The 57,191-nt window shown below is 52.5% G+C and carries 55 protein-coding genes and 3 pseudogenes; 10 read left to right on the top strand and 48 right to left on the bottom strand.

Features of this window, described 5'->3' with window-relative positions; all coding sequences use genetic code 11:
* Positions 1-83 precede the first annotated feature (83 nt).
* The 12 genes and pseudogenes from JCR24_RS11365 to JCR24_RS11420 form a co-directional block, all read right to left on the bottom strand.
* Positions 84-413: an AMP-binding protein gene (locus tag JCR24_RS11365; RefSeq protein ID WP_238980643.1), complete on the bottom strand. Its 330-nt coding sequence runs from the start codon at positions 411-413 to the stop codon at positions 84-86.
* Between the two features lie 122 nt (positions 414-535).
* Complete coding sequence (locus JCR24_RS11370) at positions 536-1,333, bottom strand: enoyl-CoA hydratase/isomerase family protein (RefSeq protein ID WP_013145073.1); 798 nt, start codon at positions 1,331-1,333, stop codon at positions 536-538.
* 143 nt (positions 1,334-1,476) lie between these two features.
* Positions 1,477-2,121, bottom strand: coding sequence for a Phenylacetic acid catabolic protein (locus JCR24_RS11375; protein ID WP_069304315.1), 645 nt, complete (start codon positions 2,119-2,121; stop codon positions 1,477-1,479).
* Between the two features lie 17 nt (positions 2,122-2,138).
* Positions 2,139-2,354, bottom strand: coding sequence for a hypothetical protein (locus tag JCR24_RS11380; protein ID WP_013145071.1), 216 nt, complete (start codon positions 2,352-2,354; stop codon positions 2,139-2,141).
* Positions 2,351-2,677, bottom strand: a complete 327-nt coding sequence (locus JCR24_RS11385) for a metal-sulfur cluster assembly factor (RefSeq protein ID WP_063192791.1) — start codon at positions 2,675-2,677, stop codon at positions 2,351-2,353. The genes JCR24_RS11380 and JCR24_RS11385 overlap by 4 nt, the downstream gene beginning before the upstream one ends.
* Positions 2,677-3,612: a Phenylacetic acid catabolic protein gene (locus JCR24_RS11390; RefSeq protein WP_238980644.1), complete on the bottom strand. Its 936-nt coding sequence runs from the start codon at positions 3,610-3,612 to the stop codon at positions 2,677-2,679. The genes JCR24_RS11385 and JCR24_RS11390 overlap by 1 nt, the downstream gene beginning before the upstream one ends.
* 283 nt (positions 3,613-3,895) lie before the next feature.
* Entirely contained in the window at positions 3,896-4,870 is a 975-nt protein-coding gene (locus tag JCR24_RS11395) for an MBL fold metallo-hydrolase (protein WP_023633574.1), read from the bottom strand.
* 97 nt (positions 4,871-4,967) lie between these two features.
* The gene (locus JCR24_RS11400) at positions 4,968-5,843 is read right to left on the bottom strand and encodes a PaaX family transcriptional regulator (protein ID WP_238980645.1); all 876 of its coding nucleotides are present in this window, start codon (positions 5,841-5,843) and stop codon (positions 4,968-4,970) included.
* Between the two features lie 128 nt (positions 5,844-5,971).
* Positions 5,972-6,258 (bottom strand): annotated as a pseudogene (locus JCR24_RS17560) (enoyl-CoA hydratase-related protein); the annotation flags it as partial.
* Positions 6,258-7,739, bottom strand: coding sequence for an aldehyde dehydrogenase family protein (locus JCR24_RS11410; RefSeq protein WP_370643334.1), 1,482 nt, complete (start codon positions 7,737-7,739; stop codon positions 6,258-6,260). The gene JCR24_RS11410 and the pseudogene JCR24_RS17560, both read right to left, overlap by 1 nt.
* A complete protein-coding gene (locus tag JCR24_RS11415; RefSeq protein WP_238980647.1) occupies positions 7,705-7,911 on the bottom strand; it encodes a PaaD-like zinc ribbon domain-containing protein in 207 nt (68 codons plus the stop codon). Before JCR24_RS11415 ends, JCR24_RS11410 begins: the two co-directional genes overlap by 35 nt.
* Positions 7,912-8,512: 601 nt before the next feature.
* The gene (locus JCR24_RS11420; RefSeq protein WP_238980648.1) at positions 8,513-8,830 is read right to left on the bottom strand and encodes a hypothetical protein; all 318 of its coding nucleotides are present in this window, start codon (positions 8,828-8,830) and stop codon (positions 8,513-8,515) included.
* Between the two features lie 199 nt (positions 8,831-9,029).
* On the opposite strand from JCR24_RS11420, the gene JCR24_RS11425 reads away from it, so the two are divergent.
* A complete protein-coding gene (locus tag JCR24_RS11425) occupies positions 9,030-10,343 on the top strand; it encodes a processed acidic surface protein (RefSeq protein WP_238980649.1) in 1,314 nt (437 codons plus the stop codon).
* Entirely contained in the window at positions 10,344-10,937 is a 594-nt protein-coding gene (locus JCR24_RS11430; RefSeq protein WP_060788994.1) for a class D sortase, read from the top strand. It abuts the gene before it with no gap.
* A gap of 45 nt (positions 10,938-10,982) precedes the next feature.
* Here JCR24_RS11430 and JCR24_RS11435 read toward each other — a convergent pair whose 3' ends face one another.
* Positions 10,983-12,146: a CapA family protein gene (locus JCR24_RS11435; protein WP_238980650.1), complete on the bottom strand. Its 1,164-nt coding sequence runs from the start codon at positions 12,144-12,146 to the stop codon at positions 10,983-10,985.
* A gap of 235 nt (positions 12,147-12,381) precedes the next feature.
* Between JCR24_RS11435 and JCR24_RS11440 the strand changes: the two genes are divergently transcribed.
* The gene (locus tag JCR24_RS11440) at positions 12,382-12,855 is read left to right on the top strand and encodes a hemolysin XhlA family protein (protein WP_238980651.1); all 474 of its coding nucleotides are present in this window, start codon (positions 12,382-12,384) and stop codon (positions 12,853-12,855) included.
* Positions 12,856-13,006: 151 nt separating this feature from the next.
* Here JCR24_RS11440 and JCR24_RS11445 read toward each other — a convergent pair.
* From JCR24_RS11445 to JCR24_RS11470, 6 genes and pseudogenes are all read right to left on the bottom strand, one after another.
* Positions 13,007-13,216, bottom strand: a pseudogene (locus tag JCR24_RS11445) (PTS transporter subunit IIC); the annotation flags it as partial.
* Positions 13,217-14,165: 949 nt separating this feature from the next.
* Positions 14,166-15,485: an ABC transporter substrate-binding protein gene (locus JCR24_RS11450; RefSeq protein ID WP_238980652.1), complete on the bottom strand. Its 1,320-nt coding sequence runs from the start codon at positions 15,483-15,485 to the stop codon at positions 14,166-14,168.
* Positions 15,486-15,502: 17 nt separating this feature from the next.
* On the bottom strand, positions 15,503-16,315 hold the full coding sequence (locus tag JCR24_RS11455) for a carbohydrate ABC transporter permease (RefSeq protein ID WP_238980653.1): 813 nt from the start codon (positions 16,313-16,315) through the stop codon (positions 15,503-15,505).
* Complete coding sequence (locus JCR24_RS11460) at positions 16,312-17,256, bottom strand: carbohydrate ABC transporter permease (protein ID WP_238980654.1); 945 nt, start codon at positions 17,254-17,256, stop codon at positions 16,312-16,314. The genes JCR24_RS11455 and JCR24_RS11460 overlap by 4 nt, the downstream gene beginning before the upstream one ends.
* The gene (locus JCR24_RS11465) at positions 17,253-18,356 is read right to left on the bottom strand and encodes an ABC transporter ATP-binding protein (protein ID WP_063211292.1); all 1,104 of its coding nucleotides are present in this window, start codon (positions 18,354-18,356) and stop codon (positions 17,253-17,255) included. Before JCR24_RS11465 ends, JCR24_RS11460 begins: the two co-directional genes overlap by 4 nt.
* Positions 18,357-18,551: 195 nt before the next feature.
* Positions 18,552-20,042: a peptide MFS transporter gene (locus JCR24_RS11470; protein WP_238980655.1), complete on the bottom strand. Its 1,491-nt coding sequence runs from the start codon at positions 20,040-20,042 to the stop codon at positions 18,552-18,554.
* 400 nt (positions 20,043-20,442) lie between these two features.
* On the opposite strand from JCR24_RS11470, the gene JCR24_RS11475 reads away from it, so the two are divergent.
* A complete protein-coding gene (locus JCR24_RS11475; protein WP_013523996.1) occupies positions 20,443-20,964 on the top strand; it encodes a gamma carbonic anhydrase family protein in 522 nt (173 codons plus the stop codon).
* Between the two features lie 53 nt (positions 20,965-21,017).
* A complete protein-coding gene (locus JCR24_RS11480; protein ID WP_131872219.1) occupies positions 21,018-21,323 on the top strand; it encodes a hypothetical protein in 306 nt (101 codons plus the stop codon).
* A 97-nt stretch (positions 21,324-21,420) separates the two neighbouring features.
* On the opposite strand, the gene JCR24_RS11485 is transcribed toward JCR24_RS11480, so the two are convergent.
* The 21 genes from JCR24_RS11485 to ilvD all read right to left on the bottom strand — a co-directional run bounded on the left by JCR24_RS11485 (position 21,421) and on the right by ilvD (position 42,071).
* A complete protein-coding gene (locus JCR24_RS11485) occupies positions 21,421-22,416 on the bottom strand; it encodes an alpha-ketoacid dehydrogenase subunit beta (RefSeq protein ID WP_020278619.1) in 996 nt (331 codons plus the stop codon).
* Positions 22,413-23,483 carry a pyruvate dehydrogenase (acetyl-transferring) E1 component subunit alpha gene (pdhA, locus tag JCR24_RS11490; protein ID WP_069304324.1) on the bottom strand — a complete coding sequence of 357 codons (1,071 nt, stop codon included), beginning with the start codon at positions 23,481-23,483 and terminating at the stop codon, positions 22,413-22,415. Before pdhA ends, JCR24_RS11485 begins: the two co-directional genes overlap by 4 nt.
* 40 nt (positions 23,484-23,523) lie before the next feature.
* Positions 23,524-24,318 (bottom strand): ABC transporter ATP-binding protein, encoded by a 795-nt coding sequence (locus JCR24_RS11495; RefSeq protein WP_069304325.1) that lies wholly within the window; start codon positions 24,316-24,318, stop codon positions 23,524-23,526.
* The gene (locus JCR24_RS11500; protein ID WP_069304614.1) at positions 24,293-25,285 is read right to left on the bottom strand and encodes an ABC transporter permease; all 993 of its coding nucleotides are present in this window, start codon (positions 25,283-25,285) and stop codon (positions 24,293-24,295) included. Before JCR24_RS11500 ends, JCR24_RS11495 begins: the two co-directional genes overlap by 26 nt.
* Positions 25,286-25,299: 14 nt before the next feature.
* Positions 25,300-26,313: an ABC transporter substrate-binding protein gene (locus JCR24_RS11505; RefSeq protein ID WP_014196076.1), complete on the bottom strand. Its 1,014-nt coding sequence runs from the start codon at positions 26,311-26,313 to the stop codon at positions 25,300-25,302.
* A gap of 118 nt (positions 26,314-26,431) precedes the next feature.
* Positions 26,432-27,574, bottom strand: coding sequence for a Leu/Phe/Val dehydrogenase (locus JCR24_RS11510; protein ID WP_014196077.1), 1,143 nt, complete (start codon positions 27,572-27,574; stop codon positions 26,432-26,434).
* Between the two features lie 186 nt (positions 27,575-27,760).
* Entirely contained in the window at positions 27,761-28,741 is a 981-nt protein-coding gene (locus JCR24_RS11515; protein ID WP_370643337.1) for an NAD(P)H-dependent flavin oxidoreductase, read from the bottom strand.
* 128 nt (positions 28,742-28,869) lie between these two features.
* Positions 28,870-29,070, bottom strand: a complete 201-nt coding sequence (locus tag JCR24_RS11520; protein WP_014196079.1) for a hypothetical protein — start codon at positions 29,068-29,070, stop codon at positions 28,870-28,872.
* Positions 29,033-29,890: a phenylacetic acid degradation operon negative regulatory protein PaaX gene (gene paaX / locus JCR24_RS11525; RefSeq protein ID WP_011231520.1), complete on the bottom strand. Its 858-nt coding sequence runs from the start codon at positions 29,888-29,890 to the stop codon at positions 29,033-29,035. The genes JCR24_RS11520 and paaX overlap by 38 nt, the downstream gene beginning before the upstream one ends.
* A gap of 263 nt (positions 29,891-30,153) precedes the next feature.
* Positions 30,154-31,365 (bottom strand): acetyl-CoA C-acyltransferase, encoded by a 1,212-nt coding sequence (locus tag JCR24_RS11530; RefSeq protein WP_011231521.1) that lies wholly within the window; start codon positions 31,363-31,365, stop codon positions 30,154-30,156.
* A 26-nt stretch (positions 31,366-31,391) separates the two neighbouring features.
* Positions 31,392-32,255 carry a 3-hydroxyacyl-CoA dehydrogenase gene (locus tag JCR24_RS11535; RefSeq protein WP_238980656.1) on the bottom strand — a complete coding sequence of 288 codons (864 nt, stop codon included), beginning with the start codon at positions 32,253-32,255 and terminating at the stop codon, positions 31,392-31,394.
* A gap of 250 nt (positions 32,256-32,505) precedes the next feature.
* Positions 32,506-34,023, bottom strand: coding sequence for an aldehyde dehydrogenase family protein (locus tag JCR24_RS11540; RefSeq protein WP_238980657.1), 1,518 nt, complete (start codon positions 34,021-34,023; stop codon positions 32,506-32,508).
* Between the two features lie 17 nt (positions 34,024-34,040).
* On the bottom strand, positions 34,041-34,814 hold the full coding sequence (locus JCR24_RS11545) for an enoyl-CoA hydratase-related protein (RefSeq protein WP_238980658.1): 774 nt from the start codon (positions 34,812-34,814) through the stop codon (positions 34,041-34,043).
* Positions 34,815-34,826: 12 nt separating this feature from the next.
* Entirely contained in the window at positions 34,827-35,603 is a 777-nt protein-coding gene (locus tag JCR24_RS11550) for an enoyl-CoA hydratase/isomerase family protein (RefSeq protein ID WP_238980659.1), read from the bottom strand.
* Positions 35,596-35,907: an EthD family reductase gene (locus JCR24_RS11555; RefSeq protein ID WP_025950499.1), complete on the bottom strand. Its 312-nt coding sequence runs from the start codon at positions 35,905-35,907 to the stop codon at positions 35,596-35,598. Before JCR24_RS11555 ends, JCR24_RS11550 begins: the two co-directional genes overlap by 8 nt.
* Positions 35,908-35,931: 24 nt before the next feature.
* Positions 35,932-36,408: a 1,2-phenylacetyl-CoA epoxidase subunit PaaD gene (paaD, locus tag JCR24_RS11560; protein WP_033025625.1), complete on the bottom strand. Its 477-nt coding sequence runs from the start codon at positions 36,406-36,408 to the stop codon at positions 35,932-35,934.
* A gap of 156 nt (positions 36,409-36,564) precedes the next feature.
* Positions 36,565-37,398, bottom strand: a complete 834-nt coding sequence (gene paaC, locus JCR24_RS11565) for a 1,2-phenylacetyl-CoA epoxidase subunit PaaC (protein WP_238980660.1) — start codon at positions 37,396-37,398, stop codon at positions 36,565-36,567.
* Positions 37,374-37,727 (bottom strand): 1,2-phenylacetyl-CoA epoxidase subunit PaaB, encoded by a 354-nt coding sequence (paaB, locus tag JCR24_RS11570; protein WP_014196085.1) that lies wholly within the window; start codon positions 37,725-37,727, stop codon positions 37,374-37,376. Before paaB ends, paaC begins: the two co-directional genes overlap by 25 nt.
* A 12-nt stretch (positions 37,728-37,739) precedes the next feature.
* On the bottom strand, positions 37,740-38,708 hold the full coding sequence (paaA, locus tag JCR24_RS11575; RefSeq protein WP_041470508.1) for a 1,2-phenylacetyl-CoA epoxidase subunit PaaA: 969 nt from the start codon (positions 38,706-38,708) through the stop codon (positions 37,740-37,742).
* Between the two features lie 95 nt (positions 38,709-38,803).
* On the bottom strand, positions 38,804-40,129 hold the full coding sequence (locus JCR24_RS11580; protein WP_033025629.1) for a phenylacetate--CoA ligase family protein: 1,326 nt from the start codon (positions 40,127-40,129) through the stop codon (positions 38,804-38,806).
* Positions 40,130-40,391: 262 nt separating this feature from the next.
* Complete coding sequence (gene ilvD / locus JCR24_RS11585) at positions 40,392-42,071, bottom strand: dihydroxy-acid dehydratase (protein WP_033025630.1); 1,680 nt, start codon at positions 42,069-42,071, stop codon at positions 40,392-40,394.
* A gap of 520 nt (positions 42,072-42,591) precedes the next feature.
* Here ilvD and proB point away from each other — a divergent pair.
* The 3 genes and pseudogenes from proB to JCR24_RS11600 form a co-directional block, all read left to right on the top strand.
* Positions 42,592-43,716: a glutamate 5-kinase gene (gene proB / locus JCR24_RS11590; RefSeq protein ID WP_238980661.1), complete on the top strand. Its 1,125-nt coding sequence runs from the start codon at positions 42,592-42,594 to the stop codon at positions 43,714-43,716.
* Positions 43,713-44,957 (top strand): glutamate-5-semialdehyde dehydrogenase, encoded by a 1,245-nt coding sequence (locus JCR24_RS11595; protein ID WP_238980662.1) that lies wholly within the window; start codon positions 43,713-43,715, stop codon positions 44,955-44,957. Before proB ends, JCR24_RS11595 begins: the two co-directional genes overlap by 4 nt.
* Positions 44,958-45,039: 82 nt before the next feature.
* A pseudogene (locus tag JCR24_RS11600) lies at positions 45,040-45,264 on the top strand (beta-eliminating lyase-related protein); the annotation flags it as partial.
* Between the two features lie 229 nt (positions 45,265-45,493).
* On the opposite strand, the gene JCR24_RS11605 reads toward JCR24_RS11600, so the two are convergent.
* From JCR24_RS11605 to JCR24_RS11615, 3 genes are all read right to left on the bottom strand, one after another.
* Positions 45,494-45,904 carry a GtrA family protein gene (locus tag JCR24_RS11605; protein WP_011231537.1) on the bottom strand — a complete coding sequence of 137 codons (411 nt, stop codon included), beginning with the start codon at positions 45,902-45,904 and terminating at the stop codon, positions 45,494-45,496.
* Positions 45,876-46,838 carry a glycosyltransferase family 2 protein gene (locus JCR24_RS11610; protein WP_020278607.1) on the bottom strand — a complete coding sequence of 321 codons (963 nt, stop codon included), beginning with the start codon at positions 46,836-46,838 and terminating at the stop codon, positions 45,876-45,878. Before JCR24_RS11610 ends, JCR24_RS11605 begins: the two co-directional genes overlap by 29 nt.
* Positions 46,839-47,012: 174 nt before the next feature.
* Positions 47,013-49,064, bottom strand: a complete 2,052-nt coding sequence (locus tag JCR24_RS11615; RefSeq protein ID WP_238980663.1) for an ArnT family glycosyltransferase — start codon at positions 49,062-49,064, stop codon at positions 47,013-47,015.
* Between the two features lie 390 nt (positions 49,065-49,454).
* Here JCR24_RS11615 and JCR24_RS11620 point away from each other — a divergent pair, with 390 nt between their 5' ends.
* Both JCR24_RS11620 and JCR24_RS11625 read left to right on the top strand, forming a co-directional pair.
* Entirely contained in the window at positions 49,455-50,717 is a 1,263-nt protein-coding gene (locus JCR24_RS11620; RefSeq protein ID WP_238980664.1) for an IS110 family RNA-guided transposase, read from the top strand.
* Positions 50,718-51,130: 413 nt separating this feature from the next.
* A complete protein-coding gene (locus tag JCR24_RS11625; RefSeq protein ID WP_020278605.1) occupies positions 51,131-51,541 on the top strand; it encodes a hypothetical protein in 411 nt (136 codons plus the stop codon).
* A gap of 644 nt (positions 51,542-52,185) precedes the next feature.
* On the opposite strand, the gene JCR24_RS11630 is transcribed toward JCR24_RS11625, so the two are convergent.
* The 5 genes from JCR24_RS11630 to JCR24_RS11650 form a co-directional block, all read right to left on the bottom strand.
* Positions 52,186-52,752: a shikimate kinase gene (locus JCR24_RS11630; RefSeq protein WP_020278602.1), complete on the bottom strand. Its 567-nt coding sequence runs from the start codon at positions 52,750-52,752 to the stop codon at positions 52,186-52,188.
* Positions 52,753-52,769: 17 nt separating this feature from the next.
* Complete coding sequence (locus JCR24_RS11635; protein ID WP_031212350.1) at positions 52,770-53,798, bottom strand: LacI family DNA-binding transcriptional regulator; 1,029 nt, start codon at positions 53,796-53,798, stop codon at positions 52,770-52,772.
* A 405-nt stretch (positions 53,799-54,203) separates the two neighbouring features.
* Complete coding sequence (locus JCR24_RS11640) at positions 54,204-55,403, bottom strand: CaiB/BaiF CoA transferase family protein (RefSeq protein ID WP_023633533.1); 1,200 nt, start codon at positions 55,401-55,403, stop codon at positions 54,204-54,206.
* Between the two features lie 25 nt (positions 55,404-55,428).
* Positions 55,429-56,202, bottom strand: coding sequence for a type I 3-dehydroquinate dehydratase (gene aroD / locus JCR24_RS11645; RefSeq protein WP_023633532.1), 774 nt, complete (start codon positions 56,200-56,202; stop codon positions 55,429-55,431).
* 13 nt (positions 56,203-56,215) lie between these two features.
* The gene (locus JCR24_RS11650; RefSeq protein WP_042380842.1) at positions 56,216-56,983 is read right to left on the bottom strand and encodes an IclR family transcriptional regulator; all 768 of its coding nucleotides are present in this window, start codon (positions 56,981-56,983) and stop codon (positions 56,216-56,218) included.
* Between the last annotated feature and the right edge of the window lie 208 nt (positions 56,984-57,191).

Genomic DNA, 57,191 nt, shown 5'->3' on the forward strand with positions numbered 1-57,191 from the left:
CCTCCTGGGTTTGTTTGTGTCGCTACTCACATTCTACAGGAAAGGTGCTCTTTTTTCTATACCCTTTGGATTTTATTGGATAATCAACACGCCTGGTTTAAAAAATATTCGTAATCTGACGGCTGCATCATCGTATTGACTGGAATCGGCACTGCTCCAATTTTGATGGCGCCAAAAAACGTATAGATAAACTCGGGAGTATCGTGGCAGATCATCACCAGCCGATCCTCTATCCGATAGCCAAGCCTCCTCAGCATATTGCCGGTTTGGTTCACCTTTTCCTGCAATTCTCGGTAAGAAATTTGCTCATCGCGATAATAAATGGCTGTCTTCTTGCCCAATCCGCCCTGAACGTTATGGTCAATAAACACCCCTGCCGCATTGTACAGCCTTCCGAACCCGCGCAATTCCATCGTTCACCATCCCATTCCTCATGAAATTGAACTGCCCGGTAAATCGGCGTGCCAAACAACTGGGCAGCGAAGCCCTCGAAAGGATGAACCTGCCCCTTCATAAGGGCTCCGCTAACCACACATTAAATGCCTTTCCAATTCGGTTGGCGTTTTTCCAAAAAGGCGCTCAGCCCTTCTTTCGCGTCTTCGGAGCGGAACAGCAAGTTTTGCAGCTCCCCTTCATAGCGGATCGCCACATTGAGCGGCATTTCTTTCCCATTCATGATCGCCAGCTTGATGTTCGAGACCGCGTACGTCGCGCTATTCGCGAGCTTGCGTGCATACTCCCGCGTCCGCTCTCTCGTTTCCGCCTGCGGGAACACCCGGTTGACCAGCCCAATCTCCAATGCCTCCTGCGGCGTGATCGTTTCGCCCGTAATGTTCATATCGAGCGCCCGCGAATAACCGATGAGCCGTGCCAGCCGCTGCGTCCCGCCCGTTCCGGCCAATACGCCAAGCGATACTTCCGGCAGCCCGATTTTTCCGGCTTCATCACCCATAAACCGCAAGTCGCACGCCAACGCCATCTCCAACCCGCCGCCAACCGTATGCCCTTCTAAGCAGGCGATGTACACTTGCGGCGAACGCGCGATTTTGTCGAGCGTCTCATTGCAGAACAGGCAAAATTGCGTTTTAAAGCGCGGGTCAGCCGACCGCAAAAAGTTGATATCCGCTCCGGCCGAGAAAAACTTCGGCACATCACTCATGACGATGACGACTTTGATGTCTGGGTCAAAGCGGATGTCATCGATCGCTGCGTTGAATTCTTTGTAAAATTCGAGATCATACGAGTTCGATTTGTTAATGTGCAGATGAATCTCGGCAATTCCATCTTGCTTAAAAACGGTTAAATATTGTTTTTTCGTTTCTACAGCTGTCATTGTTCATTCCCCTTCCTTCAAAAATGATTTGATTGTTTCACGCAGACAACGACGGATAGACATTGCTTTGAAAAGTTCATTTCCCTTGCGCTTCAAGAGAGAGAAAGAATACCGTCTGTTCCTCACCTCCTTGTGTGCCGTTGTTATTTCAACTGAACGAAAGGTTCAGCCGCAACCGTTTTCAATTCCTGCTGCAACCGTTCAACGAGCTTGACTCCGTTCGGCAAGTACCCTTCCTGTTGCAGCTCTTCCTTGCTTTCAACCTTTTTTAACCAAGCCGCCGTCTCGTTCGCTGCAGCGTTCAACGCTTCGCGGAAACGATGCGGAACAGCGCCGCGGTCATGAACGAGCTGTTGAGCCCAATGTTTGGCGTATACAAGATGATCTTGTTGTTCTCGGATCAACTTCTGGATTCGCGATACAATGGCAGGATGGTTGGCATCAAGTGCGGATTGCAAAACAGCGTCAATGGCGGTGTTTGTTGCGTATAGTGCAGCGATGAGCGTGATCCAGTTATGCACGTTGACGGCGCTGGCCAGCGCTTTTCCGGTTTGTCTGTATATTTCCGGCTTTCTTCCTTTCAAACCGCGCAAATCAAAACACCAGTTGTATAACAAACGCGCATGTCCCAGCTCTCCTTGCGCCATCGCGATCGATGCCAGCGTGGCTTCCAAATTCGGACCGCTGACCCCGACCTCAACGAGGCGGTCGCCAAGAACGTATTTATTGTCAGCGATCGTTTCGAGCAACTCAATCAGCGAATGCACAGCAGACTGCCTTTGTTCCATTGCGCCTCCTCCCCCTTTTAGGCAAATAGCCACTTCGGTTTTCTCACCCAAATGAGCTCGCTGCGGTCGACAACGACCATTTCCGCCCAATCTTCCTCATCGTACGTGTAAGAAGCATACACTTTCGCCAACTCCTCGTTTTCCGCCTCCACCGTGCCGATGTGGGACAGTTGGTCGCCCCGTTTCACCCGTGCGAAAATGTCAAACGTTTTTCGTTGTTGGACCGCTGTCATGTAGAGCTCACCCCCCAATATTTCAATTTCTCGCGCCCTTCCGGACTGATCCTGTCGACCGTCCACGGTGGATCCCAAACGACGTGAATATGCACGTCGCGAATCTCTTCTTCCTTGAGCAGTCGATCGCGGATGTCTTGCTCGATCCACTCCATGCAAGCGCATGATACCGCTGTATACGTCATGGTCACATGGAGCTCGTCATCCATTTTTTCAATGCGGTAAATGAGCCCCATATCGACGACGCTGATCGGAAATTCCGGATCCATCACTTCTTTCAGCGCTTGCCAATACTTTTCCGTTTCGGTGTTCCGTTTGTCCATCACACCGCTTCCTTTCGCAGTTGTTCGAGTTCCTTCGCCCCGCGTTGAATCCGTTCCACGAACTCTTTATTTTTCGGGCCCCGATGTTTAAATCGCTTGATGACGTTGTCCCATGTATCCGGCTGGTCAAACAGCCATTTTTTGTTCACCGGGTCAAACTTGCACGGGAACGGCACATCGAGCACGTATTTTTGTTGCTCCTCATCGTAATGGGCTGGGACTTTTACGCCGATCGATTCGCAGAACGGAACGGCCGTTGACAGCCATTTTTGCCGCAGTTCGTCATTCGTCCGCCCTTTTAAGCGGTACTCCAGCTGCGCTGAGCGGCTTTTCAACCGATCCTCGACCCCGAAAAACTCGAGCGCCATTAAAAACATCCAGTCAACCGCTTTTTGCACTTCTTCGCGCAAATTCGGATCCTGCATCGCTGTTCTCATAATGATCTCGCCGTTGCGAAGATGAAACAGCTCCTCTTTGTCCACTTTGACGAGCGCCCGCTTCCATGGTCCGTACGATGTATGCTCGAACGCATCGCCAAGAAGGGTGTAGCCCGCGCGATCGAAAAAGGCGTTAAAGACGCCAAGTTCAATCCAGTTTGAGAGTTCGAAGTCGAAAGCATACGGATTTTTCCAGCAGTGCGGCTCTCGTTCATAGAGCAATTGATCGATGTCTTCGCCCAAATCTTTCAACAGCCGATAGGCGATGTGGGCATGGCCGATTTCATCCTGCATAATGGCCAGCGCTGTGATTTTGCTGTTTAACGTCGGCGCTTGATCGTACACCGTAAGCAGCGGCGGGACGCTCAGCAACTCGGTGTCGCCGACGATCGTCAGCGTCTGTTTCAACGCGTTTAAATACTCTTCGTTCATATCGTCAATGCCTTCGACGATAAATCCATTTTGGACTTTCTCCTTTAGCAGCGTCGCTTGGTCCATATTCCCACCTTCCTTATTACGTTTTTTAAACTATCGTATTCTATACATAATGTTAATACAACGTAAAGATTATTGTCAACATAAAAATAAGAAAAATCCGAAAATTATTTTCAGTCGGAAGCCCCTTTTATTTTCGTTGATCGCCTGTCCGTTCTGTTGGTTTGTTCCAGTCGATCATTTTTCATAGTATGAAACATTTGTTTTCCGTCCGTGCATTTTTCATAGAATCACCAATCGCACAACAAGGCACAAAAAAGCCAGCTGTCTAACAGCTGGACATCGGTCATTGTCGATAAATGATTGCATGTCGATGCTCCTCTTTTTGCAATTCGCCGACAGACACCAAATATTCCAAATGCGCCAGCGTCTCGGCCACCGCAAACCGCCATTGGTGCGCCGTCAATGGCTTATGGCCGAACACACAATGGGCGACTTCATAGGCGGTGCGCCCCGTTCCTGCTAGCGCTTTCATTTTTTGCAACCGTTGTTCGTGGTGGCGGAAAAGATCACCGATCCGCTCGCGAAATTGGCGAATAACCGCGCCATGGGCAGGCAGAGCCACATCCACCTCCAGTTCCTCCACTTTGCGAAGCGAGGCAAAATATTGCTCGAGCGGGTTCGGATGGGCGCCCGGCCATACACTAATGTTCGGAGTGATGCGGTCAAGCACATGGTCCGATGCAAGCAACTGGCGCGATTCCGGCTGATAAAAGCTGATCAATCCATCGCTGTGCCCCGGGACCGGGATGACCGCCCATCGCCGCTGCCCCAGCACAATTTCCGAACGATCCAAAACGGTTAGCACCGGAAACGGGCTGACGCGCAACGACAGCTTCCACATGCTCTCCTCAATGTCCGTTACCAACTCATCCGGCACGCCATGACGGCGAAACATGGCACCCACTTCGCACGCCTGGACGCTCTCTTCCCCCCACACTCGTTCCGCCATCGCATAATCCGGCTCGCTGATCCAGACAGGCGCCTCCGTCTGCTGCTGCATCCACCCGGCCAAGCCAAAATGGTCCGGATGAAAGTGAGTGATGTAAATGGCGCGAACGTGCCGCGGTTTGATTCCAAGTTGCCGAAACACTGCTTCCCAGGCGCGAATCGCCTCAGGATAGCGAAAGCCGACGTCGACGATGCTCCATCCATCCGTTTCCCGACCTACGTAACAATAGACATACTTCATCGGAAACGGAACCGGGATCGGAACACGGTAAATTCCATCTCCCACCATTTCTATTTCAATCTGCGCCATCCTTTTCCCCTCCCCCTGATCTTTTTCTTCCCCGTTCACGCGCTCCCTTAAGTGGACATGCTAAGCGCCGACATCCGAAAACCTATTTTTTGGACGCCTAAATCATTTCCATAAATGGATTAATCGCCTTATCGCGGTTAAATGTCACCTCACGATCCGGTGCGGCCTCAAACAATGTTTCAAAATAACGGATGGCCGGAATGGCGAGCAACTGGTGGACATTGAAAAACAGCTCCCGCGCTCTCGTTCCGCTCCAATCATCAGGCAACAAGTCGTTCGGGAATCCTGGATCGATAAAGAAAAAGCTCCGATACTCATGCACGAGCTTCGTCCGTTCAATGAAGCATTCGCGGTCGGTCAGTTCATTGTTCCAAGCCCGATGTTGGAACTCTTCGTACTTTCGTTCGTACGTTTCAATAAACCGGTCATACTCCTTGGCGATGTACGGGAAATCCCAGCCGCGCTCGATGATTTGCTCATTGCTGTGCGACACGATGGAGCTCGCCGTAAACAAAATGACGTACGGCTCCAAATGATAGTCTTTAACCCATTCCATCACTTGCGGCTCGATCGGATTCGGGCTCGCCCACGTCCCGTGGGAAATGAGACCAAACCCCATCAAGCTCAATTCTTTGCGAATTTGGTTGCGCAGCTCCCGTTTTTGCTCGGGAACGGAGTACGTCAACACGCGCCATTGACCGTCCCATTTGTAGTTCCGTTGCGAATAGACGCGGTTGAACCCGTCCATCATCGTCCGTTTCCCTTTCGGCGTCAACGAATAATAGCTGTTGTTGCCGATTTTCCGCACTTCAAAAAATCCCTGTTGCACCATCCTTAGCGCCGCTCCGCGGATGGACGACTCGGAAATGCCGAAGTGGGACATCATTTGGATCAAGCTTCCGATCCATACTTCGTTCCCATAATGTTGAATATATTCCCCAAATAACGTAAACATGAGCGCTCTCGGCTTCACTGCTGTTCACACCTTGTCTTTTTTTGAATTTTTCTTTTATTATGGTACGAAATCACCTTCCCTTTCAAGCGCTAAATTTATGTTTTCATAAAAACATATCGGCCGAAACGGCCGATATGCACTCTGAATCATTGAACTCCTTTCCAATTCGGTTGGCGTTTTTCCAAAAAGGCGCTCATCCCTTCTTTCGCGTCTTCGGAGCGGAACAGCAAGTTTCGCGCCTCCTGTTCGTAGCGAATCGCCACATTCAGCGGCATTTCTTTCCTGTTCATGATCGCCAGGTTGATGTTTGGAGACCGCATACGTCGTGCTTACTCGCGAGCTTGCGTGCATACTCCCGCGTCCGCTCTCTCGTTCCCGCCTGCAGAAACAACCGGTTCACCAGCCCAATGTCCAACGCCTCTGGCGGCGTGATCAAATGCCAAATAGGTTCAACGGTTTAGTGCCGATATAAGAGACGACGCTTTTTGTCTCAGTGTATAAGTTCAACGTCTCAAGCGCCAGCTCGCGGCCAAACCCCGACTGCTTGTACCCCCCAAACGGCGTGCCTGGAAATGCGGAAATCGGGGAGTTGACCATGACAATCCCAGCGCGGATGCGCGCGGCGACGCGATGGGCTCTTCCGTGTTCTTTCGTCCAAACGGCTGATCCTAACCCGAAAATCGTATCGTTCGCCAGCTTAATGGCCTCTTCCTCGTCACGGAACTTCATGACAACGACGACTGGACCGAAAATTTCTTCCTGCGCCACCCGCATGTCGTTTCTTACATTGCCGATAATTGTCGGCATGTACCAATAGCCTTTTGCAAACTCCTCACCTTCCGGGATTTTCCCGCCGTATAAAATTTCGCCGCCTTCCTCAACCGCCAGCTTCACATAGCTGTCGATCACTTGCTGATGGCTTCGCGAAATGACCGCGCCCATATGCACCCCTCTTTCAAACGGGTTGCCGACGCGGATGCGGGACGCTTTTTCAATCAATTTCTCCATAAACTCATCGTAAATGGTTTCATGCACAAACAGCCGCGAACGCGCTTCGCACGACTGCCCCGTGTTGTAAAAAATGCCGTAAAGCGAGCCGTTGACCGCCGCTTCGATATCGCAATCATCAAACACGATGTTCGGTGATTTCCCGCCAAGCTCCAGCGTCACCCGCTTCAACGTCTCCGAAGCGCGCCGCATAATATCCTTGCCCGTTTCCGTCTCCCCGGTGAAGGCGACTTTGTCAATTCCAGGATGTTCGGTCATATACGGGCCGATTTCGGAACCGCTTCCAGCAATGACATTGACGACGCCGTCCGGAACCCCGGCCTCTTGGCAAATTTCCGCCAACATATAAGCGGTGATCGGCGTATAGCTTGCCGGCTTTAACACGACCGTGCATCCGGCCGCCAATGCTGGGGCGAGCTTCCAAGCCGCCATCATCAACGGATAGTTCCACGGGATGATTTGACCGCATACACCGACTGGCTCTTTGACCGTGTAGTTGAAAAAGCCATTTGGCACTTGGTTGACATCGCCTTGTAACGTAATTGCCGCGGCCGCATAAAATTCAAAATCCTCAATCGCTTGCATAATTTGTCCTTTGGCCGCATCAACCGTTTTACCGCTGTTTAGCACTTCCGCATACACCAAGTCATCGAATCGCTCTCTCATCAAGTTGGCAATTTGATTCAACAGGCGCGCCCGCTTCGCCCCCGTCATTTTGGGCCATTTCCCCGATTCAAACGCCGTGCGCGCCGCCTCGACGGCATGGTCTACATCTTCTTTCGTCGCTTTGGCGACGGTCGCAATCACTTCTTCTGTCGCCGGATTGACCGTTTCAAACACTTCTCCGTTGCTGCTCTCGACATACTGGCCGTTAATAAACAGTGGATAATGTTGCTTGATCCTCATCAGTGGCTTCCCCTTCCTCCTTGGCATCGTCTCTCCATCTCACCCGCTCAAACACGCTTTTGCATTGATGGCAATAGTATTGCGAAACGAGCTGAGCGGTCCCAAATATCGATAGCGGCGCTACGTTCGTTGAGCCGCAAAACGCGCAGCGCACCTCCCCGCGTACCGGCATCGGCTAGACACCTCTTATTATTATGTTTTATTTAATATCGTCAGTTTAACATAATAATACGGAAATTCAAACGTGTTGTCAATCATTAGACTGAAAAAAATGAAAATTTATAATCTTTATTGTACCCTTTCATTCGACCCGAGGTGGCTCATGGCTTTTGAATTATATGGAACAGAAACGGTCGTCTTGATCAAGAAAAAACGACGGGACGCGTTACATCCCATCGGGTTTCCTCAAAAGCCTTGAAACAGTAGAGCAACGTTGCTCCACTGTCTGACTCGTTTCCCCACATTTGTTTTTGCCGTACACTCCCTTACGCCAACTCGCCACGTTTCATTCCGTCGTTTCCACTTTCAAGAAGTGATAACACCCATTCTTTTATATTGATCTCCGAAGCAGGATACATCAATGAATCGGTTCACCAACATCACAACCCGTTTCTTTCCGTCATCTGCTGGCACTATTGAATCCCCTTTTCACCATGATTTTGTCCATTCACTGCAGCGTTCGTGTCGCCCATATGCACGAACCATCAAACCAGGCGACATAGAAAAAGCCGGCGAGCGCAATACCGCCGGCTTGTGGGACACGCAAAAAACCGTTATTTGTCCTGCTGATTGCCCGGACGCTCTGGAGTCATTTCTTCGGCAAACTCCGCCGCAGCAGGCTGCATCGTTCCCATCCGCCGGCTCATCCAGCGGTTGAGGCCGCGAATCACGTTTCGCATCGGTCCTTGCGTCATCGGCGCCATGCGTCTCCCTTGTCTCGCCCCCAACATCGCGGCTGCCACCGCTCCTAAGCTTACGCTGACGAGCGTCCAAATGGCGTTATGGTTTCTTCGCCGTCTAACAACCCCCAACCATGGATTCCAGAACCCGCGGCCGCGCTGAACGCGGAACAGACGGAATAAGCGATCCATTGTACCTCCACCTCCTTTTGCTCGACAGCTCCCGTTCAACGGTTAGCATACGTTTCCTCTGAAAAAGTCATACATGGAAAACATTCGATGCCAACGGGAAGTTCTTTCTATATAAAAAATTCCATATATTTCACTATTTTCAACCTTTTCATGTCCCTATATACTGAATTCGTATATACAAACAAACGGAGGTCACGACATGAAAAACATCGTTCCTTTTGCTTTGGCCGCATCCATCACCACTATATGGCCAGCTTCAGCGTTCGCCATTGAACGCAACGATCCAGCTTTAGAGCAGTATTTAAATGAAGCAGGGATCACAGTCGAAGAGCTGGAAAATTATTTGGACTATGAAGGCTATTCGCTCGATGAGTTTGACAGCGTGGACGAAATGCGCCGTGAGTTCGGCGAGCCGCTCACGGAAGAAAATTTAGCTCAGTTGCTCGCCAAACACGGATTGACCGAACAACAGCTTCGACAAATGCTCATCGACAATGGAGAAATGGAAGAGTCACAGGCCATTACTGATGTGTTTTTATTTTACAATGATCTGGAAGAATATATCGAACTGTTTAAAGATTACTCCGTTCCAATCACGGATGAAACGCTGGCCGCCTTTCTAAACGAACGCGGAATGACAAAGGAAGAGCTCATCGCCCTTCTTGATCGGCACGGCGAATCGTTGGCCGATTACCACTCGATCGGCGAGCTGAAAGATATCGTCGATTATTATCGAAATTTGACGCCGTTGACCGAAGAAACATTAAACAAATTTTTACAAGAAATTGGCATGACGAAAACGCAATTGGAAAAACTGCTGTCTAAAAACGGCGATTCGCTTGACAATTATGCGACGGTCGAGGAACTGTCGGAGGCCGTCATCGACTACTTGCTTCCGGATTTAGACGAGCTTGGTTTGACGGACGCAGAGTTGGAAAAGCTCTATAACCATTTTGAATCGCTTAATATGGAAGATCCGCAATTCGCCGAGAAAATGGAAGAAATCGGCCAACGGCTTGAGGCGATCGGTGCGTACGATTTTACAAGCGTTACGGAGCTATCGCCAACGCAAATCGCTGAGATCGCCAATGTATGGACCGACCTGCTTTCCACATTTCAGCTGGAAGCGAAGTTTTATTTGACAAAAGGTGGCGAGAAAAAGCCGCTCAGCCTGTCGACGCTGCTGACAATGGAATCAGCGAACGGCTACGATTTGCTTGTTGAAATTTACAGCACCGAAGGCGAGCTGCTGGCTGATTTTGTCGTGACCGAAGAGATGTTTGCCTCCGACATATTCGATGAAATCGGCGAAGACTTGCAACAGAGCGGCCAGGCAGCGAAAATCGAAAAAGTGGTGAAACCGGCGCCGCCGAAACCGCTGAAGCGGACCGAAGCCGGAGCGAAACTGCCGAAGACGGCATCCCCGTATGCCGCTTATATGCTTTTTGGTTTGACCTTAATCGGTGCCGGCGCATTCCTTGTCCGCTTCCGCCAAGGAGTTGAGACGAAATAAATGAACCGGAAACGGCTCGTGCGCTTTTTTGGAGCAAGCTTGATCGCAGCTGGAATCGCCGTAGCCGCCGTTAGCGGCTTGAAGTGGAAAAACGGCCTCGAGGCGGTCAAACCGCTGTCTGTTGAAATAGAGAGACAAACAGGCGATGCGCCGATGCAAATCCAAAGTTCACTCTACCCAAAACAGCCCAAAATCGGCGAACAAATCGGCGAACTCATCATCCCGAAGCTCAACATGAGCCTAGCGATTTACCACGGTACAGATGAAGACGAGTTGGAAAAAGGGGTCGGCCATTACGCCGGCAGTGTCCTGCCAGGAGAGGCGGACAACTGCGTGCTTTCTGGCCATCGCGACACGGTCTTCCGCCGTCTTGGCGAAGTCGGCCAAGGCGATCTCTTGATCGTCCGTACGTCCGCCGGCACATTCACCTATAAAGTGCGCAAAGTGCGCATCGTCGACGCCGACGACCGGACGGTCATCGTTCCAAAGCCGAAAGCGACACTCACCGTTTCCACGTGCTATCCGTTCCGCTACGTCGGCCCTGCTCCGCAGCGGTACGTGCTCGTCGCCAACTTAATCAATGATCGCTCTTAACCTTGCAAAAAGCGAAAGGATGGCCGAAACAAGGGCCATCCTTTTTTACTTCACTTCGTACGCGGTCCAAGTCGGCTTTTTGATTTTCGCCGACAGCGAGACAATTTTCCGTTTCACTCGGGCTGCTTCCCCTCCCGCTAACGGCATCGGCTGATAATTGTTTCTTGTCGTCACCGATGAAATGCGAAATGGGATGACGCGGATTTCTTTTTTGGCCGTCCGCTTCCCGTTTTGAAAAGAGAACACTTGCTGGAAGACAAACGTATCTTTGTCGCTCGGATTTTTGTTTCCGCCGAACATAAAATTGCCGAGGCTGTAGACGATGAACTTTCCTTTATACTCCTCAATCCCTTGAATGACATGCGGATGATGGCCGACGACCAAATCGGCGCCGCTGTCAATCGCAAAGCGCCCGAGCGCCTTTTGCGTGCTGTTTGGCACATAGCTTCGTTCCACTCCCCAATGGAAATGGACTAGAATGATGTCGGCTCCTTGTTTCCGAAGCGTGCGAATATCGTTGGCGATTTGCTTGCGCAACGTGCTGGTGTTGCTCCAGCCTTCGTAGCCAAGCGCTCCAACTTGAATGCCTTTGACCGTTTTCAACAGCCGGAGCGTGCGGCCGAAATAACCGATGTTTTCCTTTTTTAAACTGGCAATCGTGTCATTGTATCCTCGTTGCAAGTAATCGTATGTATGATTATTGGCCAGATTCACAGCATCAATGCCGCCATAAGTTAAGATTTTCGCATAACTCGGGTGGCCGCGAAAACGAAATTTCTTGCTTGCCTTCCGCGTCGAGGTCGTCAGCGTCGTTTCCAAATTGACGGTCGTAAAATCGTCCTTTTTGAAGATCGGCTCAATGTATTTCGTAAAATAGCGCAAGCCGTGCTTCTTCGCTTCTTCATCAAACGAATACGCATAGCCATAATTTTCATCGCGCCCGAGCGTCACATCGCCCGCCGCGCTGATGGTGATGCGCACTTCGTTCGGGTTCGGCGCCGCTTGTTTGGCAGAGGCTGACGCTATCACCATCTTATCGATCGGACTCGGCAGCGGTGGATGCTCGATTGTTTGCCCCGCCAGTTCGTTTGGCGCCGCCAGCACTTCCTCGACGCCGCGATCAGCCGCATTGCTGCAGGAAAATAAAAAGATGGACGCCATACACATACACATAAGCGCCGCATTTCTCCCCTTGATCCATGCGTTCATGTTCCCTCTCCTATCAATCTATTTTCTTCAAACTACCACAACTTCTGCTAATGACGTATTCAACACACCCCCTATTTATCCCTTTTCTTTCCCTCAATTTAGGAGTGATGGCCTAGCCAAGCCATGATATAATGAGCTTGCAGGCGTTTCCTCTCCTATTTCCACATCCTGGACTCCTCACGTTTCATGGTTGAAACGCCCCGAGTGAATCCCATCTCGATAAGGAGGTTTCTTCATGGAAGAGCTGTTGCGGCAGTTAACCACACTTGTTCAAGGACTTGTCGATGACATGTCCGTCCTGAAGCAAGACATGCAAACGGTGAAGCAAAAATTGGGTCAACTTGAACAACGGATGGACAAGCTAGAACAGCGGATGGACAAGCTAGAGCAGCGGATGGACAAGCAGGAAGAAGAGCTGCGCTGGCTGAAAGAGCAGATGAAAGAAAACACGGACATGATCAAAGCGATCCGCGACAATCAACTCGAGCAGCGCAGCATCCAAGACGGCATGCGCCATGAAATCGCCAGCCTCCGCGGAGAAATGGCCGGCATTCGCGAGCAGATGGCCACAAAAGACGATCTTTCCCGCCTTCGCGAGCAAATGGCGACAAAAGAAGACATCTCCCTCATTCATCAGCGGCTTGATTATCAACTTAGCCGCATCGCGAAAGTGGAGGAGGAGATGTATTTGCTGAAGAAAGCGGATTGACACTCCACACGCTTAAAGGCGTGGGATTCTTGGGTCGCTCACGTCCTCATCCATTTCTGGTTCGGACAACGCCCAAGTTCAGGGGTGTGTCATCACCCCGTCCCATCGGGTTACGATGTACCCCAATGGGCGGCGCACCTGTGACCAGTGCGCCTGCTAGTACGACATAGACTCCTGCAGCAAACGTGATTCCTTGCATAAGAGAGAAGACAAGAAAATTGACACCGCCGCTTAACTCCTTCTCGATAAACGATTTTCCGGCAAACGGAGCAACGACAAAAAATAACAGCACCATTGTCAACGACATAGCCACCGGTGTATCACGAAGAAAACTCTATGATTTTGGCGCTTTAATATCTTCAATATCTTCCCTAAATCCGTGACAAAACATCTTTACAATAGTCGCAAACTGTTGATACGATAAAAGAAGACGACGTTAACGACTTTTCATCAAGGAAACATTTCTAGAGGGAGGATTTCATTGTTTAGGGATATAAAGATAAAATTGATATCAGGGATACTATATAAGTTGAAACTTTGTTTTACATCCAGTAGAGCGCCCGCTGCATTCTATCAAAATGACTTGTTATGAAGGAAAACAGAATCGAACAATCGGAAAATCTTTATTGCAACTTATATAACTTCAATTAATTCAGGTTTTTTATATTATCTAATTGAATCCAAAGGTGTCACTGTATCAAAGGAATTAAATATTTTAGAGGGACTATTAGAAGTTCTTGTCAAGTCCTTACTCTACTCTATAATATGTGTACTTCCGCTAGTTATTTTGTTCGGTATACCAATCTCCTTATTGATAGACTACGTATTACAAAGAATAAATCAAATGAATCCTCCTATATCATTTCTCCTGCATGCTATAGCCTATTTTATTATCGTAATAATATATTGGGTGATCAATTTTGGAGTAGATAAAATAATTATATAGGGGAGCCTGAAATAGCCTATAATGTATTTTTATTTGTGTATACCCCTTGTGTTTTTTGGATTATAACATACTCAATAAAAAAGCAATATTTAAGAAAATAAAATCGATACAACTTACATTTCGCACCCTACAGTTTGGAAAAATTATTTATTTGATTTTTTAGAATAACTTTCCGATCAACACGATTAGCGATGGCAATCTTTTTTGCCATCGCTAATCGTTCCGTATGACATTACACGTAAATGCCCTTGTCCATGCCTGGTCCTTGCAGAACCCTTCACTGATTAAGGAGATCGGTTTCCCGAACGATCATTGGATTTGCCCATCCGGCAACTCCACTTGGACGCTTGTCCGGTTGGTCGGGTCAGTTTCCGGCCTCCTGCAACACCCGATTTGTCTCTTCCGCCGCCTGATCGAGCGCGTCTTGCGGGTCGATTCCTTCGTACAACCGTTCCATCGCTTTCACGACATGTTGCCGAGATTCAGGGAAGACGGTGATGAGCGCCCCTTGAGTGGCAGGGGTTGATTTTGTTTCATGCAGCTGGTCCACTGTCACTTTTAATTGCGGGTATTTCGCCCACTCCTCTTTGACGAGCGGCTCATCGTACGCAGCTGGGTTGATGGCGAAATAGCCTGTGCGCACATGCCACTTGGCTTGGACGGGAGCAGTTGTCAAGTATTTCATGAACTCCCACGCCGCTTTTTGTTCCTCTTCGCTGCTTCCTTTCATCATCCAAAGCGAAGCCCCACCGATCACGACGCCTTGACGTTCCACGCCATCCGGAACAGGCAAATACGAAACGCCGACCTCAAATGGCGAGTTATCGATCAACGTTTTTACGCCAGCGGATGAATCCAAATACATGGCGATTTTTCCCGCTTGGAAGGCAGCGCGCATATCGTCCCAATTTTGACCGACGTTGTAAAACGTGCCGTCTCGGTACATGTCGCGGATCAGCTCAAATACACGTTTCCCCTCATCTCCATTGAATACCGCTTTTGTCGCATCACTGCTCCGTCCATTGTTGTTGTTCACATACAGTCCGCCTTGTACGGCCACCATTTCTTCAAAAAACCAGCCGTAGTTCAAAATCGAGAATCCGTACCGTTCGGTTTCCTTTCCTTTTTTCTTTGTCAGCTTTTTCGCCGCTTCCTTCAACTCGCTATAGGTGAGAGGCGGTTTTTCCGGATCAAGCCCGGCTTCGCGAAATGCATCTTTGTTATAAATGAGCACAGGGGTGGATGAGTTGAACGGCATTGAGTAAATTCGCCCGTTGACTGTATAATAATTGACAATATTTTTCTCCCATTGTGAAACATCATACTTGTCTTTATCAATCCATGTCTGCACTGGTACAACCTTTCCACTGTCGATCATATGCTTTGTTCCGACTTCAAACGTCTGCATGATCGTCGGTGCATCTTTTGTCCCGGCTACTGCATTCCATTTCGTCAACGCCTCTTCATAGGTGCCTTGAAACACTGGCTTCACCTCAATCTCTGGGTGGGTTTGATTAAAATCAGCGACAATGTCATTTAGGACCGGCTCTAAATCCCCGCTCATCGAATGCCAAAACACCACTTCTGTTTTGCCTTCCGCCGCTTCGCCCGCATCTTCACTCGAGCATCCCGTGGCAAATCCAATAAACATTAAGGCTAAGAAACTGGCCAAAACCTTTCTCATTTTGTTTCTCCTCCCCACTATTGAATCGCTCCTTGCATAAGCCCTTTGCGCAATTGCTTCTGTCCGGCAAACAACAGCAACAAAGTCGGAATCATCGCGATAACCGCCGCTGCCATAACGACGCCCCAGCTGCTGGCGATCTCTTGCGTCTGCAGCTGCTTGAGCCCGATCTGCACGGTGCGGACGCGATCGTCGTTTGTAACGAGCAGCGGCCATAAATACATATTCCAAGCATCCAAAAAGCTGTAAACAGCCAGCGTTACCAAACTTGTTTTTGAAAGCGGCAGTACGACGCGGTAAAAAAAGCGGAAGTTCCCGATGCCGGACAACTGCGACGCCTCATACAGCTCGTGCGGAATTTGCTTAAACTGCTGCCGCAATAAAAAGATGCCAAATGCCATCGCCCAAAACGGCACGATGAGTCCTGCGTAATGGTTTGTCCAGCCAAGCGCTTGGATGGTCAAAAAATTTGGGATCACAGTCGCTTCCCACGGAACGAGCATCGTGGCAATGCACACGTAAAACCACCGATCCCGACCCGGAAAGCGGAGAAACACAAAAGCGAAAGCGGCGAGACTTGACACGATGAGGCGCCCCACTGTAATCATGAAAGCCACAAAAAAGCTGTTCCATAAATATCTCCCAAGCGGAGCCTGTTGAAACGCGGCCTCATAATTGACCAATGTCCCCTTCTCAGGCCATAGGCGTCCTGACAAAATAGCGGCTCCATCCATCAAACTCATCAAAAGAGCATAAGCCACTGGAAACAAGATGACAACCGAGCATAGGCATAACAACACATAGTGAGCCGTTGCCCGCGCCGTTCTCATTGGTAATGCACCTTCCTCTCGGCAAACCGAAACTGCAAAAACGTGACGAGGGCGATGATGAGAAAAAGGATAATGGCTTGCGCGCTCGCGGAACCAAACTGATAGTTGACGAACGCTTCCCGGTAAATCGCGTAAACGAACACATTCGTAGCCTCCACTGGCCCGCCTTTCGTTAAAAAGTCAATTTGTCCAAACGTTTGCAGCGCTTGAATAAGCGAGACCGTCGTGACAAAAAATAACGTCGGCGACAACAATGGCACAGTCACTGTCCACAGCTGGCGCCAATAGCTCATTCCAGCGATGCGGGCGCTTTCGTACAAGGATGGATCGATGTTTTGCAGACCGGCCAGCAACAATAAAAAGGTCAGTCCGATATTCATCCAGATCGTCGCCGCCGCCACCGCATACAATGCCGTGTCCTGGTCAAGAAGCCATGAAACAGGAGTCCCGCCGATCGCGGACACCAAACGATTGATGATCCCGATCGCCGGATTGTACATAAACATCCAAATCACCGAAGCGACTCCCACGCTCATCCCCATCGTAGAGGCAAAAATCGTCCGAAAGATCCCGATTCCTTTCCGTGTTTCATGAGCGAGCAACGCTAAACCGAACGAAACGGCGACCGTCGTCGGGACAGTGAGCGCCGCAAATAGAACCGTCGCCTTCAAACTATGCCAAAACGATGCATCTTGAAGAAGAGCAACAAAATGCGCCAAACCGACAAATTCCGTCGGGTGCCCTTGATAATCGGTGTGAAACACGCTTAAATACATCGTTCTCCCCAACGGGTAAAAGAGAAACACGCCAAACAGTAGGAGCGAAGGACAAAGATACACCATCCCTTCCAACCACGATTTTATTGCGGCCTGCCGCGCCTCCCGCTTCGTCCGGACCGACCATGGCGCTGGGGAGGGAACCGTTGAAACACGCTCATTCATTGGTGAACCCACACCTCCTCCCGCTTGATGGACGGGGCTCCAATTCGCTTTCCAGACGCATCGAAAAACAGGAAATCCTGCTCATCAAACGTCAATGGCACCACTTCTCCCAAACGGATGCGCCATTGTCCATTCCATCGTGCTGTCCAATAAAGATTTTTTGCCAACTCAAACGTCACTAACGTTTCATTGCCGAGCCACTCGACATGGCTGACTTTGACGGCCATAGATTCTTCTCCTGATTCCGCCGGCTCAATATGTTCCGGCCGCAGTCCGACGATCACCCGTTCAGCCTTCGGCAAAGAACGACGCAGAAGACGGATGGGCCGCTCGTTTTGCAATAAGAGGGAATGGTCCAACACATGCGCTTCCGCCAAATTCATCGGCGGTGTTCCGATAAATGAAGCGACAAACGTGTTATCTGGGCTATTGTATACATCAAGCGGACTGCCGATTTGTTGCGGACGGCCGTCATGCAAAATCATCATCCGGTCAGCCATGGTCATCGCTTCCGTCTGATCGTGCGTGACATAAATCACAGTCATGCCGAGCTGACGTTGCAAACGTCGAAGCTCGCTCCTCATTTTCGCACGCAGCTTGGCATCTAAATTGGAGAGCGGTTCATCCATCAAACAAAGCGGAGTCTGCGCGACAATCGCTCGCCCTAAGGCAACGCGTTGACGCTGCCCCCCTGACAATTCCCGCGGCTTCCTATGCAGCACATCGGTCAATCCAAGCAATTCCGCCGCTTCCATGCAACGTTTCACTTGTTCTTCTTTCGGCACCTTTTGCGCCTGCAAGACAATCCGCATATTTTGCTCCACCGTCAAATGGGGATATAGCGCATAATTTTGAAAGACCATCGATAACCGGCGGGCGTGAGGGGGCCAATCATTCGCCACTTGTCCATCGATCAATACATATCCTGATGTCAGCGGCTCAAGGCCAGCGATCAGCCGCAAAATCGTGCTTTTGCCGCATCCCGATGGGCCGACAAGAACAAAAAACTCCCCTGATTCAATCGCGACATTCACATTCTCGACCGCGCTCTTTTTGCCTCCATACGATTTCGTCACCTCAACCAGCTCAAGAAACGCCATCCGCTTTTCTCCCCTTTCCTCTTTTTCTATTCCATCGTAATCCATTTTTGTAAACACCATCTGAACTTATTTTTTGATTTATGTAAATATTTTTTGAATAAAAAAAGAAGCTCTGCCAACGCAGAGCATCCTGTCACAGATTTGTAATCTTTTGGATCATCTGTTTTCCCTGTTGATACAAACATCAGCGTGATATTAACGAACGCCCTTCATGAGCCGCTGAATGCTCGGGGCGAGCAAAAACAAGATGACGCTTAACACAACCGCCGCACCGCCGATCGTGCCGAAATAGGCCGTTTCGTTTTCCGGCGTATAGAAGCGGACGAGCTGGGCGTTGATCGCTTGCGCGGCGGCGTTCGATAAAAACCAAAGGCTCATCGTTTGCGCTGAGAAGGCCGCAGGCGCAAGTTTCGTCGTCGCCGACAGGCCGACCGGCGACAGGCAAAGTTCACCAAGCACGACGATGAAATAGCTTAACACAAGCCAGATCGGATGGACGAGCCCTCCGCCGCTTAAATGGCCCGGCACGAGAATGACGATGAACGACAGGCCGGCAAACAACAAGCCGAGCGCGAATTTTTGCGGGATCGTCGGCTGCCGTTTACCGAGCTTCACCCACATCCATGCGAACACCGGAGCCAAAATGATAATAAATAACGGGTTCAGCGACTGGAACCATGCAGGCGACAAGTGGATGCCTGCTACATCCAACTGCGTCCGCTTGTCCGCATAGTTCGCCAAAATTGTCGATCCTTGTTCTTGAATCGCCCAAAACATCGCTGAAGCGACGAACAACGGAATGTAAGCGATCACGCGCGACCGCTCCTCCGCCGTCGTTTTCGGGCTGCGGTACATGACGACAAAATAGATGATCGGGATGATGATTCCTAAGATGCCGACAAGGGAAATAAACGTTTCCACAGTGAACCAACCGTTCGGAATCAAGATGGCTAGCAGCACGGCAATCACGACCGCCCCTACGGCCATGATGGAAGCCGCTTTTTTCTTTTCCGCTGGCGTCAATGGATTCGGCACATACGTCCCGGCCAACCCGAGGTTTTTCTTTCTTGTCGCGATGAAGACAATCAATCCGAGAAACATCCCGACGGCCGCAAGTCCGAAGCCAAGGTGGAAGTTGTACTTCATCCCGGCAGTTCCAACAACAAGCGGAGCCAAAAAGGCGCCAAGGTTAATCCCCATGTAAAAAATGCTAAATCCGGCGTCGCGGCGGTCATCGCCAGGCTTGTACATATCGCCGACAATGCTCGAAACGTTCGGTTTCAACAACCCGGTTCCCAAGACGATGAGCGCCATCGACACAAACAGCGCCGTCACCCCGCCCGGAATCGCCAGGGCGATATGACCAGCCATAATGAGAAGGCCGCCGTAAAAGACCGCGCGCGACGTGCCAAACACCCGGTCAGCAAGCCAGCCGCCAATGATTCCGGACATGTACACAAGCGCCCCATAAATCGACATAATCGCAAGCGCCAGATGCTCATCAAGCCCGAGCCCGCCTTTCGATACTTCGTAATACATGTAGTACACTAAAATGGCGCGCATGCCGTAGTACGAAAAACGCTCCCAAAACTCGGTGAAAAAGAGCGTAAACAGCCCTTTCGGATGGCCGAAAAAGCCGCGCTGGGGAACGCTGGCAGCGATTTGTTGCTTGTCAATGGGTGACATAACCACTACCTACCTCCTTTAAATTCTTTTAATATAATAATTCATTATGTTTATATTGTCAAAAAAATTTTGTATGATTTATAGTAAGGTAAATAAAACAATAATATTAAGAAAAATAATATTATTTAAATAAAAATTCCAAAAAATATTTCTCCCTTTCCGTTTTCTTCGTTATCGGAAAAAACCTTTTTCCGCTTTTCGTTGACATGTATAATCAATGGCAGGGAATCGTCGTTTCCCCAACAGCACCATTTCCTCTTTTCCATCTCATCTGCATCTTTGTGTTCACCGCAATTGGTACATGAATCGACGCTTCTTTTAAGGAAAAAGATATCGTGCCCGTCCCCGTGCAAAATGTGTTATACTGATCATGACACATAAAATGAAGGGGGATGTGGGGATGCTATACCCGTATAACGGAAAACGTCCGAATGTTCATGAAACCGCATTCATTGCCCCGGGAGCCTATTTGATCGGAGACGTCACCGTCGGTCCGGAATCGACCATTTGGTTCAATGCCGTGCTGCGCGGCGATGAAGGACCGATTACGATCGGCGCTCGAACGAGCATTCAAGACAATACGACCTGCCATTTGTACGAAGGGTCGCCGCTCATTGTTGAAGATGAAGTGACGGTCGGGCATAATGTGATCCTTCACGGCTGCACGATCCGCCGGCGCTCGATCATCGGCATGGGGTCGACGATTTTGGATGGGGCCGAAATCGGTGAAGAATGCATCATCGGCGCCAACACGTTGATTCCGTCCGGCAAAAAGATTCCGCCCCGCTCACTCGTCATTGGCTCGCCTGGAAAAGTGGTGCGTGAACTGACGGACAAAGACCTTGAGCTCATCCAGCTGTCGATTGATACATACGTGCAAAAAGGAAAAGAGTATCGCGAACAGCTGGCCAATCATCGGTAATAACGCCTTGAACGCTCTCCCACCTACGCTAAACGCTTAAAGGTGGGAGATTCTTGAGAACACCCGCCTCACAGCAAGCTGTTAACCAAGCCATCCCCGCCCACTTCAAGTGGGGGGGCTTCTCGGCGCGAGATGATCAAAACAAAATCATCAGAGAACAGATGGTTGCACGAAAAAACGATATTCGCGGCCATCTGTTCGTACAGCTTTTAAAAGAAAAAGAGCCAGCCAGAGGGCATGGCTCTTCGTTTATGATTCATCCGTGTTTTGCACAATCATCTTCCACACTCGAAAAACCGTTTCAATGCGGCGAGGCGGTGTTTTCCGAACTTGCTTTCTGTTTCATTGGCAAAAGATGAATGATTCCTGATCTCAATGCTTCTACCGCTTCTAACAAACATTCGTTGCTGCTTGGGTGCGGACAAAAAGGGAATTTCATGTCTTCCTCTCGCGCCGCTAGAAATTCATCACTTTTTCGATGGCATGCAAAACGCGCGCTGGCGTTGGCAAATAATCGTCTTCATAAGCGAAAAACGGCACAGGAACGTCAAATCCCGTCACCCGTTCGACCGGCGCTTTTTGATAGAAAAACGAAGTATCGTTGATGACAGCGAGAATATCATTGGCCAATCCACCCGTCGCATGCGCTTCCTGAACGATCACGGTTCTCCCTGTCTTTTGCACCGACTCGGCGATGATGTCCTTGTCAAGCGGGTAAAGCGTACGCAAGTCGATGACATCGGCATCAATCCCTTTTTTCTTCGCTTCTTCCGCCGCCTTTATGGCGACCGGCACCATGGCTCCCCATGCAATGACGGTCACGTCGTCCCCTTCACGTAGTTTTTTCCCTTTGCCAATTTCAATCGTATATTTTCCTTCCGGAACGTCTTCGCGAAACGCACGATAACTGCGCATCGGTTCTAAGAAGAGAACAGGGTCCGGGTCTTCAATCGCGGCGATGAGCAACCCTTTGGCGTCATACGGCGACGCGGGACAGACGACTTTGATGCCTGGCATATGGGTAAACAGCGCTTCCGTGCTGTCCGAATGAATTTCCGGGGCCCGCACGCCCGCGCCGTACGGGGCGCGAATGACCAAGGGCACGGTAAAATGCCCTCTCGTCCGCGCACGCATGCGTGCCGCATGGGTCATGATTTGTTCATAGGCTGGATAGATAAAACCTAAAAACTGAATTTCTACGACAGGACGAAATCCACCAAGCGCCATTCCAATCGCTGCACCAGTAAATCCTGCCTCGCTTAACGGCGTGTCCATCACCCTCTCCTCGCCAAATTCCTCCAGCAATCCTTCGGTGGCGCGAAACACACCGCCATTTTTTCCAATATCTTCCCCGAGCAGGATGACATCTTCACGCTCTTTTAGCATGGTACGAAGCGCATCATTGACCGCTTGCACGATGGTGAGCGATTTGACGCCTACTTTGGTGATCATCTTTCCATCCCCCGCTTCCACTGAAGATACGCTTCTTTCTGCTCCGCAATCGTCCATGTCGGTTGGGCGAACACAAAGTCAAACATGTCAGATACATTCGCTTTTGGATAGCTCTCCATTTCCACAACCGCCTGCTCGATTTCGGCGTTCACTTCCTCTTGCACTTGATTCGCCCACTTTTCATCCCACCAGCCTTCCCGCTGCATCAACCGCTCGACCCGCTTAATCGGATCGGTTGTTTCGCGCCGTTTTTGGCTTTCCTCCTGGTCGCGGTATCTGGACGGGTCATCGGACGTCGTATGGGCGCCATAACGCCATGTCACCGCTTCGATTAACGTCGGCCCCCCTCCGTTTCTCGCCCGCTCGAGCGCTTCAGTTGTTTTGAAATACACGGCAAACACGTCATTTCCATCGATGCGAAGGCCGGGAATATCGTACGCCAACGCTTTTTGCGCGATCGTTTTTGTCTTCATCTGACGGGTGATCGGAACGGAAATTGCATATTGGTTGTTTTGGTTGAAAAAGACGACAGGCGCGTTGAAAACGCTCGCGAAATTCAATCCCTCATGGAAATCTCCTTCTGATGTCGCCCCATCACCGAAGTACACAATCACCGCATTTTTCGTCCCCTTCCATTTTTCGGCGCACGCCGCCCCCGCTGCATGAGGGAGTTGCGTGGCAATCGGAACGCTCGGCGGAACGATTTTTTTCCCTTCAGGTGGAACACACCCTTCCGTCCGCCCTTTCCAGTATAAAAGCGTTTGCGTTAAGGAACGGCCGAACGTCATCATCGCCCCATGATCGCGGTAGGTCGGAAACATCCAATCACCGTCGTTGAGTGCAAGCGCGCTTCCGACTTGACACGCCTCTTGCCCTTCGTACGGCACATACGTCCCGATGCGCCCTTGCCGCTGCAGGCTGACACATTTTCGGTCAACCATTCTCGTGCGAATCAGATGGCGGTACATCGTCATCGTCAATTCTTTCGTGATTTGTTCACGATATTCAGGCTGCACGATCGCTCCTTCTTCATTCAATACTTGCACCATCGGAAAATCGAGTTCCATATCATATTCCTCCTCTCCATGGTGTCGAATGGCCGATCCATCAGCCTAGTACCGCACGATCGCTTGCGAGCTGTTCCCCGCGAATGCGTTGGAATTCTGCGAGCAACTTTTCTACCGTTAAGCGTTTCTTTTCATTCTCATCCACTTCGAAAATGATCTGCCCTTTATCCATCATGATGAGGCGGTTTCCTAAATCGATGGCCTGCTGCATATGATGGGTGACCATCAAGGTCGTCAATCGATATCGCTCCACAATCTCTTTTGTTAAGTTGGTGATCAACTCCGCTCTGGCTGGATCGAGAGCCGCTGTATGTTCATCGAGCAGCAAAATGGCAGGTTCGGTGAACGTCGCCATAAGCAAAGACAACGCCTGCCGCTCTCCGCCCGAGAGCAAGCCGACTTTCGCCTGAAGACGGTTTTCTAAACCGAGATGAAGGGTGGAGAGCAACTCGCGAAACTCATCGCGCCGTTTTTTCGTCACTCCGCGGCGGAGCGTGCGCTTTTGATTGCGTGTATACGCCATCGCCAAATTCTCCTCAATCGTCATGTTTGGCGCCGTTCCGGCCATCGGATCTTGAAACACCCTTCCGATATAGCGGGAGCGGACGTATTCCGGCATCATGGTGACATCTTGACCGTCAATCCAAATCGTTCCTTCATCAGGAAACAATACTCCTGAAATTATATTCATCAAGGTCGATTTGCCTGCTCCGTTGCTGCCGATCACAGTGACAAAATCGCCTTTTCGAAGCGTTAAATGAATGTTTTGGAGCGCGATCTTTTCGTCAGGCGTTCCCTCGTGAAACACTTTATAAATCCCTTTTAACTGCAACATCCGCCTCACCCTTTCCCGTTGCGGCAACGGCCATCACCTGCGCTCGATTCCGTCTTTTTTCTTCTTTGCGTTTTTTCTCTTTTTGTTGACGAACCATTTGCGGAACAACGAGCGCCAAAATGACAATGCATGCCGTAATGAGCTTCACATCCCCTGTTTCGAGAAATTGGACGCGCAAAGCGAGACTCACAACAATGCGGTAAATGATCGCACCGCCGATCACGGCAAGTGTGGCTCGCGCGATCGTTTTCGTTCCAAATACCGCTTCGCCGATAATCACAGAAGCCAGACCGATAATGATCATGCCAATTCCCATCCCGACATCGGCAAACGCGCCGTACTGGGCAACAAGCGCCCCCGAGAACGCGACCATGGCATTGGAAAGGCCCAACCCGAAGACAATGAGCAAATTGGTGTTCGCCGACAGGCTGCGAATCATGCGCGGATTATCGCCCGTCGCCCGAATCGCAAGCCCCATTTCCGTCTGTAAAAACCAGTCTGTGAACCATTTAAACAAAAGAGCAAGCAACGTCATCGACAGGAGAATTCCCCATGTTTTCGCCGCGGCCGAGTCAAGTCCGATTTTCGTCCCCCATTCTTGAATGGTTGTAAAGACGGTCTTTTGATTTAAAAGAGGTACATTCGAACGCCCCATGATGCGAAGATTGATCGAATAAAGCGCAATCATCATTAAAATGCCCGACAAAAGCGGATTGACCTTCCCTGCTGTATGAAGAAGCCCGGTCATACACCCGGCAGCGAATCCAACGAAAAGCGCTAGACACGTCGCCATAAACGGATTGATCCCGTTGACAATCAACGTCGCCGCCACAGCAGCTCCTGTCACAAAGCTGCCGTCCACGGTTAAATCAGGGAAATCCAACACACGAAACGACAAATACACTCCCAGCGCCATAATGGCGTAAATCAGTCCCGATTCCACTGCTCCCGTGATGGACGCCAGCAACAGCACTCATCCTTTCATTCGATGTATTCCGCCATTTGATCCCATTCAGGCTTCAGTTTGATTCCTTGTTTTTCCGCTGCTTGTTTATTGATCACCAATTTTAATTTTTTCGGATATTCTGGTTTGATCTCTGATGGTTTGGCTTCTCCTTTTAAAATGGCGACTGCCATTTGCCCCGCTTGATAGCCGATATCGTAGTAATCAAACCCATACGCCGCAAAACAGCCTCGTTTTAATGAATCGAGCTCTCCCGTAAAAACAGGGATTTTTTTCTCGTTGGCAACGCTGACAACCGATTCAATGGCAGATACAACGGTGTTGTCCGTCACGATGTAAAACACATCTGCCTTGCCAACTAACGACTCTGCCGCCTGTTTCACCTCGGCTGTGGTCGAAACGGAGGCTTCCACCAACTTCAAATCCGTATGTTTCGCCGCTTCCTTCACTTTTTCAATTTGCGCCAACGAGTTTTGTTCGCCCGCGTTATAAATAAGCCCAACGGTTTTGGCATCCGTTTGCTCATCGATGAATTGAATCGTTTTGCGAATCGCATCGGGATGGCTGTCCGTTGTTCCCGTGATGTTTTCCCCTGCCTTGTCCATCGATGGAACTAAACCGGCGCCGACCGGATCCGTCACGGATGTAAACACAATGGGAATGTCTTTCGTCGCATTGAGCGCACTTTGCGCGCTCGGAGTCGAGTTGGCAAAAATAAGGTCAACCCCATCCGATACAAAGTTATTGGCGATCGTTTGGCTGTTATTCATGTCGCCTTGGGCATTTTGGATATTGTACCGAACATTTTTCCCCTCTTTAAATCCCCCGTCTTCGAGCGCCTTTTTAAATCCATTGAAGGCAGCATCTAACGATGGATGTTGAATGATTTGGGTGACGCCAATCGTAAACGTTTTCTGCTTTCCATCTTCTTTCGCACCGTTCGTCGCGGCCTTCTCTTCTCCCCCACAGCCTGAGAGCGCCAAAACTCCGAAAACGACCGGTATCGCGAATCGTTTGATCGCTTGTTTCATGAATGATTCCTCCTCGCCTCTTTGATCGCTGCTTTCCAAAAGGATTTTTCTCTGAATTAAAAAATAAGGTATTATATTACGTATTTTCAGACATTTTTTCATATGGATAGACTCGGCATTAACGTCGAATATCCCACTTCGGCCGCTTTTGGTGCGTGAAAAAATGATTGCGGCGTTTGCGTTTCTCGAGCCGCTCTTCGCAAAATTGATCGGCTGCCTCGATCGTCGTTATTCCTTCCGATTCAGCCCGCGCATAAATGGCGAGCAGCGTATCATAAATCGCTTTCGTTTTCGCCAACACCCGCTCTTTGTTCGCTCCGTACAGTTCATCGGCCACTTGAATGAGGCCGCCGGCGTTGACGATATAATCGGGGGCATACATGATGCCCTTTTCTTTCAACATACGGGCGTGGCGTTTGTCAGCCAGCTGATTGTTCGCCGAACCGACGACCGCTTTCACTCGCAGCTCGGCGATCGTTTCATCGTTGATGACGCCGCCAAATGCGCACGGGACGAACACATCGGCTTCGACGCGATAAATATCCGTTCCGTTCACCGGCTTGACGGACGCCCCGATTTGCTTGCCGTACGCCACGACCTCTTTGACTGCCGCTTCGTTCAAATCGCACACATACAGATCCGCCCCTTCTTCAAGCAAACGAAGCGCCACTTTTTTTCCGACTTTTCCGAGCCCTTGCACCGCATACGTTTTGCCATGCAAATGCTTGCTGCCAAACACAACATCGTTCGTCGCCTGAATGCCGTAAACAACGCCCTCGGCGGTCGGCACGGATGAGTCGCCGCTTCCGCCATACGCTTCCGGAACGCCGACGATGCAATTCGTCTCTTTCAGCGCGTGCACAAAATCGTCCGGCGTCGTCCCCATATCCGTGCCCGTGTAAAACCGGCCGCCTAATGACTCCACGAACTGGCCGAAAGCGCGAAACAATTCCGGCGATTTGTCTTTGCGCGGATCGCCGATGATCACCGCCTTGCCGCCGCCAAAATCGACATCGGCAGCCAAGCATTTATACGTCATCCCTTTCGACAGCCGAAGCGCATCGGCGAGCGCCTCTTCCGTCGTGGCATACGGATGCATCCGACAGCCGCCGAGCGCCGGCCCAAGAGCCGTGCTATGAATGGCGATGATCGCCCTTAGGCCGGTCGCTTCATCGAGACAAAACACCACCTGTTCATGTTCACGCATTTGGAAAAACAAATCCAATCTTTGTGACATGTTTGGCGATAGCATGACATTCATCGCTTCCCCTCTCCTTTGCTTTACTGCTTGAAAGCGTTTTCAAGTTAATATAACAAAAAATATTATTACGTTATAATAACGTTATACTATTTTTATAGTAACGATGTTGGTTACCCGTGTCAACCCTCTGCCACCCCATTTTTCATCGCCAAAAAAAGACGCCGTTTGACAGGCGTCTTTCGTACATCAGCGAAACAGTTCGGATAATGATTGCCACTGCGTTTTCGCTTCCGTCATCATTTGTTCAAACAGCTCGGCCACCGTTGGCACGTCGTCGATCAAACCGGCGATTTGCCCCGCGTTGATAAATCCTTCATGGAAATCGCCGAGGAGGGCGCCGCGGCGATGACGATCCTCCGATGTATATTCTTGAAACTGCTCGAGCGGCATGCCTTGCTGTTCATACTCAAGCAGCTTCTCGGCATACGGCGTGCGCATGACGCGGCGGATGCGCCCGACCGAACGGCCGACAATGACCGTTTCATTTTCCTTTGCCTCGACAAGCCGTCGTTTATACGCTTCATGAAACGGAGCTTCCTTCGTTGCCACAAGCCTTGTGCCGAGCTGCACCCCTTGGGCGCCGAGAGCCAACGCGGCAAGCAGCCCGCGCCCATCGCCGATGCCGCCGGCAGCGATGACAGGAATGCGGACGGCGCTGACGACTTGCGGGATGAGCGTCATCGTCGTCAGCTCGAGCGGCGAGTTGATTCCCGCCGCCTCATACCCCTCAGCGACGACGAGATCCGCTCCAGCCGCTTCCGCTTTTTTCGCTTGGCTGACCGAAGCGACGACGACGATCACCTTGATGCCATGTTCCGCAAAACGTGGAATCCACGGCGCCGGATTACCGGCGGAAAGCGAAACGACCGGTACTTGATGTTTGATGACAAGCTCGGCGATCTCCGCGGCGTGCGGCGTCACCTGCAACGGGATGTTCACAGCAAACGGACGGTTGGTGCGCCGCTTCGTTTCAATAATCAGCGCCTCCACCTCATCGGGCGTCATCGTTCCGGCTCCGATCGTTCCAAGCCCCCCCGCTTCCGATACGGCGCTCGCCAGCTCGGCGTTGCTGATGTTGCCCATCCCCCCTTGAATGATCGGATAACGAAGATTGAGCAAACGGCAAATATCATTCATTATATTCACACCCCGTGAAAAATACGTTATATATAAACGATACCATATTTTTTAGAAGATGCGAATGGTTGATTTATATAACGAAGAAAAAACGAACACCAATTAAACCGTATGAATTTCCTTTGAAGCCTATTTTCACCAGTGAAGACTGCCGTAAGTCAACACCGCGCCCCACAGCGATGAAAAATCGACAACGATTGGTGGGCGTCCACACCAATGATGATCGTTTGGACGACAACATGCTTCTTCCACGTTGCCGTACCGAACGTTCCATGAACGTCAAACAGGATGCACAGCTGTTGTTGCGCCGTGCATCCCGGTTCATTCCACCGATATCTCTTCCTCTTCTTTTTTGTCAAGCTCTGCCCCTTCTTGAAACACCGCTTCAAAGAAACGGCTGGCCGGTGCCGCGAGTTGTTGATAATAGTCGTTGAACAAGGCGGCCGCATGGCTTCCCATCCACTCATTCGGCAACAGCTCTTCCGGCAAGCCGGGGTCGATGAACAAAAATTTTCGGTATTCATGGACGAGCTTCGTCCGCTCGACAAAACATTCCGCGTCCGACATTTCGCCGCGCTCGATTTTATGTTTGTCAATGACATATTTTTGGCTGTAGACGGCAATAAACTGCTCGTATTTTTGGTTGATCTCTTCTAAGTTCCAGCACTTTTCCACAAGCTGCTTATTCGTATGCGGTCCATCGTATTCGGCAAGAAAGAAGTCGACATACGGGCGGATGTCATACTTGTCGATCAAGTCGTACACTTGTTGCTCCAAATTATTCGGTGAAATCCAGCAGCTGTTGGAAATCGTGCCGAACCCGCTCCAAACAAGCTCCTTTCGCAGTTCATCGCGCAAATGCCGCTTATCCTCAGGAATCGTATAGATGAGAATGCGCCATTTCCCGTCCCAATGCTCGGGGCGCGTTTTGTAAATGCGCCGCGCCGCTTCTTCCATCCGCTTGACGCCGCGTTCCGTGAGCGAATAGTAGCTTTTATTGCCGCGTTTTTCCGCGCGAATCCAGCCTTGTTTGCTCATGCGCGACACCGCCGCCCGCACCGCCTGGTCGTTATGGCCGAACTCGCGGAGGAGGCGGATTAGGCTCCCGATCCAAATTTCACCGCCGTAATGGCGGATGTAGTCGCCGTAAATCGTAAAGATCATTGAGCGTGTGTTCATTGTGAATGGACTCCCTGTATCTTGTTTTCGAAATATAATCGTAACAAACTTTTATCACGCTGGCAAGACGGACGAAAAAACAAAAGGAATAAAAAAGAGCCGCACCGCTAAAAAAGCAGGCGGCTCTCAACGGCATGCAAACATGCGGCCGCAGCTTCGGCAGCTTCATCAACTTAGGCAGACGTCATTCAACCAGACCGGCTGTATGACGGGCCGTCGTCTGAACATAACCATCCTTTCCGCCGAACGAAGACAAGGCGCTCTCACCGTTCGTCCGCGTTTTTCACAATCGTCGCGATTCCTTGGCCGACGCCGATGCACATCGTTGCCAAGCCATAGGTGACGCCGCGTTTTCGCATTTCGTAAATCAATGTCGTCAAAATGCGGGCGCCGCTCGCGCCAAGCGGATGGCCAAGGGCAATCGCTCCCCCGTTGACGTTCACTTTCGCCCGATCGAGCTCAAGCTGCCGGATGCATTCCAGCGCTTGCGAGGCAAACGCCTCGTTCAGCTCGACAAGTCCGATGTCGTCAAGCGACAACCCTGCGCGGCGCAACGCTTTGCGTGTCGCAAAAATCGGGCCTATCCCCATCACCGCCGGTTCGACGCCGGCGACAGCCGAAGTGACATAAACCGCCAGCGGCTTGAGGCCGAGTTCCTTCGCCTTCTCTGCGCTCATGACTAGCAGCGCCGCCGCCCCGTCGTTGACGCCGGAAGAGTTGCCGGCCGTCACCGTGCCGTTTTCAAACAATGGGGGCAGCTTCGCCAGTTTCTCAAGCGTCGTATCCGGACGCGGATGCTCGTCTTTATCGACGACAACGCGGTTGCCTTTTCGATCGTGATAAACGACCGGCACGAGTTCATCCGCAAACCGATTCGTTTCGATCGCTTGTTTCGCTTTCATTTGGCTTTCGTAAGCAAACTCATCTTGCGCCTCGCGCGTAATGCCGAATCGCTTCGCCACATTTTCCGCCGTTTGCGGCATGCTGTCGGTGCCATACATTTCGTGCATTTTCGGATTGATAAAGCGCCAACCGATCGTTGTGTCATACATCTCGATGTTGCCGCGCGGAAAATCGCTTGACGGTTTGGCCATGACAAACGGGGCGCGCGTCATGCTTTCCACGCCGCCGGCGATCATGATATCGGCCTCATTGGCCAAAATCGCCCGCGCCGCATAATTGACCGCATCAAGCCCTGAACCGCACAGCCGATTGACCGTCACCCCTGCGACCTCAATCGGCAGCCCGGCCAACAGCGCCGCCATGCGGGCGACGTTTCGGTTGTCCTCGCCGGCTTGGTTGGCGTTTCCAAAGACAACGTCATCAATTTGCTCGACCGGCACATTCGGATTTCGCTCGATGAGCGCTCGAATGACAACAGCCGCCAAATCATCCGGCCTGACTTCTTTTAGCGCGCCCTTGTAGCGGCCAATCGGTGTGCGCACCGCATCCACAATCACGACTTCTCTGCCCATGTTCTCTCCCTTCCTTTTCTAGCGAATCAGCTGTTTTCCCGATTCGTATAGTCATAGACGCCGCGGCCGGTTTTGCGGCCAAGCCGCCCCGCTTTGACGTATTGCTCCAAAAGCGGCGCCGGGCGGTATTTTTCTCCGAGTTTTTCGTGCAAATATTTTAAGTTGTTCAATCTCGTATCAAGCCCAACTAAATCCGCAAGCTCAAACGGCCCCATCGGGAAATTGAGGCCGAGCTTGATCGCCTTGTCGATCTCTTCGGGCGTCCCGACCCCTTCTTGCAGCATGTAAAACGCTTCATTGCCGACAAGGGCGCTGATCCGGCTCGTGACAAATCCAGGAAATTCATTGACAACCACTGTCTCTTTTCCCATTCGCTCGGCCGCTTCTTTCGCCACTTGCGCCGTTTCGTCGCTCGTCTCAAGGCCACGGATGATTTCCACAAGCTTCATTTTATGAACCGGATTGAAAAAATGCATGGCGATCACCCGCTCCGGCCGCTTCGTGAACGAACCGATTTCGGTCGGACTCATGGTGGATGTATTCGTCGCAAAATAGCACGACGCCGGCGCATGGGCGTCAATCGTCTCGAACACTTGCTTTTTCCATTCAAGCTTTTCCGGCACCGCCTCGATCACCAAATCGGCATCGCGCACAGCGGCCGCCAAATCAAGTGAATACGACAGGCGCGCCTCGGCTTCTTGCCGCTCGCTGTCGGTCAATTTCCCTCGAGCGACCGCCTGTTCAAAAATCGAAGCAATCTCCTTCTGGGCGCTCTCCAATTGTTCTTGCTTAATGTCCACTAAGGTCGTCTGGAACCCGCCGACAGCGCCGACATACGCAATGCCTCTCCCCATCACGCCGCTGCCGACGACAACAAGGCGTTCGATCATCGTCTTCCCCCTCTCCTGCTTTCGCATATGACGGCTGATGCATCAAGCCGGCGTTCCTTTCGCCAAGCAGCGGACGCCGTCAAATGAATGGGCACCCCATCACGAGCGACGGGGTGCTCGGCAAACGAGCGGGCGTGTCTCTCCACGCTTGCCCGAATTCGCTCTTGCCTTCAAGGGCGGCAAACTGAACGTTGCTTCCAAGGACGCGACCCGCTCTCGTATGTTGGCAAACGCCAAACGGCAAAAGCCCTTAGACGCCAAACGGATTAAGCGGACGCGGACCGTAATACGACAGCACGCTTTTCGTTTCTGTGTACAAATCAAGCGCCTCGACAGACAGCTCACGCCCAAATCCGGACTGTTTGTAGCCGCCAAACGGCGTGCCTGGGAAAGCGGAGAATGGGCTGTTGACCATGACAATGCCGGAACGCAGCTGCTTCGCTACACGAACGGCGCGGCCATGATCTTTCGTCCAAATCGCGGCGGCCAGTCCATAGTCGCTGTCGTTCGCCAATTCAATGGCTTCGGCTTCATCGCGGAATTTCATCACGACGACAACCGGTCCGAAAATTTCTTCACGAACCGCTTTCATTTGATGGTTCACGTTCGTCAAAATCGTCGGCTCATACCAGTAACCGTTTTCAAACCCAGCGACAACCGCCTCTTTTCCCCCGGCGGCGACCGTCGCTCCGTCGGCGACAGCCGATTGCACGTATTCGTCAATCACTTCCAGCTGCCCGCGGCTGATGATCGCCCCAACATGCGTGCCGGCATCAAACGGGTCGCCGAGTTTCAGCTGCTTCGTTTTGGCCACGAACGCTTCCATAAACGCGTCATAGATGCTTTCATGCACATACAAGCGGGAACGCGCCTCGCACGATTGGCCGCTGTTGTAGAAAATGCCGAACAATGAGCCGGCGACAGCGGCTTCTAAATCAGCGTCCGCAAACACAAGGCTTGGCGATTTGCCCCCCAGCTCGAGCGTCACCCGTTTTAATGTTTTCGACGCCTTCTCCATAATTTCCTTCCCCACCGGCGTCGATCCGGTAAACGCCACTTTGTCGACGAGCGGATGTTCGACCAAATAGTCCCCAACTTCCGCTCCGGCGCCCGTCACCACATTGACGACCCCTTCCGGCACGCCGGCCTCATGGCAAATTTCCGCCAGCACAAGGCAGGTGAGCGGCGTCAGCGACGCCGGTTTAACGACGACCGAGCATCCAGCGGCAATGGCAGGCGCGATTTTCCAAGCCGCCATCATGAGCGGATAGTTCCAAGGAATGATTTGGGCGCACACACCGACAGGCTCTTTTTCCGTATAGTTGTGAAACGCGCCCGGCATCGGGTTGACCGCCCCGCGGTGCCCAATGATCGCCCCGGCGAAAAATTCAAAGTCTTCAATCGCCTGCATCACTTGTCCTTGGGCAGCTGACAGCGCTTTGCCGGTATTCAAAATTTCCAATTCCACCAATTCATTGAAACGTTCGCGCATGATGGATGCAATTTGATACAAGATGCGCGCCCGCTTTTGCACCGGAAAATGACGCCATTTCCCACGGTCAAACGCTTGCCTTGCCGCCTGCACCGCCCGTTCGGCGTCCTCGCGCGTCCCTTTGGCGACGCGGGCGACCGGTTCGCCAGTGGCCGGATTGATCACTTCAAACGTCTCTCCCGAAGCGCTTTCCACCCGCTCCCCGTTCACAATCAAATGATAGAAATCGCGTTTGGTCGGCATCGGTTCCATTTTCTTTTGTTTCACAGTCGCCATCGTTTCATCCCCCTTGCTTAGTTTCCTCGGAATAATGGTTTTCGTTTTTCAAAGAACGCCTTGACGCCTTCGCGGTGGTCGGATGTCAATCCCGCAATGCGCTGGCATTCCGCTTCCCGTTCCAAGTAGCGGTCAAACGTTGTTTCCTCGCCTTCGCGAAGCAGCCGTTTGATGAGTCCAATCGCCTTCGTCGGCATGGCAGCGAGCCGCTCGACAAACTGCTTTACTTCCTCCTCCCAATCAGAGAGAGGAATCACCTTTGTCGCCAGCCCGAGCGCAGCTGCTTCCTCGGCGGTCACTTTTTCCCCGAGCACCGCAAGCTCAAGCGCCTTCGCCCTCCCGACAAGACGCGGCAAATAGTAGAGATGGCCCGCGTCCGGCACAAGACCGACGTGAATAAACGCGGGAGCGAAACTCGCCTTTTCCGAGAGAAGCCGGAAATCACACGCCAGCGCCAAGCTCATGCCCGCGCCGGCCGCCGCCCCGTTCACCGCCGCGACAACCGGTTTTTCAAGATGATGAAGCGTTTTCATCATCGGCGCGTATCGGGAGCGCAGCACGTCGCCATGGTCCATTTCTTCCGTCACGCCGCTCAAATCTTCCCCCGCACAAAACGCCCGGCCGGCGCCTGTGATCACCACGCAGCGGACGTTTGGATCCGCCCCTGCTTGTTTGAGCGCTTTCGTCACTTCCGCATTCATCTGCTCCGTAAACGCATTGAGCTGATCCGGACGGTTGAGCGTCAGCCAGGCCACTTGCCCCTTTACTTCATACCGGATCGTTTCGTACATAAAGCGCCCCCCTTATTTTCCTTGGAAGCGCGGCTTTCGTTTTTCGAGGAAGGCCGCCATCCCTTCTTTTTGGTCTTCCGAGGCGAACAATAGGTAAAAGTTTTTTCGCTCAAATTGCATGCCTTCATAGAGCGGATAGTCGACCGCTTTTTGCACCGCCTCTTTGATCAGCCGAAGAGCCAACGGCGGCTGTTGGGCGAGCCGCCCGGCCAACCGCATCGTTTCTTCCATTAAAAGCTCCGGGCTGACGACGCGGTTGACAATCCCCAGCTGCTCGGCTTCTTTTGCCGACATACGCGCCCCAGTCCAAAGCCACTCGAGCGCCCGCTTCGGACCGATGAGCTTTGTCAGCCGCTGCGTGCCTCCCGCACCTGGCATGACGCCAAGGTTCACTTCTGGAAAGCCAAATTCGGCCGCCGACGACGCGACAATCAAGTCGCACGAAAGCGCCAGCTCAAAACCTCCCCCTAGCGCCAACCCGTTCACAGCGGCGATCATCGGCGTTTTCACGATGGACAGGCGATCCCAATCGGCAAACTGGTTCAGCCACTCAAGACGAATGGGGTCATCTTTTGCCATCTCTTGAATATCCGCCCCAGCCGCAAACGCCCGTCCACGCCCGGTCAACACAATGACACGCACCTTCTCATTCCGATCAAACGCTTCCACTGCCGCAACGATTTCCGCCACCATTTGACGGCTCAGCGCATTCAATACATCAGGACGGGCGAGCTCGATGATGCCGACCGCTCCCTCTTGACGCGCCGCAATGGAAACAAACTCACTCATGTTCCACTTCCTCACCGACCATAAAGGTGACGAGGTCGCCGGCAAATGACATGACATCTTTTGCCGATGCCTTCGCTTCTTTCGTTTTCATCGCCTCTTGAAACGCCTCTTGACTATCGTAATACATTTCACACAACAAATAATACTCGCTTTCCGTCCCCATCGGCGTGCCGGTAATTTTCGTCACTGTGATTTTGCGCAGGCCCGGAATTTTTTCCGTCAGCGGCACATGCGTTCCGTAATAATGAGCGTCGAATTGCTCTTTATCTTTCGGCTGTTTGTACAAAGCGATCATTTTAAACATGGCGAACATCTCCTCTCCCTTTTCTTATCGTGAAACCAATACAGGCTTCATCGCTTCAAACGGATTTTTGCATTGTTTGCAATAGAAAATGCTGCGGCAGGCGGTCGGGCCAAACAAATTTTCCATGACAGTCCGCTCCGCCCCGCAATATGGACACGCCACTTGCCATGCCCCTGACGGCATTTGCCGCGGCGGAGGAGCGATGCCAAACTGCTTCAGCCGCTCACGTCCGGCTTCGCTGATCCGGTCGGACGTCCACGGCGGATGGCGGAGAAACTCAACCGTCACCGCCGAGGCCCCTGCTTGCTTCACCGCTTCCTCAACCCGCGTGCGGATGATATCAAGCGCCGGACACCCGAGAAACGTCGGCAGCAGACAGACCGAGACCGCTCCATCCCGAACGTCAACCTGTTCCACCATCCCAAGATCGACAATGCTAATCGAATGAATTTCTGGGTCTTTCACCGTTTCTAACGCTTTCCAAACCTCTTCATTTGTCATGGTTCTCCCTCACATTTTCCAACCCGCTGCCGTTTTTCCCGCTTTGGCTGCCTGGCGCCGCCAATGTTGCATCGTTTTGCTTCTTCAACAAACACTTCGCCGTCACAAAGAGGCGTCATGCCCAACGCCGCACGTTGGCCAACAGCGGCGCCGGCATCACCAGACCGCATGCGGGACGGCGCGGTATACTTCTGACAACGTCGCCAGCGCTTCGTCCAAATCCGGCGTATGTTCGCCGTTGCGGCCGTTGCCATGTTTCATGCCAAACGGCATCGGCCAATCAAGCCCCACTTCGGCAAACGCCGGCGCCAGCGCGGCAATCGTGTTTTCCGTCAGCACCTTTTCCTCATCAATCAGCCCCCACCGCACCATTTCCGTTCCTTTCGCCCCGAGCGTCAATACGCCGGCAAAATCCACCGCCACGTCTTGGATGGCTTTCGTCATTCGCGTCCGCGCTTCACCCGGGGCATTCGTCAGCTGGACAAACCACGTATGCCAATGAAGCAAATGGTAGTGCAGCTCCACTTGAATTTTCGCCGCCACCTCGGCCAACGGCGTATACACACTTTTTGTCAATGATTCAAGACGGATGCGCTTCGCCTGTGTATAAAAGTACTGGCGAACAACGGTGAATGCCCAGTCATAGCGAGGCTCGCGCAAATAATGCCCCGGGCCGTTTACCCGTTCGAGCAGCACCGCGTTGCGCCGGGCCGCAGCCGGGCGGGCGTGCGCCAGTTCGTCGGCTGATCCACAGCCAAGATCTTCAAGCAGCTGATAATACATGGCCGCATGCCCCATCGTGTCCTGGCTGATAGAAGAAAACGCGATGTCCTCCTCGATATGCGGCGCCAACCCAAGCCATTCCGAGCCGCGGTAGGCCAGCAAAAAATCATCATCGGCAAGCTGAAACAACAGCTCGACAAGCGCTTCCTGACCATCGGGATGAAAATGGACTTGTGTTTTGCTCATCGCTGAATCTCGCCTTTCCATGACAAAATTTCCTTCTCATCAAATGCCTCTTGTTCATATTTGCGCCATCGTTTCTTCACATCCCCATATCCCCGCGTCAGACGATAATCTTTGTTGTCAAGCCGTTTGAGCGCCGCTTTTTCCTCTTCGTTGATCCGCCGGATATAATCCCGCCTCACAACCCAAAGGTCGGAAACCGGCTCGCGGCGCATAAAGTTCTCCTGCGCCATCACGAGCGCGATCTCCTCATTAGGGGCAAGCAAACTGAATTGATGCTGCATCGGTGCATCCGGCGCTTTGCGGCTGAACACTTCAAACACTTGATAAAATCCTTGTTCTTTTCCCGCCATGGCCATCCCTCCTCATCCAGCCGTCCGGACCGCGCCAAGCGCCTCACGCACCCACGCATTTTGCTTGTACGCCGTCCGCCGAAGCTCAAGCCGCTCCTGCGACTTCGGTCCGTTGTTGCGGATGATTTCTTTAAACCGCTCCCAATCCGGCTGCCGGTAAATCCATTGGCCCTTCTCTTTGTCAAAATGCATGGTCTCATCAGGAATCTTCAGTCCGAGCGCCCAAATGCGCGGCACGTATTTCGTGAAAAAGTCTTGACGCAGCTGCTCGTTCGTTTTCGTGCGGATGCGGTATTTGATCGTGATGTCTTGCTTCGAGGTTCCTGTCGTATCGGCCGTCGGCGGACCGAAAAACATAAGCAGCGCCTCCCACCAACGGTTGAGCGCCTCTTGGAGCATCTCTTTTTGCTCCTTCGTCCCTTCGGCGAGCGCCAAAATAATCGACTCGCCGTGCTGGGCGTGAAACACCTCCTCGGCGCAAATGCGCTTCAGCGCCCGCGCATACGGTCCGTACGAGGCATCGAGCATGTTCGTCTGCGTCATAATCGCTGCTCCGTCGACGAGCCAGCCGATCAACCCGGCATCCGCCCATGTCGGCGCCGCCATATGAAAGACATTGTGAAACTTCAACCGTTCGTTCAATAAATCTTCGAGAATATCTTCCCGCGTTTTGCCGAGAGGGGCCATCAAATCTTCCGCCACCCGCAGCAGCAACTGGCCGTGCCCCATTTCATCCTGCACTTTCGCCATAATGCCGAGCTTGCGGCGCAGCGACGGCGCTTTCGGCACCCATTCTTTTTCCGGAAGCGCTCCCATAATTTCGCTCACCGCATGCATGGCAATGAGCTTGATGAGCGCCGTCCGATATTCGTCAGGCATCCAGTCATCGGCTTCGATCTTCTCTCCCGCCTCGATGCGCTGCATAAACCGTTCATGCTTTTCTTGTTCCGACAGGCGGGTGAACATCATCATCGCTGCCATCCTCCATCCCCTCTATTAAAAATTTATTATATAACGTTTATTTAACGTTATTATATTTAAACGTTATAAAAATAGCAACTATTTTTCTCGCTTTTTTACACGGGATTCTCTTGTTTGCGGCGGTCAATAACGCGCACTGCTTTCCCTTCTGAGCGCGGGAGCGTTTTGGGAGGATGAAGACGAACGCCAATGGAAATCAAGCAATGCGTTTTTAACAACGACTGGATGCGCCGAACAAGCTCAATCGCTGCCCCGCTTTGCAAATCACCGCCAACCTGATTGTAAAAATATTCCGTCACCTCGGCATGCAATTCAAGCGCTTCGAGACGCCCGTGAAGAAACCGATGCAGCTGATAGTGCGGAGCCAGTTCCGAGACGCGAAGCAGATGGTGCTCAATTTCCGATGGAAACACATTGACGCCGCGGATGATGATCATGTCGTCAACCCGCCCTTTGACCCGCGACATGCGCGCCGTCGTCCGCCCGCAAGCACAACGCTCTCTCGTCACGGAAGCGATATCGCCTGTCCGGTAGCGGATGACCGGGAACGCCTCTTTCGTCAAGCTCGTAAAAACAAGCTCTCCTTCTTCCCCTTCCGCCACCGGCTCGAGCGTTTTCGGGTCGATCACTTCGACAAGGAAATGGTCCTCGGCGATATGGAGGCCGTTTTGCGCTTCATGGCACTCCATCGCCACCCCCGGGCCGATCACTTCACTCAGTCCGTAAATATCACATGCCTTCATATCAAACGTCTCTTCAAGCGTGCGCCGCATTTCCTCGGACCACGGTTCCGCACCGAAGATGCCGTATTTCAGCGATGTTTGCCGCGGATCTTTGCCCAGTTCTTTCATCCGCTCGGCAATGTTCAATACATAGGACGGCGTGGCGCAAATGACGGTCGGCTGAAAGTCTTCAATGATCATCACTTGCCGGTCGGTGTTGCCTCCGGATACCGGCACCGTCACCGCCCCAAGCCGCTCGCTGCCATAATGCAGCCCGAGCCCGCCGGTAAACAGCCCGTATCCATAAGCGTTGTGAATCACATCTCCCGGTTTCCCGCCGGCGATGACAATCGCCCGCGCCACAATGTCGGCCCAGCGCTCAATGTCCTGCTTCGTGTAAGCGACCACCGTCGGTTTGCCGCTTGTGCCGCTTGATGCGTGTACACGGACGCATTGGGAAAGATCCACCGCAAGCAAGCCAAACGGATAATGATCCCGCAAATCCCGCTTTGTCGTAAACGGGAGCTTGCGTACATCCTCAAGCGTGCGAATATCGTCCGGCTTCACTCCCTTTTCATCAAACCGTTGCCGGTAAAACGGCACCCGCTCATACACACGCTCCGCCGTCGCCCGCAGCCGCTCAAGCTGGAGAGCCTCAAGCTCGCTGCGTGCAGCCGTCTCAATGTCATGCAACATCATCGTTTCCGCCCCCTCTATTAAAGCGCTTTCAAATAATGATAAACATATAACGTTATATAAACGTTATATGTGTAAACTATTATATTTAATTTTAAAATAGGTTAAATATTTTAAAATGTCAATACTCTTTTTTGAGGGCCAAGAAGAGGACGGATGGCAGTTTGGGCTTTTAGATTGTTTCTGCTGATAGGAAAGTTTGGAAATGAAAAAAGAAGGCAGCGCTCATGCTGATGGAGCGCCACCTTCCTTGATCCTATTTCGCCTAAATTTTCATAATCCCCCCCGTGCTCGCCGATGTGACGTGTTTCGAGTAGCGGGCGAGATACCCGGTTTTCACTTTTGGTTCAAAGCCTTTCCAGTTCGCTTTCCGGCGTTCGAGCTCTTCATCGGACAGCTTGACGTTGATCGTTCGTTTCACCGTATCGATCTCGATGATATCGCCGTCTTGGATGAAAGCGATCGGTCCGCCTTCCGCCGCTTCCGGTGAAACGTGGCCGACGGACAAGCCGCGCGAGGCGCCGGAGAAGCGGCCGTCGGTGACAAGCGCTACCTTCGTACCGAGCCCCATGCCGACGATTTGCGACGTTGGCGCAAGCATTTCCGGCATCCCTGGGCCGCCTTTTGGTCCTTCGTAGCGGATGACGACGACATGACCCGGCTTGATTTTGCCGCTGGCGATGCCTTCAAGCGCCTCTTCCTGCGAATCAAACACGATCGCCGGACCTTCATGGCGCGTGATGCCGCCTTGGACCGCGCCGGTTTTGATGACGGCGCCGTCCGGCGCTAAGTTGCCGAACAAAATGGCGAGCCCGCCCGTTTCCGAATACGGGTTGTCAATCGGGCGGATGACATCGTAGTTTTTCACTTCGCAGCCGGCGATGTTTTCACCGAGTGTTTTGCCGGTGACGGTCAGCGTATCTAAATGAAGCGTGCCTTCTTTTTTCGCCAGCTCGTTCAACACCGCCGAGACGCCGCCGGCTTCGTGCAAATCCTCGATGTAATGGACATCCGACGCCGGCGCGAGTTTGGCCAAATGCGGCACCCGCGCGGCGATTTCGTTGATGCGCTCAAGCGAGTAGTCGATGCCGGCTTCGTTGGCGATCGCGAGCGTATGCAGCACCGTATTCGTCGAGCCGCCGAGCGCCATATCGAGCGCGAACGCGTTGTCGATCGCTTTTTCCGTTACGATGTCGCGCGGTTTGATGTCATGTTCGATCAAATACATCAGCTGCTTTGCCGATTGGCGGACAAGCTCTTTGCGCGCTGGGTCAACCGCCAAAATGGTGCCGTTGCCTGGCAAAGCGAGCCCGAGCGCTTCAGCGAGACAGTTCATGGAGTTGGCCGTAAACATGCCCGAACACGATCCGCACGTCGGACAGCCGTAGCGTTCGAGTTCTTCGAGCCCTTTCTCATCGAGCGTTCCGCCTAAATACGCCCCGACCCCTTCAAACACGGACGAGAGCGAAATTTTCCGCCCATCCTTCGTTACGCCGGCTTTCATCGGTCCGCCGCTGACGAAAATCGTCGGGATGTTGAGCCGCATCGCCGCCATCATCATCCCTGGCGTAATTTTGTCGCAGTTCGGAATGCATACCATGCCGTCAAACCAGTGCGCCGAGATGACCGTTTCGATCGAATCAGCGATGATTTCCCGGCTCGGAAGCGAATAGCGCATCCCGATATGCCCCATGGCGATGCCGTCATCAACGCCGATCGTGTTCATTTCAAACGGCACGCCGCCTGCTTCGCGAATCGCTTCTTTCACGATTCTCCCAAACTCTTGCAAGTGAACGTGCCCCGGAATAATGTCGATGTACGAATTGACAACCGCGATGAACGGTTTGTCAAAATCCTCATCTTTCACCCCGGCCGCCCGCAGCAAACTCCGGTGCGGGGCGCGGTCAAATCCTTTTTTGATCATGTCGCTGCGCCGCTTTTTCATATTCTGGTCCCTCCATCGTGCAGATTGCTAGGTTGCTAGTATTGTACCACTTTTTCTAATAAAAAGACAATTATCTTTATTCTGAATGCGTTTTCATGATCTACTCTGCGAAAATGAGTCAGAAAAATCAGCCGCTCCTCTTGACAACCGGAGCATTTGGCGTCATAATTTCTTACAAATTATAAATCGCAAGTCTATCCTTGACAATGAAACAACGAGAACGGCACGGGATTAGTAAACCGAGGGAACGCGCCAGAGAGTGGAACCCACAGGCTGGAAGGTTCCTCGCGGGAAGCCGGTTGAACCTGCCCTAGACGGCCGCTTATGCAAACATAAGCCGCACGCCTGCGTTACAGGCCAGAGGTGGGCGCTTTGTGCGCCAAAAAAGGTGGTACCGCGGAACGCTTTTCCGTCCTTTTGCAAAAAAGGAGGAAAAGCGTTTTTTATTGGCCGGCCGCTTCGCAGAGCGGCTAGGCGATCCAACTCATGCCATTCAACACGCAAAGGAGGGAGGAACGCGATGAAACGGCAGCGCGTGGTGGTCAAAATCGGCAGCAGCTCGCTCACCGATCCGAAAGGCGGCCTTTGCCATGACAAACTGTTCGATCACGTTGAGGCGATCGCTTATCTCAAACAGCTCGGCCATGACGTCATTCTCATCACGTCCGGCGCTGTCGCCGCCGGGTTCGGGCCGCTCGGCTACCCGGCGCGGCCGACGACGATCGCCGGCAAACAGGCCGCGGCTGCCGTCGGGCAAAGTTTGCTCATGCAGGCGTACAGCTCGGCGTTCGCCCAATTCGGCTTTACGGCCGCTCAGCTGTTGTTGACGCGCAGCGACTTTTACAGCCGCGAGCGGTTCCGCAACTTGTTTGCCACAATCACCACACTGCTTGAGAACGGCGCCGTGCCGATCATTAATGAAAACGACTCCGTTTCCATCGAAGAATTGACATTTGGCGACAATGACATGCTTTCGGCGCTTGTCGCCGGCTTTTTGCACGCTGATGCGCTCATTTTGCTTACGGACATTAACGGGTTGTATGACGCCAATCCGAAAACGAATCCGCAGGCGAAAAAATACGCCTTTTTGCCGGAAATCACCGATGAGATGATCGAAGCCGCCGGCGGCAGCGGCTCGGCGGTCGGCACCGGCGGCATGCGCTCGAAGCTTCTCGCGGCTCGAAAAGCACTTTCGTTTGGCGTCAGCGTGTTCATCGGCACGGGAAGCGGCCGAGAAAAACTGGCTGATATTTTAGCTGGAAAAGGAGACGGCACGTACATCGGCGTTCCGTTTCCGAAACAAATGCAAATGCGCAAACAATGGATTGCCTATCATGCTCCTGTCGCCGGCATGATCACGGTCGACAGCGGGGCTGAAGAAGCGTTGCTTATGCGTGGGAAAAGTTTGCTCCCTGCTGGCGTCACAGCGGTTTCCGGCGATTTTCACGCCATGGATGTCGTTGATGTCGTCAATGAAAAAGGAATCACGATCGGACGCGGCCAAGTGTATTACGCCGCCGCCGATTTGAAAAAAGTGAAAGGGCGGCCGAGCGAAGAGGCCCGGCAATACTCTTACCTTCACCGCCCAGAAGTCATCCACCGCGACAATTGGGTCACGTTGCGAAAGGAGAGTGTATCGAAATGAGCGAACTGCTCGAAAAAGCCGAACGGTTGAAAACGGCGTCACAAACGTTAGCCATGCTGTCTACGAAAGAAAAAAACGCAGCATTGGAACAGATCGCCAAAGCCATCGACCGCGAACGCGCCTTCATTTTGCAAGAAAACGAGAAAGATATGGCCCAAGGCCGCGAACAAGGGCTGTCGCCGGCTTTGCTTGACCGGCTCCAACTCACCAATGAACGCCTGGACCAAATCATCGACGGCGTCCGCCAAGTCGCCTCGCTGCCTGACCCGGTCGGAGAAATCATCGCAGAGTGGACGCGGCCGAACGGGCTCCGCATCCAAACGGTGCGCGTGCCGCTTGGGGTCATTGGCATGGTGTACGAAGCGCGCCCGAACGTGACGGTCGATGCGGCGAGCCTTTGCTTGAAAACGGGCAACGCGGTTTTGCTTCGCGGCAGCACATCAGCGCTTCATTCGAACAAAGCGCTCGTTCGCGTCATGAAAGAAGCGCTCCGCACGACGACCGTTCCGGAAACGGCGATTGAACTGCTCGAAGACACGAGCCGGGAAACGGCGCAGCGTATGTTCCGTCTCAACAACTACTTGGATGTGCTCATCCCGCGCGGCGGAGCCGGGCTCATCCGCTCGGTCGTCGAAAACGCCACCGTGCCGGTGCTTGAGACCGGCGTCGGCAACTGTCATATTTTCGTCGATGAATCAGCCGAGCGGCAAATGGCCATCGAGATCGTCCTAAACGCCAAACTGCAGCGCCCATCGGTCTGCAATGCCGTCGAAACGGTGCTCATCCATGAGCGTTGGCCATATGCCGCCGACTTGCTTGAGACGCTTCACGCCCGCGGCGTCGAATTGCGCGGCGACCAACGTCTTGCCTCCGCCTATCCGTTTATCAGCGAGGCAACAGAAGATGACTGGTATACGGAATATTTGGCGCCGATTTTAGCGGTCAAACTGGTCGCCGATGTCGACGAGGCGATTGGCCATATCCGCCGCTACGGGACGAAGCACTCGGAAGCGATCATCACGGAAAACGAGGTGAACGTCCGCCGCTTTTTCCAGGCGGTCGACGCGGCGGTCTTGTACCATAACGCCTCAACCCGCTTCACGGACGGCGAACAGTTCGGCTACGGGGCGGAAATCGGCATCAGCACGCAAAAGCTGCACGCCCGCGGGCCGATGGGGCTTGTCGCCATCACGACGACAAAATCGCTCGTGTACGGGACGGGGCAAATTCGAACCGTGTAACCAAGGGCGGGAAGCGGGACCCCCGCCCCTGCGCTCCCGTCCTTTTGACGCATACAACGATTAGGAAAGAAGGGGGGCCACGATGCCGTTCATTGATTTTCGCAGCGATACCGTGACCAAACTGACGCCAGAGATGCGCCGGGCGATGTCGGAAGCCGAAGTCGGCGACGACGTATACGGCGAAGATCCGACCCTCAATCGTTTAGAAGCGTTGGCGGCCAAAATGCTTGGAAAAGAAGACGCCTTGTTCGTCACGAGCGGCACGCAAGGAAATCAAGTCGCCATCTTGACGCATTGCCGCCCGGGGTTTCTGTGAAAATGTCGCACCGACGAGCCATGATTTTCACCCTGAGTGGAGAGCGGACCGCGGCTCATGGACCTTTCCGTGAAAATCCCATGCGGGAAGCGATGATGTTCGTCTCCGGGTGGAGGGCAAACCGTTGCTCGTGAGCCCTTTCTGTGAAAATCCCTGGCCGGCAATCCATGGTTTTCATCCCCAGGTAGAGGGCAAGACGTCGCCTATAGATTTGTTTCTGTCAACGTTCGCTTCGCGGTGCCGCAAACACCCAACAGCGGCTGCCGATGAAATTCACCGCCATGCCCATGATCGTGGCCGCACCTTTCGCGAGCCAAAGCGGTCCAAGCCGTTCGGCCGCCAACAAGACAACAAGCGACACCCCAAGCGACAGCCCGTTGACCGCAAGAAACCGAAGCAATTCCCCAATATTCGCCCTTTGCTTCATTTGAAACGTCCAGCGCCGATTCCAAACGTAGCTGTTCGCCACCCCGGCGCCATAAGACACGACCTGAGCGATGGCCGTGGGAACGCCCGCGGCGGTGAGCAGAAAAAAGACAGCGAAGTCGACCATCGTATTGCCCACCCCGACGACGGCAAACCGCCATATGGCTTGTTTTTCTTTACGGAAGGTAGGAAGGCTTTCGTTCATGTCTCATTCCGACTCCCCATGTTTCATTGATAATATATAGAGGCCGCTCTTTCACTTCATCGTAAATGCGGCCGATGTATTCACCGGTAATTCCAAGCATCGTCATCGTCGCTCCGTTGCAAAACAGCATGACTATCAAAAGCGATGCCCATCCGGCCACGGTCGAATGGGTGAACCATTTCAAGTACAATACCGCCATCATGCCGACCACACTTGCCGCCGACAAAGCAAACCCAAGCCAGCTCGCCAATTTGAGCGGCTTATGCGAAAAAGACGTAATGCCGTCTACCGAAAAACGAATCATCTTCTTAAGTGGATACTTTGTCTCCCCAGCCAGCCGCGGCTCTCGCTCGTATTCCACCGCTATGTGCCGAAAACCGACCCAGCTGACAAGCCCCCGGACAAAACGATTTCGCTCTCGCATATAGCGTAACTGATTACACACTTTACGGTCAATGAGACGAAAATCGCCGGCATCAGCGGGAATGTCGATCTCGGTCGCCGCCCGCAGCAAGCGATAGAACACATACGCTGTCCATCGCTTGAACAACGTCTCCCCCTTCCGCTTGACGCGCCGAGCATAGACAACATCATACCCTTCTTTCCAACGCGCAATCATGTCCAAAATCAGTTCAGGAGGATCTTGCAAGTCGGCGTCAATGATGATGACAGCCTGGCCAGAGGCGTAATCCATTCCTGCTGTAATCGCGATTTGATGGCCGAAATTGCGGGAGAAGTCAATGTACTTCACCGTTTCATCTTTCACGGCCAGTTCCCTCAAGATATCGAGCGTCCCATCGGTGCTGCCGTCATTAACAAACAACAATTCATACGGCTCACCCGTTTGCTCCAGCACCGTTTTCAGCCGTCGGTACGTCTCACGGATCACGAGCGCTTCATTATAGACAGGAATAATGACAGAATAGGTCGCCATCGATTTCCCTCCTTGCTTCTATGGATTTCTTCGGCTACGAAGCTGATCAACCGCCAATGATCAGCTCGAATCAGCTTCATTTATTTTAATGGAGAATCCCATAAAAAACGCTTTTCTACGAATATCCTAGTTTTGAAAAACAGCGATGGATGTCGTCCGTTTTTCTCGCACCTTCTATCCGTTGTATACGTAGAGCGTCATTTCTCTGCGCTCCGCTCCACCGTCGAGGGCCTTTTGTCCGCCATTCCATTCTGAAAATGGAACTTCTTTGCAATGTGTTTGAATCCATTGAACAAGCTCATGATTTCCTCGCCCTTCACCGGAAAGGAGAAAATACTTCACCTCACCGTTGCGAGCCATTTCCTCTAGCTTCTTCGGCGTCAGTACGGGATCCGTTCCGCCGAATCCGCCCATCGCCATCACCGCTCGATCGGTGTGAAGCATCAACTCCGCCGCTTCGGTCGCACGGATGGTGGCTGCTAAATATTTGGCTTCACCCACATGCTGCTCCAAATAGGACACTAACGATGTCAACAAGTGAGAAGTTTGCCACCGCCTTGCCCCATCGCCGGGTTGTCCCGTCTCTCCTCTCAGCAAACGCTCCTCTTGTCCATCCGGCATCCCGGCTGTCGGCATGGGCGCGCCTCTGTCTCGTTGTAAATCTGGTCCAGCGTATGGAATGGTGCTGTTTGTCCCATATAGCACTGGCGTCAGCGACCAATAGGCCGGCAATGCCAGCACGCCAATCAGCGCAGCTCGATAGACGATCCGCCTCCCATGCTCGCGGCCTTCCATCGCGAACCAAAGGCAAACCATTCCAAGGCCGTAAAATCCGACAGCAAGCGGCCATACCGGGGAGAACGAAGCACGGTATTGCCAGGCTGTCCATACTTCAAACGCATACGTCGCCACCAAGGCAGCCGGGAACAACCACATCGTCCGCCGTCCGCTGCACGCCAACAAGGCCAACATCGCGCCGCCCGCTCCCACTAATACCGCTATAGCCGGCGCCAGCATACTTAAATAATAGCGGTGATAAAATCCGGCAATGCTAAAAAATACGAGCATCGGACCAAGCCAGGCGAACCAAAAAAGCAAAAATTGATGAAACGCGGTCATCTGCCGGCGTCGCCATACGTCCATTCCCAAGCCGATCGCTACGACGGCTGCAAACGGCAACAGCCAGCTCGCCTGCCCGGCAAGCGGCAGTTGAAACAAACGAAGGACGCCCGGGTCACCAATCTCGCCCCGCCCAATGCCATCCATCCCACCGCCAGGCACAGATGGCGGACTTTGTGGTTGGCTGCCTACCGTTGGCGGCGCCTCTTCTGACCAATCCGGAAACACCGTTCCCGCTTTGCCGTTGAACGGTGGCTTGTCATCAACAGGTGGCTGCGCGTTGCCGTTAACATTCGCCCTCCCCTTTCCACCACCCGGTCCAGCTTCCCCGGTCAACCGCTCAATTCCGTTATATCCGAGCGCCAACTCCAATACGGAATTCGTCTGACTGCCCCCGATATACGGACGCTTGTCAGCAGGAATCAGCGCCACCACAGCCGCATACGAAAGCGAAACCGAAAGCAGCACGATCGTCGCCGCCAGCAAATATCCCACCCGTTTTTTCCACGGCATCCTCCCAGCCAGCCAGTAAAATAAGTAAAACGCCGGGAGCACCATGTACGCTTGCAACATTTTCATATTGAATCCGATGCCGACGACCGCAAAACTGCCAACCAGCCACGTCCATCGTTGCGTCATCACCGCCTTCATCAGCATCCAAGTCGCCAGGAGCAATGTCAACACCAATACGGCATCAATATTGTTCGTCCGCGCCACAGCGACGAACACCGGGGTGCAAGAAAAGACGAAACTTGCCCACCGCGCCGCTGTCTGTCCGGCCCACGGCTGGACGATGACATAAATCATCCATGTGGACGCAATCCCCGCCGCCGCTTCCGGAAGCAAAACACTCCAATCACTAACGCCAAACAGCTTCACGCTGAGCGCCTGCAACCAAAGAGCGACTGGGGGCTTATCAACGGTAATAAATCCCTCTGGATCGAGGGCGGCAAAGAAAAACGCCTTCCAGCTTGCCGCCATGCTTTTCGCCGCTGCTGTGTAATAGACATTGGAACCGCTGTTTCCTATTTGATAGAGATGCAAAAAAGCCGACCAGACCATGATCGCGATGATCCATCCATCCGATGTCCATTGTTTTTTCTTCATGGACTCTCCCTTTCCCTCGTTTTCTTTGTTTCCTACTAAGGGGAAAGCAGTAATGCCCCTTAACTGACGAGATGACATGAAACGAGAAGTCGATACCACACAAGTTTTTTTCAATTTGAAAAACAAGGTGGTGATACAACATGCTTCTTATCATCACCCATCTTCTATGGTTACGTTACATAGTGTTGGTGAAAGTTTGGTGAAAAAATGAAACGAGCGGACTAGATTTTCATTTTCCCGATGCCGGCCATGTGCTATGATCAGAGTAAAGGAGCATTCCCGTTAGGAGCTTTTCCGGGGACTTGATCAAAAAAAGCCCTCTTGGTATGATGCAGGGGTGTCGATGTCAACCAAAAGTCGACCCTACCACCATACCAAGGAGGACTTCAGATGAATTGTACACAAAATCATAAACTCGATCAAGTCACCGAACAAACGCTTGTCGTGGGAATCGATATCGCGAAACGAACCCACTACGCCTGCTTCGTGGATGACCGGGGGCGTGTGCTTCGCAAATCGTTCCCGATCTTCCAGTCGAAAGAAGGGTTTCGGCAGCTGCATAAAGCGATTCAGGAGGCGATGCAAACGTTCGGGAAGCTGAAGGTGATCGTCGGGGTGGAACCGACCGGGCACTACTGGTTGAACCTGGCCTACTTCCTCGAGGAGCACGGGATCCCGTTGGTGATGGTCAACCCGGCGCATGTGTGCCGGTCGAAAGAACTCGATGACAACCTGCCGACGAAACATGACGCCAAAGACGCCCTGGTCATCGCCAGACTGGTGAAAGACGGACGATTCCTCGTCCCCCGGCTGCTGCACGAGATCGAAGCCGATTTGCGCGTTGGGAGCACGCTCAAAGAGAAGCTCCGCAAGGAACAGACGGCGGTGAAAAACGCGATCGTCCGCTGGACTGATCGGTATTTTCCGGAGTTTGGGACGGTGTTTCGCGACTTGGGCAAAACGGCGCTTGCGGTGCTGGAGTGGACGCCGTTTCCGGCCGATATGGCGGGTCGGACCGCCGAGGAGCTCATCGAGGTGCACCGGCAAAGCGAAGGGTTGAAATGCCCGCAGAAGGCCAAAATTCAGGCGTTGATCGACGCCGCGAAGGACTCGATTGGGGTGACGGAGGGGGCGACGATGGCCCGATTTGAGATCGCCGCGCTCGTCCGCCGATACCGCCAATTGGAGGCTGACATCGCAGCGTTGGACGCCGAGTTGAAGGCATTGGTTCAAACGACGATGGAATATCAATGGCTGAAAACGGTCGACGGGTTGGGAGACGCCACGATCATCGATCTGCTGGCGGAGATTGGCAGCTTCGCCCATTATCGGGACCCGCGTCAATTGGTGAAGTTGGCGGGCCTGACGCTCAAGGAGAATTCCTCCGGCCAGCGCAAAGGGCAAAAGCAGATCTCCAAACGAGGACGGAAACGGCTGCGATCGGTGCTGTTTCGGGCGATGATTCCGCTGATCCGGCACAACGAGGCGTTTCGCGAGCTGCATGAGTATTACACGACCCGCCCCGTCAATCCGCTGACCGGAAAGCAGTCCATCGTCGCAGTATGCCGGAAGCTGTTGAATGTGCTGTTTGCGATTTGTACGAAGAAACAAGCCTTTGACGCCGAGCGAATGAAGCAGGACGTCTTGTCCTAGGTGCACCGGGCGGCCTAAGGCCTCCCCCTGCAAACGGAAGAATCGTTGGACAACAGGATGACACCGGAGAAGCTGGCGTGATCGGATCCATTCGACCTTGAGTCCCCAAAGGAGCTTGGCCGGCCTCCGCCTGATGACGAGACCGAACGAGGGAATGTTGGCGCCAAGACGCCCGGAGACATGGGAGGGTTCGTCCTCATCAGCGACGCGGAGATCCAAGGGTGCATCGAATACGCTTCCTCCCACGGAAGGAAAATATCCCCAGCCGTGGCCGCGGAGCGCACCCTAGGTCTGTAAGATATCCACAAAACTGAAAAAGGATGTAAGGGATTTTGTCGAAAAATATTTTTTGGACACCCCTGAGGGGCCGAAAAGCCTTGATAGATCAACATTTCTAGAGGGAGGTGAAACTCATGGAAGGAGAAACGATCGTGCAGCAAATTCTAAAGGCGCTTGACCTGCATTCCGGTCAACTCCGTCAACAAATGAAGGAAATGGAAGATCGATTGCGCGTCGAAATCCAAGATACAGAAAACCGATTGCGTGCCGAAATCCAAGATACAGAAAATCGATTGCGCGCCGAGATTCAGGATACAGAAAATCGGCTGTATGCCAAAATCCGCGAGACGGAAGACCGGTTGCACCAAAAGCTTTTAGATCTGGAAAAACGCACGGATGCTCGATTTGAGCGCTTGGAAACGAAAATGAACTATTGGCGCCTTGAATGGTCGGAAACGCAGGAAACGGTTGACTTCCTCGCCCGCAAAACCCTCCAACATGAACGAAAACTCCGTTCCCGGGCTGGACAAAACGAAATCTCCTAAAAACGAAAAAGAAACAAGCCAACCGGCCGCCAGCATGTTTTTGCTTGAGGGCCGGTTGAACTTTTGTCTCCTGTTTGCCGAATTCTTTTTTGGACAGACGACCGCCTTGAAGGATCATCGTTATGGCTTCAGCCACCAAAGCCAATACGGCGCCGACAGAAGCAGCACCGCCAAGACAATATATACATAAAACCAGCGGAACGCCCTTTCCTCCATCTTCCCACTCTCCCTCACACCCGGTATCTTCCTTATAACAAAAGGAGCGCTTGTCCGGCAAGAACAAACAGGCATTTCTGCCCAAAAAAGAAAAGAAACGCAGGGTCGTTCGTCTTCCCTCCGCTCCCTGAACGCGACCCAACGTCCGATCCCCGGACACGAAACAGGCCTCTCTGATGGCTTCCGAAAACGAGTCCGCCCATCACTCACATCCACACCCTTGCCGATCAAGAACGCGAGACTGAACGCAAGGCGAGGACAAGCGGATCCGGCTCCCCCGAACCGCTTTGGCCGCGTCCGCAAAACCTGCTATGGGAAAAACCGCGATAACGGCGCTGCATTCCTCGTTCCATCACCAGCTTTCGATGCGGCCATCAAACACGAAAAGGCAAGCTCCCAACAAGAGCCTGCCTTTTCGCCATGACCATCTATCGATTTGGTTCATATACATCCCACGTCCATTTGATCGACTCGACGATTTGCTCGGCCGCCTGTTCGGCTTCAAGCTCATTCAACACCACGCGGGAATGATGGAGGGCGTAAGCCGACTGCCGCTGGAAAAACAGCTGCTCCACCTCTTCCAACGTTTTGTTTTTCAGCACCGGGCGGCTGTCGACAATGAGCGGCAGCCGTTCCTCTTTCCAATAATCCCATGACAAGTCAAGGAAAAAGACGATGCCATGAGCGAGGCATGCGCGCCGCACCTCCTCCTGCAAATACGCGCCGCCGCCAAGCGAAAGGATTTTCAACCTTGTATTTGTGCATAAATCGACGATGAGTTCCCGTTCCACCTTTCGAAAATACGCTTCTCCTTTTTGCGCGAAAAGCTCCGGAATCGACATCCCTTGCCGCCGCTCGATTTCCGCGTCGACATCGATAAAATCGCGGTACAGCTTTTTCGCCACCAGCTGCCCGATCGTTGTTTTCCCCGCTCCCATAAAGCCGATTAAAATGATGTTCCGCTCGCGGAGCGGGATGGTGGTTTGCCTCTCCACGTTCCCTCACTCCCTTTTCAATCGCTCTTTCTAGATGACTGCCGGATGACGAGCTCTGGATGCAAAATCGTCCGTTTCGGCTCGCTGTCATCCCCTTTCATGCGTTCATGCAACCGCCGCGCCGCGCACGCACCGATCTTTTCTGGGAACGCGGCCACCGTCGTTAACGGTGGTTGAAACAACGCTGACTCTTGAATGTTGTCAAATCCCACGACCGCGATATCGCGTCCCGGAACGATTCCTTCCTCTTTTAAGCCGAGCATCGCCCCGAAGGCGACAACATCGTTATAACAAAAGAGCGCTGTCGGCGGGTTCGGTTGTTGCAAAACTCGTTTCGCCGCCATCCGCCCGCCCTGCCTTGTTGTCGCCGACGGCACAAGCAGCGCGTCATCCACCTCGATGCCTGCGGCACGCAACGCCTCGCCGTATCCCCTTTGGCGCGCCTTCCATACGGACGACTGCGGAGAACCGCCAATAAAGGCAATGCGGCGATGACCCTGATCGAGCAAATGCTCAGTCGCCATCCGCCCGCCGGCCACATTATCGATTCCGATATAATCAAACTGTCCAGCCGGAAGTTCATCACGAGCAAACAACACGACTGGAATATCCCATTGCCGCAGCCGCTCAACCATCTCGGTCGAACACCCCGGAACCGGGCTCATGATGACGCCGCCAACCCGATGCTCAAGCATCGTCGATAGTAATGCATCTTGTTTTTCCGGCCGGTCAAACGTCGTGCCTAAAATGACGGTATATCCTTCCTGATCAAGCGCCTCGTGGACGCCGACAAGCAGTTCGGAAAAAAACGGGTTGTCAAGTTCCGTAATAATCAACCCGACGGTGGAAGAGCGCTGCGAGCGCAAATTGGCGGCTACACGGTCATACACGTAGCCTAATTCTTTCATCGATCGAAGCACTTTTTCCCGTGTTTCTTTCGAAATATTCGAACTCCCACGAACAACAAGCGAGGCTGTCGCCCGCGACACGCCGGCATGCTTGGCCACTTGTTCGAGCGTCACACGGGAGCGCTTTTTATCCGACACGGTTCGAATCACCTGCTTTACCGTTGCTTTAACCTACTAAAAGTATAAACGGTTGCTGCAAACAGTGTCAACGCACAGCGCCGGCTGGGCAGGAAAAAGGCGCCTCATCGTTCGTTATCCAAACAACGCAAAAAAAAAGCCCGGCGATCTCCAAACGAGAAGCCGAGAGTCAACTGCCCGCCGCATGAACTACCCGCCACCTACGCTTTGCTGAGAGGCGGGGGCTTCAAGCGACTTGTGCATGTTCGCTGAACGGCAAGCCACACAAAAACCCTTTATGCTTCCCCGCGTTCCGAAGGTGTCCGTTCTAACCATCTATTTATCATATTGGTTGGCTATCGTCCCCCCCCGAAATTCATCTCCCACTTTCACTTTGTTTCGAAGTGGGAGACTTCTTTCGGAACGTTAAATAATCTCTTTTTCTCTTAACTTCTGAATGTCCTCCTCGGACAGGCCAAGCATTGTCTGCAAAATCTCTTCCGTATGCTCCCCTAAATCGGGCGCAATACGGCGCACCGCGCCCGGCGTTTTTTCAAATTTCGGCACGATGCCGGGCACTTTAATTTTGCCAAGGCGCGGATGGGCGACTTCAATGATGTTTTCCCGTGCTTGATAGTGCGGATGCTCAAAAATGTCTTTAATGCTTAAAATCGGACTGACCGGCACCCCATGCTCATCCAAAATGCGGAGCAGTTCATCGCGCGGCTTGGTGCGGATCCAGTCGGCGACGATGCCGTTTGTTTCTTCATGATGGGCGAGGCGCCGTTCATTCGTACAAAACTTCTCATTGGTCAACAAATCTTCGCGGCCCATCGCTTTCGCCAGCCGTTCGAACGTCGAATCGGTGCTCGTCACCAACACGACCCAATGCCCGTCCTTTGTCATAAACGTGCCGGCCGGGCTCGAATGCCCGGACAATCCCGGCGACCGCTCGCGCACTTTGCCCAACTGGTCATATTCAGCGATCAAAAATTCCATCATGCGGAATACCGATTCGTAAAGGCCGATATCGACCATTTGCCCTTCCCCATCGGGGTGAACATCGCGGTAATAAATGGCGGTCACCGCTGCAAAGGCGACATAAATGCCGGTAATGTAGTCAGTTAACGAAAACGATGGGCTGACCGGTGGACGGTCCGGATACCCTTGCAAATACGTAAACCCGCTGAACGCCGTCGCTGGCGTGCCAAACCCGGCTTTTTCGCGAAACGGCCCCGTTTGTCCGTAACCAGAGACGCGAATCATGACCAAATTCGGATTGATTTGTTTCAGCTCTTCATATCCGCCTCCCCATTTTTCCAACGTGCCAGGGCGGAAGTTTTCAATGACAATATCGACGTGGCGGACAAGTTGTTTGAAAATGTTCATTCCTTCTTCTTTGCGCAAATCCAACGTGAGCGACCGTTTATTGCGCGCCAACCCCGGCCAGCGAAGCGGTTCTCCATCCTTAAACGGCCCGACATGGCGCAAGGTGTCCCCTTTCCCCGGCAACTCCACTTTAATGACATCGGCGCCAAAATCGCCGAGCAATACCGCACCGAACGGCGCCGCGATCATCGTTGAAACATCGAGCACTTTGACACCCTCCAACGGCAAACGACCCATGATGCTCTCCTCCCCCAAAGTCCAATTATTGGCTGTATTTCATGATGACCGACAATACATCTCTGACTTCTTCAATGGGAATTTGCCCCGGAGCTGAGCTTTGTTGGCCAACGGCAAACGTGACGGCCGAACCGAACAATCCCCCGACCAAACGAGTGATGGCGCCCAATCCTCCCATCGACATCGTAATGAGTGGGATCTCCAACCCCTGCCGCGCCTCCTCGGTCGCTTGCAACAAGGCAAGAACGTCTTGTCGCGATGTTGGCATGACCGCCACTTTGGCGATATCGGCACCATGTTGCTCAGCTTGGCGCATTTTGGCGACAAGTTCTTCCTTAGATGGCGTACAATCAAAATTATGATAGGACAAAACGAGACGCACTCCATAGCAGCGGGTCAGCTGACGGACAGCGGGGACATAGGGCTCATGGGCAAGCTCGTAATCAAGCAAATCGATCGCGCCGCTTTGGCACACTGTTTCAAACAACCGCAGCTTTTCCTCTTCTGTCAAGGAAATCGGTCGGCCGCCCTCCAGTTCGGAACGAACCGTAAACAAAATCGGGATGTCTCCGGCGATCGCCCGCATCTCTCTCGCCGTTGCCGCCACTTGCTGTTCGTCATGAATCGCCTGGAAAAAGTCCGCACGCCATTCAATCAGATGCGGCTTTTTCGCGCTGATTTGCCTTGTTTCCTCTAACACTTGCCCCGCATCCGCTCCAACGACCGGGGCGCAAATGCACGGCTCGTCTCCCCCAATCAAGACATTGCGCACACGGACGGCGCGTTTTGAAATCGCCATATGCTCTTCCCCCTTATGGTCGATAACCTAGTTTTTCTGAAATCGCTTGCGCTCCTTCTTTCACGATCGTTTCGAACTTCTCGAGCACGTCCGGCGTAAATCGATGCGTCGGCCCGGAGATGGACAAGCAGGCGCTAACTTCCCCACGGATATTGAAAATCGGCGCCGCAACGGCCGCAGAGCCGACTTCCCGTTCATCGATGCTAGACGCAACGCCGCGCTCCCGAATCACCTCAAGCTCCGCCGCTAGACGAGCCAAGCGTTCCTTTGTCGGCACTTGCGCGAAAATTCGCTCTTGAAAGGCGGGCGATTGGTATGCCAACAATACTTTTCCTCCCGCGCCCGCCCAAAGCGGCAGCCGCTCGCCGATTCTCACCATATGGCGCAGCGCCTGAAGCCCCTCGCACTGTTCGACGCAAACGCGGGCATCTTGTTCCAGCACGTATAAGTTCACCGTCTCCCGCGTCTCGTCGCGCAGCCGCTCCATCACAGGCCGCGCGATTTCCCGCACTTTAATCGATTTGCCGGCAATATATCCTAAATAGTACAATCCTTGTCCAAGACGGTACTTTAACGTCTCCGGATCTTTGACGACCAAGCGGTTTTGCTCCAGCGTAGCGAGCAGGCGCGTTGTCGTTGATTTGGCCAGCGAAATTTTTTTCGCAATTTCGGTGAGCGATAACGCTTGTTCCTCCAGGGTGAAACAATATAAGATGTCAATGGCCCGTTGCACCGTGCGCAAGCTCGTCTCATGTTTCTTTTCTTCCGTCAACTCGTTCATTGTCCCTCCTTTCTTCATTGTTCCGACAAATGGAATTTAATTTCTATCAGTGGAACTCTATTTTCATTTTAGCATCTTGTCTCATCGCTATTCAAGCATTTTTCACTTTTCTTTACATTTTCGATTTCAGAGGAAATATAGCTAGACAACGACGCTCCGCAAATGGAGAAGGTTTATGCAGCTTGACCTTCCCGATCTTCGAGAATCA

Source organism: Geobacillus sp. YHL (assembly GCF_022341265.1).
Taxonomy (GTDB): Bacteria; Bacillota; Bacilli; order Bacillales; family Anoxybacillaceae; genus Geobacillus; species Geobacillus thermoleovorans.

Excerpts from the sequence above, each read along its gene's own strand:
- paaX (WP_011231520.1), bottom strand. The coding sequence starts at position 29,890 with ATGAACACACGCTCAATGATCTTTACGATTTACGGCGACTACATCCGC.
- JCR24_RS11555 (WP_025950499.1), bottom strand. The coding sequence starts at position 35,907 with ATGTTTAAAATGATCGCTTTGTACAAACAGCCGAAAGATAAAGAGCAA.
- paaA (WP_041470508.1), bottom strand. The coding sequence starts at position 38,708 with ATGGCAGCGATGATGATGTTCACCCGCCTGTCGGAACAAGAAAAGCAT.
- JCR24_RS11530 (WP_011231521.1), bottom strand. The coding sequence starts at position 31,365 with ATGGGCAGAGAAGTCGTGATTGTGGATGCGGTGCGCACACCGATTGGC.
- JCR24_RS11540 (WP_238980657.1), bottom strand. The coding sequence starts at position 34,023 with ATGGCGACTGTGAAACAAAAGAAAATGGAACCGATGCCGACCAAACGC.
- JCR24_RS11395 (WP_023633574.1), bottom strand. The coding sequence starts at position 4,870 with ATGGCGCAGATTGAAATAGAAATGGTGGGAGATGGAATTTACCGTGTT.
- JCR24_RS11580 (WP_033025629.1), bottom strand. The coding sequence starts at position 40,129 with ATGATGTTGCATGACATTGAGACGGCTGCACGCAGCGAGCTTGAGGCT.
- JCR24_RS11610 (WP_020278607.1), bottom strand. The coding sequence starts at position 46,838 with ATGGCGACCTATTCTGTCATTATTCCTGTCTATAATGAAGCGCTCGTG.
- JCR24_RS11505 (WP_014196076.1), bottom strand. The coding sequence starts at position 26,313 with ATGAAACAAGCGATCAAACGATTCGCGATACCGGTCGTTTTCGGAGTT.
- JCR24_RS11455 (WP_238980653.1), bottom strand. The coding sequence starts at position 16,315 with ATGAGAACGGCGCGGGCAACGGCTCACTATGTGTTGTTATGCCTATGC.
- JCR24_RS11545 (WP_238980658.1), bottom strand. The coding sequence starts at position 34,814 with ATGTACGAAACGATCCGGTATGAAGTAAAGGGGCAAGTGGCCTGGCTG.
- JCR24_RS11450 (WP_238980652.1), bottom strand. The coding sequence starts at position 15,485 with ATGAGAAAGGTTTTGGCCAGTTTCTTAGCCTTAATGTTTATTGGATTT.
- JCR24_RS11605 (WP_011231537.1), bottom strand. The coding sequence starts at position 45,904 with ATGAACGAAAGCCTTCCTACCTTCCGTAAAGAAAAACAAGCCATATGG.
- JCR24_RS11385 (WP_063192791.1), bottom strand. The coding sequence starts at position 2,677 with ATGGACAAACGGAACACCGAAACGGAAAAGTATTGGCAAGCGCTGAAA.
- JCR24_RS11625 (WP_020278605.1), top strand. The coding sequence starts at position 51,131 with ATGGAAGGAGAAACGATCGTGCAGCAAATTCTAAAGGCGCTTGACCTG.
- JCR24_RS11375 (WP_069304315.1), bottom strand. The coding sequence starts at position 2,121 with ATGGAACAAAGGCAGTCTGCTGTGCATTCGCTGATTGAGTTGCTCGAA.
- JCR24_RS11365 (WP_238980643.1), bottom strand. The coding sequence starts at position 413 with ATGGAATTGCGCGGGTTCGGAAGGCTGTACAATGCGGCAGGGGTGTTT.
- JCR24_RS11415 (WP_238980647.1), bottom strand. The coding sequence starts at position 7,911 with ATGCCGGTACGCGGGGAGGTGCGCTGCGCGTTTTGCGGCTCAACGAAC.
- JCR24_RS11640 (WP_023633533.1), bottom strand. The coding sequence starts at position 55,403 with ATGGGTCGTTTGCCGTTGGAGGGTGTCAAAGTGCTCGATGTTTCAACG.
- paaB (WP_014196085.1), bottom strand. The coding sequence starts at position 37,727 with ATGGCGGGAAAAGAACAAGGATTTTATCAAGTGTTTGAAGTGTTCAGC.
- paaD (WP_033025625.1), bottom strand. The coding sequence starts at position 36,408 with ATGACAAATGAAGAGGTTTGGAAAGCGTTAGAAACGGTGAAAGACCCA.
- aroD (WP_023633532.1), bottom strand. The coding sequence starts at position 56,202 with ATGGCGATTTCAAAACGCGCCGTCCGTGTGCGCAATGTCTTGATTGGG.
- JCR24_RS11650 (WP_042380842.1), bottom strand. The coding sequence starts at position 56,983 with ATGAACGAGTTGACGGAAGAAAAGAAACATGAGACGAGCTTGCGCACG.
- JCR24_RS11435 (WP_238980650.1), bottom strand. The coding sequence starts at position 12,146 with ATGAACGCATGGATCAAGGGGAGAAATGCGGCGCTTATGTGTATGTGT.
- JCR24_RS11470 (WP_238980655.1), bottom strand. The coding sequence starts at position 20,042 with ATGTCACCCATTGACAAGCAACAAATCGCTGCCAGCGTTCCCCAGCGC.
- JCR24_RS11495 (WP_069304325.1), bottom strand. The coding sequence starts at position 24,318 with ATGTTGCAGTTAAAAGGGATTTATAAAGTGTTTCACGAGGGAACGCCT.
- JCR24_RS11390 (WP_238980644.1), bottom strand. The coding sequence starts at position 3,612 with ATGGACCAAGCGACGCTGCTAAAGGAGAAAGTCCAAAATGGATTTATC.
- JCR24_RS11460 (WP_238980654.1), bottom strand. The coding sequence starts at position 17,256 with ATGAATGAGCGTGTTTCAACGGTTCCCTCCCCAGCGCCATGGTCGGTC.
- ilvD (WP_033025630.1), bottom strand. The coding sequence starts at position 42,071 with ATGAAAAAGCGGCGCAGCGACATGATCAAAAAAGGATTTGACCGCGCC.
- JCR24_RS11425 (WP_238980649.1), top strand. The coding sequence starts at position 9,030 with ATGAAAAACATCGTTCCTTTTGCTTTGGCCGCATCCATCACCACTATA.
- JCR24_RS11615 (WP_238980663.1), bottom strand. The coding sequence starts at position 49,064 with ATGAAGAAAAAACAATGGACATCGGATGGATGGATCATCGCGATCATG.
- JCR24_RS11465 (WP_063211292.1), bottom strand. The coding sequence starts at position 18,356 with ATGGCGTTTCTTGAGCTGGTTGAGGTGACGAAATCGTATGGAGGCAAA.
- JCR24_RS11510 (WP_014196077.1), bottom strand. The coding sequence starts at position 27,574 with ATGAATGTCATGCTATCGCCAAACATGTCACAAAGATTGGATTTGTTT.
- proB (WP_238980661.1), top strand. The coding sequence starts at position 42,592 with ATGAAACGGCAGCGCGTGGTGGTCAAAATCGGCAGCAGCTCGCTCACC.
- paaC (WP_238980660.1), bottom strand. The coding sequence starts at position 37,398 with ATGGAAAGGCGAGATTCAGCGATGAGCAAAACACAAGTCCATTTTCAT.
- JCR24_RS11595 (WP_238980662.1), top strand. The coding sequence starts at position 43,713 with ATGAGCGAACTGCTCGAAAAAGCCGAACGGTTGAAAACGGCGTCACAA.
- JCR24_RS11440 (WP_238980651.1), top strand. The coding sequence starts at position 12,382 with ATGGAAGAGCTGTTGCGGCAGTTAACCACACTTGTTCAAGGACTTGTC.
- JCR24_RS11370 (WP_013145073.1), bottom strand. The coding sequence starts at position 1,333 with ATGACAGCTGTAGAAACGAAAAAACAATATTTAACCGTTTTTAAGCAA.
- pdhA (WP_069304324.1), bottom strand. The coding sequence starts at position 23,483 with ATGGAACTCGATTTTCCGATGGTGCAAGTATTGAATGAAGAAGGAGCG.
- JCR24_RS11535 (WP_238980656.1), bottom strand. The coding sequence starts at position 32,255 with ATGATCGAACGCCTTGTTGTCGTCGGCAGCGGCGTGATGGGGAGAGGC.
- JCR24_RS11550 (WP_238980659.1), bottom strand. The coding sequence starts at position 35,603 with ATGAGTGAGTTTGTTTCCATTGCGGCGCGTCAAGAGGGAGCGGTCGGC.
- JCR24_RS11485 (WP_020278619.1), bottom strand. The coding sequence starts at position 22,416 with ATGATCACCAAAGTAGGCGTCAAATCGCTCACCATCGTGCAAGCGGTC.
- JCR24_RS11475 (WP_013523996.1), top strand. The coding sequence starts at position 20,443 with ATGCTATACCCGTATAACGGAAAACGTCCGAATGTTCATGAAACCGCA.
- JCR24_RS11430 (WP_060788994.1), top strand. The coding sequence starts at position 10,344 with ATGAACCGGAAACGGCTCGTGCGCTTTTTTGGAGCAAGCTTGATCGCA.
- JCR24_RS11410 (WP_370643334.1), bottom strand. The coding sequence starts at position 7,739 with ATGAGGATCAAGCAACATTATCCACTGTTTATTAACGGCCAGTATGTC.
- JCR24_RS11620 (WP_238980664.1), top strand. The coding sequence starts at position 49,455 with ATGAATTGTACACAAAATCATAAACTCGATCAAGTCACCGAACAAACG.
- JCR24_RS11420 (WP_238980648.1), bottom strand. The coding sequence starts at position 8,830 with ATGGATCGCTTATTCCGTCTGTTCCGCGTTCAGCGCGGCCGCGGGTTC.
- JCR24_RS11380 (WP_013145071.1), bottom strand. The coding sequence starts at position 2,354 with ATGACAGCGGTCCAACAACGAAAAACGTTTGACATTTTCGCACGGGTG.